Here is a 57,671-nt window from a genome sequence, read left to right on the forward strand (position 1 = left end):
TTGAATCTCAAGGAGTTTTCCGTTTCGACTGCGCCGGAAGTGGGGCGAATTATAGGCCGATGGAATTCTGAGTCAAGTGCTATGTTTGCTTTATTCACAAGAAGTTCAAAAACTAATCCGCACCTTGATGCGCACTATATTGCACAACCTTGATTACTTGAGCATCATGCCTTTCATCACCAGACTGTCTATCACTCTTAGGCCACCCTTAAATGACCAAGCAGCCTCAAAGCCTTGCATCAGTTCTTTTCCCCGTTGGCTTACTTCTGATAGCCATGGCGTCTATTCAATCAGGCGCCTCACTCGCCAAGAGCATGTTTCCGATCGTGGGCGCACAGGGTACAACGACCCTGCGTCTAATCTTTGCCAGTTTTATCATGCTGCTCATTTTGCGCCCATGGAGGGCCAAACTCACAGCCAAGTCCTTAAAGACTGTGATTGTTTATGGGATAGCGTTAGGCGGAATGAATTTCCTCTTCTATATGTCACTGCGAACGGTTCCTCTCGGTATTGCAGTGGCACTCGAGTTCACAGGCCCCTTGGCCGTCGCCATTTACGCGTCCCGCAGGGCGATCGACTTCGTCTGGATTGGACTTGCTATCACAGGCCTTCTACTGCTGATTCCTGTTGGCGAAAGCACTCACAGCATTGACTTGATTGGCGCCGGTTATGCCTTAGGTGCTGGCGTTTGCTGGGCACTGTACATCTTGTTCGGTCAAAAAGCGGGAGCGGACAACGGCGTGCAGACTGCCGCACTCGGCGTGATGATTGCAGCGCTTTTCATTGCTCCGATTGGAATCGTCCATGCAGGAGCAACTTTACTGACTCCAAGCCTGATCCCTATCGCTATCGGCGTGGCAATCCTGTCGACCGCATTACCCTATACCCTGGAAATGGTGGCACTTACCCGCATGCCTACCCGTACGTTCGGCACACTGATGAGCATCGAACCCGCTTTTGGCGCGCTGTCAGGCCTGCTTTTTCTCAACGAAATACTGTCTTTCGCCCAATGGATGGCCATTCTGTGCATCATCATGGCCTCAGTCGGTGCAACGTTAACCATGCGCGGCCACACAAAACCTGTGACCAAAGCCGAATGACAATCTAATCACTACAACCGCTGGTAATTGACCTTCATTTAAGCGATGTTTGATCACCGTGAGAGTCAATTGGGGCGGTTCTGGACAGGGAGATCTATAAATAGCCACGGCAAAGGCAGTTCGGCACCCACATCCGCAACCCGACGCTAACGCTTAAGGACAGGAATGAAACGCTTTTTGATAGGTTTGGCAGCATTGGCAATAGCAGGCTGTGCAGCAACCTCAGAAACCACTGTAAAACATGGCAAGCGAGGCATGCATATCAACTGCTCAGGTTTGTCGTCTTCATGGGACAAATGCTATGCCGAAGCAGCACGCTCCTGTGGCGAAAAAGGTTTCCGTACCATCGCAAAGTCAGGCGATTCTGCCGAAGAGCCCGGTGATTACCCCTTCGGCTTGAATCCAGCGGGCTACACCAGCCGCAGCTTGATCATCATCTGTAAATAAAACAGCCAGGCAATTCAGCCACGCAACTTTTTGATCGTTTGCGTGGCCACTCTCGTTATAAAACCGGTTTGGCCACAGCCTCAGTGCGCGCGTTCAGCCATTTCAGAGCATCGCCTGCAAGCAACGGCGACAAGCGCTCACGCACCTCTGCGTGATAAGCATTGAGCCAATTCAACTCCTCGCACGTCAACAAATCAGCGTGAAGGCAACGCGTGTCAATCGGGCACATCGTGAGCGTTTCAAACCTCAAGAAGGTACCAAACTCAGATACTCCCGCCTCCCTGTTCAAGACCAGGTTTTCAATCCGCACGCCCCAGCGGCCCGGCCTGTAAGTACCCGGCTCGATGGATGTAATCATGCCCGGCAGCATGGCGGTATGTGGAGCAGCAGCTGCCTGATAGGCGATCACTTGCGGGCCTTCATGTACATTCAGAAAGTAACCAACCCCATGCCCAGTTCCGTGTCCGTAGTCGACGCCGTCCGCCCAAATGGGTGCGCGCGCGATCGAATCCAGTAAAGGCGACAAAATACCTTTCGGAAAATGGGCCCTGGACAATGCGATCACGCCTTTAAGCACACGGGTACAGTCATGTTTTTGCTCATCACTGACATGGCCCACCGGAACCATCCGCGTGATATCGGTTGTGCCGCCTGAATACTGCCCTCCAGAATCAATCAGCAGCAGCCCGTCTCCCTCGATCACAGCATGTTCCTGCTGGGTCGCGTGATAGTGAGGCATTGCACCGTTTGCGTTAAAAGCTGCAATGGTATTGAAGCTCAACGAAACAAATCCCGGACGCCGAGCCCGCGCCGCCGTCAGTCGCTCATCAATGGTCAACTCGGTAATACGCTCGCGACCCCAAGCCGACTCCAGCCACGCAAAGAATTCGCACAGCGCTGCACCATCCTGCTCCATTGCCTGGCGGATATGCACTGCATCATCAGGACTCTTTTGGGCTTTAGCCAGCGTGGTCGGGTTTATCCCCTCAACCAGCGTAACGCCCTTGTGCACATTGGCAATCAACCCGCATGTGACCCGCGCGGGATCGAGCAATAACCGCGTTGACTCAGGCAATGCAGCCAACGCCGCTGCAATGTCTCTATAGTCACGTAGCGTCACGCCTTCACGCTGCAACGTACTCCGGAGTTCTGGACTCACCTTGTTCAGATCAACAAACAGGGAGGCTTGTCTTTGCTCAATCAATGCGAACGACAGGAAGACCGGATTAAAGGAAACGTCCGACCCTCGAAGGTTAAAAAGCCAGGCGATATCGTCGAGGGTCGCAATAAAGTGCGCATCGGCATGACGCTGTTGCAGCGTTTCACGCAATTGAGCCAGCTTTTGTACCCGACCTACGCTCGCCCAAGGTGCAACATGTTCATACAACGGCTGAACAGGCAGTGAGGGACGATCCTCCCAAGCCAGATTTAACAGATCGATATCGGTACGCAAGTTCGCACCGCGCTCTTTCAGCCTGTTCTCCAGCGTGCGTGAAGGGGCCAAGGCAAGCACTGAGCCATCGACCGAGACGGTTTCCCCCTTGGGGGTTTGCTCGGCAAGCCACTCAAGCGGCCCCGGTTGACCGGGCATCAATTTAACCAACTCGATACCGCTGCCTGCGAGCTCTTTGGTTGCTTGCTCCCAATAGCGGCTATCGGCCCACAAACCTGCAAATGTCGGCGTCACGATCAATGTGCCGACTGACCCCTGAAAACCCGACAACCACTGCCGCCCTTGCCAATACGCAGGCAAGTACTCCGATAGATGAGGATCGGCGGAAGGCACCAGCAACGCGTGGACTCCATGCTCGCTCATGACTGACCGGACCCGTGCCAGACGCTGCACAACCGATCCCTGATTCAACAACTGAGTACTCATCCTCTCTCCTGCAGGTCAATGGTCATTGTTATGAAGCCCCGATCATGTATCAGCCACTAAGGTTGAGCAACTGCCCAAAACGGGGCGGCGACCTGAGTCGCAGCGTGGATAGCCCTGGCCAGAGCATCGACATCTTCATCTGACGTAAAGCGTCCGAAACTCAAGCGAATGGTGCGCGCGGCCTCATTGGCATCTAATCCCAAAGCGAGCAGTACATGGGACGGCGCATGACTGGCTGAATTGCACGCCGAGGTTGACGAATACGCCACGGCAGCCCCCAGCACAGTACTGTCAAAATTGCCTTCAACAAATGTGAGGCTCAGGGTGTGAGCAATACGATGAGTCTGACAACCGTTACACCTCAACCCTGCAATACCGGCCAATTGACTCAGTAAACGCTCGCGCAGCCGAGCGATATGAGCCAGCTCTTCACTGAACTGCTGGTCTGCCAGCGCAAACGCTTTCCCCATCCCGGCAATCTGATGAGTGGCCAACGTGCCTGAGCGCAGGCCAAATTCATGACCACCACCATGCATCTGCGCCTGTAGCCGGTCCTGCGCCCCGGGACCAACATACAAAGCGCCAATCCCTTTTGGCCCGTAAATCTTGTGCCCTGAAAAGGACATCAAATCCACTGGCCAGCGGCTGAGGTCAATCGCTAGCTTTCCTGCACCTTGTGCAGCATCCACATGAAACAGAGCCCCATGCTCCCGAACCTGTTGCCCGATGGACTGAATATCATTGACTGTTCCCAGCTCGTTGTTCACCAGCATCAAGGAAACCAGCAGGGTATCTTCGCGCAACGCATCCCGGACCTGCTGGGCACTGATCAGCCCGTTAGAGTCAGGCTTCAGCCAGGTCACATCAAAACCTGACTGCTGCAAAAACAACGCTGTGTCCAATACTGCCTTGTGCTCGATTTGACTGGTAATTATGTGCCCACGCGTCAAGCCACTGCCCAATACCGCACCTTTGAGTGCCAAGTTGTTGGACTCTGTAGCCCCGGATGTCCAGACAATCTGTGATGCCTTGGCCCTGACCAGCCGGGCGACGTGTTCCCGCGCCTGCTCAACCACAGCTCGCGCCTGGCGGCCATATACATGGGAACCTGAAGCTGGATTCCCGAAGTTGCCATCAAAACCGAGGCATTCAACCATTACCTGAATGACCCGAGGATCGGCGGGCGTAGTCGCTGCGTAATCGAAATAAAGAGGTCGCTTATCCATTGTGAACATCCACTGATCGAGTTCCGGCATCAGGCATTGCTTGATAACAGAGGCTGAAGGCAAACAGGTTTGAGGGCCTTTACAAGTACCCGATCGAAGCCTGCGAAAAAAGAGACGCGTATTAGAAAAATCGTAGGAGGTTTCCCAAATTCAAATTTTGCACGGCAATGACCTTTATAAAGCGCCAGAACCCGCATCTTGCGCAAGTCTTATATGCAATAAGGATATATAAATATGGAATTAGGTTAGTTTACGGAATATGTAAAGCCTCTTATAAAGCTGTTTCCGGCTTACCTTTTGTGGGCAAAGCCCCCGATAGAAGGCGTTGTCGATGCAGCTTTTAACATTACCTCCCACACCCTCTCTGGCCACCTCAATCCGGGCCACTGCGCAGGTGTTCGAAGATCCGTCCTCAAAAGCCTTGCTGGTCCATTTGCAACATATTGCCCCAAGCGATGCCAGTGTTCTGATCATGGGTGAAACCGGTACAGGCAAAGAGCTTGTTGCACGGCACATACATCAACTCAGCACGCGCCACCAGCAACCGTTTATAGCGGTGAACTGCGGTGCATTTTCAGAATCCCTGGTTGAGGCCGAGTTATTTGGTCATGAAAAGGGAGCCTTCACAGGCGCTCTCAGTGCAAAGGCCGGCTGGTTTGAGGAAGCCAATGGCGGAACTCTATTTCTGGACGAAATTGGCGATTTGCCTCTGCCCATACAGGTGAAGTTACTGCGGGTACTGCAAGAACAAGAAGTGGTGCGCCTCGGCTCACGTAAGAGCACGCCCATCAACGTGCGCGTGCTCGCAGCCACCAACGTCAACCTGGAACACGCCATTGAAGCCGGGCATTTTCGCGAAGACCTCTACTACCGCTTAAACGTCATCAGCCTCTGCCTGCGCCCCTTACGTGAGCGACCGGGCGACATCTTGCCGCTGGCACGCCACTTTCTGCACACGTATCGCCAACGCTTGGCCCACGGTCCGACCTCCCTAAGCGCGTGCGCAGAAAGCGCACTGACTGACCACCCATGGCCAGGCAATATCCGCGAATTGGAAAACGTTATGCATCACAGTCTGCTATTAAGCCGCCAGGCCACCATGACAGCGGACGACCTGCGCATGCCGCAACCACGCAGCAAGCGAAGATCACCCGCCCCCGCCGCCCCGCCTGATTCTGCCAAAGAGTTGTTGCAACGGGCCTTGCGCAAGTTGTTTGAAGAGCATAACGAAGCGCTGCACGAAACCGTCGAAGACGCCCTGCTACGCGCAGCCTATGACTTCTGCCATCACAATCAGGTGCACACGGCAAAACTGCTGGGGCTCAGCCGCAATGTCACCCGTACCCGCTTGATCAAGCTTGGAGCATTGACCGTCAACACCCGTCGCCTTGAAACCGCGAGCACGTTTTAAGTCATCAGCAGCCGCAATGGGCAGCGGCTTCAAAAGATGTCAGGTCGTGCCGTCCAGCAAGCACCGTTCAGCTTGCGGCTTACGCAGCCAAGGTTTTACGCGCAGACCCAATACTGGATTCCCTCCTGAACATGCAGAAACCCGACGAGGATCAGGCACACGGTCAATGCCTTAAACGCCACGGTTATTGAATGCCTGTTGCCTGAGCAGCACATAGCAAATCGTCGACATGCCTGTCGCCGCCCTGTCGGGTTATGGGTAAGATGTTGGCCTTCCCGCGCAACTGCGCTGTACGTCCCGCCGAATTAAGTCGATACCATGCCTTTTGAACTCAGCGTAGATTTGACCACCCTCGCCATTCTGGCAGCCGTGGCCTTTGTGGCCGGTTTCATCGATGCCATCGCCGGCGGTGGCGGCCTGCTCACCACGCCTGCATTGCTCACCGCAGGGTTGCCGCCGCATTTGGTCCTGGGCACCAATAAGCTCAGTTCGACCTTTGGTGCCGCCACGGCCAGTTTCACTTTTTACCGGCGCAAACTGTTTCACCCACGCGAGTGGAAACTGGCGATTTTCGGCACATTGGTCGGCGCACTGATCGGCGCCATCGTCGCCCATTACATGCCTGCCGAGTGGCTCAACAAAATGCTGCCAGTGATTGTCTTCGCTTGCGGCCTATACCTGCTGTTCGGCGGCACGCCCAAAACACCGATCGACAACGATGCACCAATCAAAAAGAAGTGGCAGTTGCCTCAGGGTTTCAGCCTAGGATTCTACGACGGTGTTGCGGGGCCCGGCACAGGGGCGTTCTGGACCGTCAGCAGCATGCTGCTTTATCCGATTGATCTTGTGAAAGCCAGCGGGGTAGCCCGCAGCATGAATTTCGTCAGCAATATTGCAGCCCTGTCGGTGTTTATCTTTTCAGGGCACGTGGACTGGATTATCGGCCTTAGCATGGGCCTTGCAGTGATGGTTGGCGCCTTCTTTGGCGCCCGCAGCGCGATCAGCGGCGGGGCCAAGTTCATTCGTCCGGTATTCATCACCGTGGTACTGGGGCTGACTGTACGTCTAGCCTGGCAGCACTGGTTCGGCCAAGCCTGAACGGCGCGCCACATACAGGTCGATGAGGTAGCGCGCGATTGAGCGCGAGGCCGGCAACGGCGGCAGTTGATGCACGTTGAACCACTGCGCATCTTCTATCTCATCGGCCTGCGGGACGATCTCTCCGCCTGCATACTCCGCGTGAAAACCCAGCATCATGGAGTGCGGGAACGGCCAACACTGGCTGCCCACATACTGGATGTTTTTGACCTCAAGTTGCACTTCTTCACGCACCTCGCGAATCAGGCACTCCTCCGCCGACTCCCCCGGCTCGGCAAACCCCGCCAAGGTGCTGTAGACACCGGGGACAAAGCGCGGTGAGCGTGCCAACAACACCTCATCACCCCGTGTAATCAGCACGATCATGCTCGGCGAAATGCGGGGATAACTGCGCAACTCACAGGGTGCGCAGTACATCGCGCGCTCCCCGGGCACTTGAGTCGTCGCCCGGCCGCAGCTCCCGCAGAACCGATGCTCGCGAGCCCACGTAGCAATCTGGGCCGCATAGCCCAATACCTTATAAAGCGTGTGATCGCCTTCCAGCATAAAGGCGCGCAACCCTTGCCAGCGACAGCCCTCCACCTCCACCGCACGTTCCAGCTCCAACACATACACCGGCTCGCCATCCAGATGACCGATCCCGTGTTCGGCCATCACCGGCAGCGGTTGTGAGCCAAGCCACTCACGCGAAAACAGCGGTCCATTATCGTTAACCAGAAAGCCTTCCGGGCTGCGCGCCACGGCAAGGCCGCCCGGAAGGTTGCTGTCCAGTACTGCAGTGGTCCAACGCGGTGTCATACAAGGTCCTTGTCAGGGTTAAACGCTGACGCCGCGCAGGCGTCAGTCGAGGAATTGCGGCGCTTTCTTGGACATGTGCGCCGTCATGGCTACCCGCAAATCAGTGGATTGGAGCATGGCTGCGTTCCAGGTGGCGACGTATTCCAACCCGTCGTCCACCCGATGGTCACGCATGTAACCAATCATTTGCTTGGTCCCTCCGATCGCAATAGGCGACTTGCCAGCAATCTCACGCGCGATGCCCATCACCCCGGCAAGCAGCGCCTCGTGGTCGGGGTAAACACGATTAACAAGTCCGATGGCACGTGCTTCTTCGGCACTTACCATACGCCCGGTGTAGGCCATTTCGCGGAGCATGCCATCGCCGATGATGCGCGGCAAACGCTGGAGAGTACCCACGTCGGCGGCCATCCCCATGTCGATTTCCTTGATCGAAAACTGCGCGTCTTCGGCGGCATAGCGCATGTCGCACGCGGCAATCAGATCAATTGCACCGCCCAGGCAGTAACCTTGAACCGCCGCCAGTACAGGCTTGCGACAACGATCCACGGCATTGAAGGAGTCTTGCATCTGCAAAATTTTGCGACGCAGCAGACGCGCATTGCGCCCGACGTCCTTGCCCATTTCGTTGGCAACCGAAGCCAGCAACATGAGATCGATACCCGCCGAGAAATGCTTGCCGGCACCACTGATGACCACAGCCCGAATAGCATCGGTTTCGTCGATCCAGCGGAAAATGTCGATGATTTCGGTCCAGAACGCGGCATTCATCGCGTTGACCTTGTCCGGTCGATTGATCCGCACGTGAGCGATATTACCGTCTAACTCAACCTCAAACGCCTGGTACTTGGACATCACTTGAATCCTTTGTTAAGTGCCGTTGCCGGACAATAAGCCAAGGACTATAACAAGCCACAAACCTCGCTAGCAGGCCGCGATCCTGCCAAACGCCGGACAAAATGACATGCTCCACGTTACGTGTGTTGAAGAATGAACCGCTCTAGCGCCTGAGCCACACCGTCTTGCACGTTGGTGCCTGTGACGTGGTCGGCCTGCAGCCGGATGGATTCATCCGCTTGCCCCATGGCAATGGAAAGCCCGGCCCTTTCAAACATAGCGGGGTCATTGCCCCCGTCACCGATAGCCATGGTCCGCGACAACGGCACATTCAGCCGCTGCGCCAGTGCTTTCAGCGCTTCGCCCTTGTTCGCCTTGAGCGCAGTGATATCGAGATAGAACGCCTGAGAACGGCTGGCCAACGCCTTGCCTGTCAACTCGCGCTGCAGGCGATGCTCAAGATCAATCAGCAGTTGTACGTTGTGACTGGCAGCCACGATTTTGTCGACGCGGTGCACATGAGGTTCGAAGCTGTCGACCCACACATGCCCATAGCCGAGCGCGCTCTTCTCGTGCGCCACCATCGGCCCGTTTGGGTCGCGCAAATACCATTCATCATCGGCGAACACCCAAAGATCAACCGGGTGCGCTGCCAAAACCTTCAAACTATGGCGCACTGCTTCCACTGGTAAGTGGTGAGATTCCAGGTAGCGTCCATTAGCATCCACCAACACCGCGCCATTGAAAGCAGCCGTGGGCAATTTAATATCGAGTTGTGCGATCTGGTCGAGCATCGCACGAGGCGGGCGTCCCGAGGCCAGCGTGAAATACACCCCGGTTTTCTGCAACTGCCTGACCGCCTTGACGGTTGCCTCGCTGAGGGTATGGTCCGGGCGCAGCAACGTACCGTCCATGTCACACAGCACCAATTCAATTGAATCGTGTTTCACGTCACTCATCCTATGTTCAGCCACACCCGGCCATCACGGGCCAGCAGGTCTTTAGCTGCTTCAGGGCCATCTTCGCCAGCCCTGTAGGATTGGACTTCAGTGTGCTCACGCCAGGCGTCCAGAAAAGGCTGCACGCCTCGCCAGCCGTTTTCGATATTGTCAGCACGCTGGAACAGCGTCTGATCGCCTGTCAGACAGTCGTAAATCAACGTTTCGTAACCCGAGGAAGGCTGGATCTTGAAGAAATCCTTGTAGGCAAATCCCAACTCGATCTTGGCCATTTTCAGGCCCGGCCCCGGCCGCTTGGCCTGCAAGTCAAACCACATGCCTTCATTGGGCTGGATCTGAATCCGCAAATAGTTGGGCTGCATGCGCTCAACCTCAGTGTCACGGAACTGCGCATAGGGCGCAGGTTTGAAGCAGATGGCAATTTCCGTGTCCCGGGCACTCATCCGCTTGCCGGTACGCAGATAAAACGGCACGCCCACCCAGCGCCAGTTATCGATCATCACTTTGAGGGCGACGTAAGTTTCCGTCGTGCTGTCGGGCGCTACATTGTTTTCTTCGCGGTAACCCGGCACCGGCTTACCACCCGACTCACCTTGGGTGTACTGCCCGCGAACCGAGTTTTTGCGCGCGTCCTCAATTGACCACGGACGAATCGCACCGATCACCTTGGCTTTTTCGCCCCGCACCGCATCTGCGCCGAACGCCGCGGGTGGCTCCATGGCCACCATGGCTAATAGCTGAAACAGGTGATTGGGCAACATGTCGCGCAACGCACCCGTGTGTTCGTAAAAACTGCCACGTGTCTCGACCCCCACGGTTTCGGCCGCGGTAATCTGCACATGGTCAATGTAATGATTGTTCCAAAAGGCTTCGAACAGCCCATTGGAGAAACGGCTGACCAAAATATTCTGGACAGTCTCTTTGCCCAGGTAGTGGTCAATCCGGTAGATCTGCTTCTCGCTCATCACCTGTAGCAGGCAAGCGTTCAACGCCTGAGCTGTTTCCAGATCCGAGCCAAAGGGTTTTTCAATCACGACCCGGCGAAATGCATCCGGGGCTTCCTTGAGTAACCCGCTGGCCCCCAGACGCTGCGCCACTTCGCTGAAGAAGCGCGGCGCAGTGGCCAGGTAAAACACCGCATTGCCCGTGCCGCTTGAAGCAATCTTCTGCTGCAGCGCTGCGTAAGTGCTGTCGTCGAGAAAATCGCCTTGCACGTAGCTGATGTTTTTTGCCAGCGAGGCCCATAACTCGGCATTCAAACCTTGGCCATCAGGATGATCGACTTTGCTGGAGGCTTCAGTACGGATGAAATCCTCCAGTTTTTTGGCAAAGCCTTGATCACTGATCGCATTGTGGTCTACGCCCACAATGCGCAGGCCATCGTCCAGCAAACCGTCACGACTCAAGTTGTACAGCGCAGGCATCAGCAAGCGCTTGACCAAGTCACCGTGCGCACCAAACAGAAACAGCGTGGTGGGCGGTGCTGGCTTGGCGTCGGGTTGGCTGGACAGGTCGGTCATTTTTTAGGGGTCTCCACATGGCCACCGAAACCAAAGCGCATAGCCGACAACATCTTGTCGCCGTACAGGCTTTGTTGACGGGAACTGTAACGGGCAAACAAAGCGCTCGACAGCACAGGAACCGGCGTCGATTGCTCCATGGCCGCTTCAATGGTCCAGCGACCTTCACCACTGTCAGCCACGGCGCCCGAGAAACCGTCCAGCGGCGCGTCGGTTGCCAGCGCATCGGCTGTCAGGTCCAGCAACCAGGACGACACCACGCTGCCACGGCGCCAGACTTCAGCGATATCAGCCAGATTCAGGTCAAAGCGCTGATCTTCCGGCAAGTTTTCGGAAGCCTTCATTTTCATCACATTGAAGCCTTCGGCATAAGCCTGCATCAGGCCATACTCGATACCGTTGTGGACCATTTTCACGAAGTGCCCCGAACCGGCAGGGCCCGCATGGATGTAGCCACGTTCGGCACGGTCATCGTCAGAGACACGGTCCTTGGTCCGCGGGATATCCCCCATGCCCGGCGCCAACGTAGCGAACAGCGGGTCGAGGTGCTTAACCACCTCAGTGTCACCGCCGATCATCATGCAGTAACCGCGCTCCAGGCCCCATACACCGCCGGATGTGCCGACATCCACGTAACGGATGCCTTTGGCGGCCAGCGATGCGGCACGGCGGATGTCGTCTTTATAGAACGTGTTGCCACCGTCGATGATGATGTCATCGGCGTCAAGCAGTTGGCTCAGGGTCTCGATGGTGTCTTCGGTGGGTGCACCGGAGGGCAGCATCACCCACACTGCACGTGGCTTGGACAGGCCGTCGACCAGCGCCTGCAGGTCGGCAACACCGGTTGCACCGTCCTTTTCCAGCGCGCTGACGAAATCGGTATTGCGGTCAAAAACCACGGTGGTATGCCCATTGAGCATCAGACGCCGTGCGATATTACCGCCCATACGGCCCAATCCAATAATTCCCAACTGCATGTACTGATGCTCCAAACACAAAATAAAAAAGGGTTACAACACTCTAGTGCAGCGATGCTTAAAGTGCCTCGCTGAGGATTAGTCCTAGCGCATGGCGCATAGTTTCGCACATGAGAGGTAACAGATTCCCTATTCAATACGTTCTGGCGACGGACGAAGGCACGCTGACAACAAAAAATATAAAAGTTCACTTCGCCAACAAAAGAAATCACAATTCACCCCGGCAGTGACCCACGACCCGCAGCGGGCCGTTCGGGTACGCGATCGAAGATGTCAAAAACGAGGTGAACCATGACCACAGTACTGTCCGCACGACCCGCGCAAACCCTCTATGTCACGATCCGTCGTGATGAGTTGCGTCAGCTCAAGGACGAACACGCACAGCTACTGCAACAGGTCGAGCAGTTACGCCAGCAACTGGCCCTCGGGCAATCGTCACTGTCCCTTGCGCACAAGACCGCGCATCTGAACTGATACCTGCCTGCCAGGGCGAGTGAATACTCGCCCTTTTCGCGACAAAGTTTTCACATCCCCTTGTTGATACTTGCCCCCTTGAATGCTGCTCAACTTTTGATGCAGCGCTGACGCGTTGGCCGCGCCTTGCTGTGCCAACCATCCAAGTGGTTATCAGCTGGAGCGCTGTATGGGGATGTTCAAACGCGGCACCACCTCGGTTAAAAGTTTCGACTGGGCAGGCCTGGGTTGGCTGTTTCTGTTCTTCTGGTACTTTTCCGGAATCACTCAACTGCTGATCCAGCTGACAGGCACCTCAGGGTTTTCGGGGTTCCGTCAGGCATTCGTCATGAGTGCAATCTGGCTGGCTCCGATGCTGCTCTTCCCTGCCCGCACCCGCTTGCTCGCCGCGATTATTGGGGTTGTGTTGTGGGCTTGTTCGTTAGCCAGTCTCGGCTATTTCTTCATCTATCAGCAGGAATTTTCCCAAAGCGTCATCTTCATCATGTTCGAATCGAACATCTCTGAAGCAGGCGAATACCTGACCCAATACTTTGCCTGGTGGATGCTGCTGGCTTTTGTGGCGCATACCGCTGTGGCCATCTTCCTGTGGACGCGTTTACGTCCGGTGTACCTGCCCCGCATTCAGGCATGGGCCGCTGCCGTCGGTATTTTGGTCGCCATCGTGGGTCACCCGCTGATCAAGCAAACACTCAAGCACGATACCCTGGCCGCGGCGATGGAAAGCTTTGAAAGTCGCGTTGAACCTGCGGTGCCATGGCAGATGGTCGTGGCGTATCGCCGTTACCTCGAGCAACTGGACAGCATGCAGGGCATGTTGGCCAGCGCCAGCAAAATTCCGCCGCTGACCCACCTCAAAGACAGCGAAGCCGGTAAGCCCGCGACCCTGGTGCTGGTGATTGGCGAGTCCACCAACCGCCAGCGCATGAGCCTGTACGGCTACAACCGCAAAACCACGCCCAATCTTGATGCACTGCGCGATCAGCTGTCGATTTTCGACAATGTCGTGACCCCGCGTCCGTACACCATCGAAGCCCTGCAGCAAGTGCTGACGTTTGCTGACGAAGAAAACCCGGACCTGTACCTGAGCACGCCGTCGCTGGTCAGTGTGATGAAGCAAGCTGGCTACAAAACGTTCTGGGTCACCAATCAGCAGACCATGACCAAACGTAACACCATGCTCACCACATTCTCCGAGCAGGCGGACGAGCAGGTCTACCTCAACAACAACCGCAATCAGAACGCCCGTCAGTACGATGGCGATGTGTTGGAGCCGTTTTCAAAAATCCTTGCCGACAGCGCGCCGCGCAAATTGATCGTGGTTCACTTGCTGGGCACGCACATGAGCTACCAGTACCGTTACCCGCCGACCTTTGACAAGTTCACAGACCGCACGGGCGTGCCTGCGGGCCTGACCGATGACCAGGTGCCGACTTACAACAGTTACGACAATGCGGTGCTGTACAACGACTTCGTAGTGTCGAGCCTGATCAAGGACTTCGCCAAGACCGACCCCAACGGCTTCCTGCTGTACCTGTCCGACCACGGCGAAGACGTGTTCGACTCGGTCGGCCACAGCACGCTTGGGCGTAACGAAGCCAAGCCGACGGCCCCGATGTACACCATTCCCTTCATGGCCTGGGCCAGCCCGAAATGGCGCGAAAACCACCCGTGGAATTTCACCCGTGACCTGAGTCGTCCGTACAGCAGCTCTCAGTTCATTCACACCTGGACCGACCTGGCCGGTCTGTCCGCCGATGAGCTGGACGATAAAAAGAGTCTGGTCAGCGACCAATTCGTCGCGCGCCCGCAACTGATCGGCGACCCGTACTCGCGCCCGCAAAAAGCTTTGATTGACTTCAGCCTCATCAAACCCAAACACCCGGCGCCCGGCGAAATCGCCAAGCAATAACCCGACAGCGAGGCGGCCATGCCGCCTCGCTGACGTTGCGTTCCGCAAAGACATACGTTGAGATAAGAAGCCTTCTCATTTGGACGATTTGCACCCTTATCGCTTTTTCACAGGGCTGCCCCTCAAATGAGCGAAACCCTTCAATCCAAATGTTTGTTCCAGAACAGCATGCGCCCGTAAGCCGGATCCAGTTGGCCGTCGCTAAAGCCAAACTTGCGGTAAGCCCCCTGCGCCACCGGGTTGCCTTCAAGTACCTCCAGGGTGATTTTGCAGCAACCGCGTTCACGGGCGATGGCTTCAACTTTCCCCAGCATTTTCTGGCTCAACCCCAATCCCCGAAAGGTACTAACTACCGACACGTCGTGTACGTTGACCAGCGGTTTGCCCGCAAAAGTTGAAAAGCCTTCAAAACAGTTAATCAGCCCTGCCGCCTGGCCATCCACAAACGCCAGCACGCTGAACGCATGCGGGCGCTTGGCCAGCTCAGCAGGCAATGCTTGCAACACCGCGTCCGATAACGCTTCGCCGCCACCCATTGGATCCTGGGCGTAGTGGTCGAGCACCTCCCTGACGGCCTGCGCATGAACAGGATTCAAATAGTCCGCTTGCACCACTACGATGTCTGACATACCACCGGCTCCTCTATGAGACCGCTTAAGAAGACCGGGACATTAACGCGGCCAGCGTCAGGCCGACAAGCCTCGCGAGGAAGCGGCGCCTTGCACATCAATGGCCTGCATCAGGGCGTTGAGTTGCTCAAGGATGGCGGGCGCACTGTCATACAGCAGCACGTGCTTGAAGTGCACTCACTCTTTACGCGCTTCGGGGCAGTCCAACCCCGCCAGATTCGCCATGCGTTGGCTGATGAGTAACACATCAAACGCATGTTTCTCGGCATCCCTCAGCCCCAGCAGGGCTTCAATGCGGTCCAGTGGCGCAATGCGGTAATAGCCCAATCCGTTAAGCGCCCTCTCTATCTTCAGAGCCTCTGTTCGCTCTGTATCGGCGATCAAGATTCGTAATGATTTAGTTGGCATTTCAGTTGAACCATCAGCAAGTGTGTCGTTGGAATGTTCTACCGGCGCCACACAGCTCTGCGTCACGGCAACAGCAAGATAAGTACAGCCCGCAGCATTTCAAGGGACCGCTTGTCTTTTCAAGCGGGTCATTCCTCTTGCTCCAGATAAGTCGCCAAGACCTCATCAAGCCTTTCCATGCTGTCATGCAGAGCGTCTACATACTCGGTCAGCAAGGGCGCATGACTGGCAGTACACGCCGCTTCAAGGCGCTCACAGCATTCAATGACAACCCGCGCATCAATTAGCCGCGCACCGCCCTTGATCCCATGCGCAAGCGCCATCAACCCTTTGCGATCATCTGCCACAAACAACGCCAGCAGCCGGGCCATGTCCTGATGATTACTCCCGACCAGCGCCTCCAGCATTTTTTGCACGTGTAATCGATTGCCCTGAGTTGTTTCGAGCAGGTACCTCAGGTCTATTTCAGACTGAGCGGCGAGTGGATCGGCCTCTTTACTCATCGCGCGCGAGGCCAGACAGTCGCTTAAATCTTTGAGGCTGATGGGTTTGAACAAACAGTTATCCATCCCGACTTCCAGACAACGCCCCACCTCTTCGGGCTGGGCATTGGCCGTGAACCCCAGGATCAAGCAAGGGTTGATCCCCAATAGCCGTTCTTGATCGCGTATGGCACGCGTCAGCTCATAACCGTCCATAACTGGCATGTTGCAGTCAGTGATGACCACGTCAAACGACCCCGCACGCCACGTTTCAAACCCCTGCGCACCATTTTCTGCATCGATCACTTGATGGCCCAGATAGCGCATCTGTTGAGCCAGCAACATGCGGTTCGCCGGGTAATCGTCCACCACCAGAATGGTTAACGAATGGCGTTGTACCGTTTGCGGTGCGGGTTCAACGCTGGTTGCCATGGGTTCCAGGCGCGGGACCTGCAACTGCACTTCAACTTGGGTCCCCATGCCCACTGCACTTTGCAAACGCAACGTACCGCCCATCATTTCGCAGAGGGTTCGGCAAATAACCAAGCCCAAGCCTGAACCGCTGCGGGCGGATTGGGTGTTGTTGCTGGCCTGGACAAACGGACTGAACAAACGTGACTGATCGGCTTCAGAGATGCCCATGCCCGTATCGCTGACGCGCACGCATACGCTGAGTTCAGAAGGGTCACTGCCCTGGGTCACGCTCAAGACAAGTCTCACTTCACCGTTATCCGTGAACTTGATGGCATTGCTCAGCAGATTGGAAATAATCTGTTTGAAGCGCAGCGGGTCCATCCACACCTCGGTATCGGGCACCTCGCACACAATTTGACTGACCAGACTCAGGCGCTTTTGACGCGCCAACCCGTCAAACATACGCAACACAGACGCTATCAATGCCTGCACGTCCGCCCGCTCAGGACTCAAAGACAAGTGCCCGGACTCAATGCGCGCGATGTCCAGAATATCCCCAATCAGCGCCAGTAACTCTTGCGCCGAACTGGAAGCCACCTCAATAGCAAAACGGTCCAGCACACCCTGCTCGGCTTTTTTCATGGCCAGTTCGAGCATGCCGATCACGGCATTCATGGGCGTTCGAATCTCATGGCTCATGGTGGCCAAAAACGTGGTTTTCGCGCGATTCGCTTCATCGGCACTTTGTTTGGCGGCTTGCAGTTGCTCCAGCAAGTGCTGTCGTTTAACGACCGCGCGACGCAAATAGGCAATCCAGCACAGCGCCACCGCCAACAAAACAGCCGCAATCGCAAACCCTTGAAGAATCGCAGCACGGTTACGCAACCAATAACTGTCTGTTTCTGGCCCGGTGGTACGCCAGCGCTGCGTCAAGGTGGCCATTTCTTCAGGGCTGATACTCAACAGCGCCTTATCGAGAATGGAGCTCAATTCAGATGAATGGCGCGCCGTGGCGAAACCGATCTGCGCAGGCTGGGTGCCTACCGTACTGGTGATGTGCAATTGTTCGCTGAAATGGCGTGAAATCATGAAACGCGCGCTGATTAACGCATTCACCGCCGCATCGGCCTGACCTTGCGCCACCATGTTCATGGCTTCCCACGCATTTTGCGCCTCGACCACCTGAACCTTGGGGTAGTGATGCAAAACGAAATCGCGCAGTACATTGGCCCGTACCATGGCCACGCGCTGGCCGGCCATCTGGTCAAGCGTCGCCGGGCTGCCCGGCCCCACCCGCGTGACCAGTACAAACGGCGTTGTGAGATAAGGCCGCGTAAAGCGCAGCTGCCCTTCACGGACGGTGCTGGGTGTGAAGGCCCCCATCAGGTCGGCCTCGCCCGTGACCACCTGTTCGATCAATTCTTCAACCGACTTGCCGGTCACCGGTTCGAACACCAGCCCGGTTCGAGTGCTGATATTGCGTAATACATCGGCACTCACACCTTTGAAAGTGCCCTGCTCATCAATAAACGACAACGGCAGGTAGTGGTCGTTAATGGCCACTTTCAGTCGCGGGTGTTCATTCAACCAGCGCTGTTCATTGCTGCTCAGGTTCAATCGCCAATGGCCGCTCACCTGAGGCCCTTCGGAACTCCAGCGGCGCAGGATCGTCATGCGCTCGCTGGGCGGAATGGCGGACAGGGTCGCGTTAACAATGCGCAGCAGCCTGACGTTTTCGCGTTCCAGTGCAAACGAATAAGGCGTCACCTCGAGACGCGAGAAGTCCGCCAGTTGCACATTGTTCAGATAATTTCTGTTGATCAGGTAATTGGCCCCAATGAAATCGCCCAGGTAGACGTCTGCCTGCCCGAAGGCTACCGCGCCGATCGCGGTCAGGGTCGACGGGTACAGTTGCAGCGTGGCCTTGGGGTAGAACGCCTGGACTTTTTGCGGCTGCAAATAATGATCCAGCAGTGCCACCCGCAGTCCCGCCAGATCGGTGGGCAAATGACCTTTGCGCGCAGTTTGCGTCACCAGCGTGGGAGCGTCTTCGGCATACGCCTGGGTCAATTTGAGGGTGGAGTCCTGGGCTTCAAAATCATTGGCACTGCCCAGAAGGTCAACTTCCCCCTGCTTGAGGGCTTGCACAGCCAGCGGTCTCGAGGGATAGCGCTTGACGTCAATAGCAATGTGCAACAACTCCGAGAGCAGCTCAGCGTAGTCAGCCGTAATGCCTTCAAGGTACTGCTCATCTTCGGTGAGCTCGAAAGGGACGTTGTCAGGGGCAGACACCCCCAACTTCAAGACCCCCTTTTGCTGTAACCAGTGCTTATCTGCAGCCTCCAGCACCACGTTGTAGTCTTCAACATTCGAACGCCCCAAAAGCTGCAACGTCTGGACTGAAACCTCTGCATGCGCCTGCGGCCATCCGAACATCAGCAGCAACACGCCCACCCGGGCCTGGAGGATGAACGTGTTCATTCAGATCAGGTTATTACGTTTGGCAAACTCGGCCAGGTACACAACCGACTTCATGTTCAACTTTTCTTTCAGGCGTGACTTATAAGTACTGATGGTTTTACTACTGAGCGTCATGTTATTGGCAATTTCAATGTTGCGCTGGCCTCGCGCAAGCTTGATCAAAATTTCTAACTCGCGGGGGGATAACAGCTGGATCAACTCTTTTTCAGACACGCCGCAGTCGCTGGTGCGCACCGAGCTATCACTCAAATCAGGAAAAAAAGTGTAGCCCCCCAAGACAACCTTCACCGCCTGCAGCACCTCGGACAGCCCCTTGGTTTTGGTGATAAAACCGGTCGCTCCGGCGCTCATGCAACGCTTTGAATAATGCAGCGCGGGCTGGGAAGTCAGTACCAGGATCCGGCTTTGTAGCCCTGAGAGGCGTATGCGTTTGATAACTTCAAGACCATCGAGCCCGGGCAGACTGAGGTCCAGAATGATCAGATCAATAGAATGTTCGCGGGCAAGCTGGACAGCATCAATTCCGCTGTCTGTTTCAGCCACCACGTGGTAGCCATGGTTGCTCAACATTGCGCTGACGGCAGAACGGATCAACGGATGATCGTCAACAATCAAAATTTTAGTCATGCGTACCCCAGCCAGTGGCTTCAATGCCGGTGTACACCGAGCGAAAAATATCGTTTTGAATGGACACGATTCAATATCAACTCAAACAGACAATATTATTGAGACATAAACTGAGTATAGGAAAAATCCTACAAAGCGCTCGTACCCATCTCAACACTTGCTGGCTGCCCGGCTTTAACCTTCATCCAGCCAAGCTGCAAATAATGGCTAATTAAAAGCCTTGGAGAGGAAGGGCATTGGTGACTCTTGTTGTAAGAATTCCCTTAAGAAGTCATTCGTTATCCCGGATTTACTCTGTGGTACTCGGGCTCCAAAAGGCTTGAACCACCAACGTGGAGGTGGAGATGCGTGCGACCAATGCGTCCAGCTCGTCACCGTCCACTGACGTGGCGACCAGTGTGCATTCAATCTCGACATCCTCCTGACCAAACGCGTGTATATCCAGATCCCGCGCCGGGTAATTGCTGCGCTCAAGCTCGGCTTCCAGCAAGGCGAGTACGGCTTTTTGCTGATGACGGCGCGCTATGACATAGACCATGTAAGTGACTTCAGACGAAATAACGTCCAACGGCTGACGGTTAATGTTGTTCACAATCGGACGCAACAAGGTGTTTGCCGCCAACACAAACAACGTGCCCAGAAGGGCCTCGAGAATCAGGTCGGCTCCTGCACAGGCGCCCACGGCGGCAGAAGCCCATAACGTGGCGGCCGTGTTAAGCCCGCGCACATTGCCTTCTTCACGCATGATGACGCCGGCGCCCAAAAAACCGATGCCGGACACCACATACGCCACCACCCGCACGGCGCCTTCGGCACCGCCCAGGCGGTTGGCCATGTCGACAAAAATGGCCGCCCCCACCGCCACCAGCACGTTGGTGCGCAAGCCTGCGGTGCGTTGGCGGTATTGACGCTCGAAACCGATCAATCCGCCCAACACAAACGCTGCGCTAAGGCTGACCAGCGTGTCGACCAGTGAAACCAGGTTGATATTGTTGAGTGCTTGCATAGCTTTCATCCTTGACTCAATCGCTGGATATCATCGCCGCCTTACCAGGCGGCGATGGAAGAACACTGACGTTACTGCCAGCCGAACTTGCGGATGTAAAACCCTTTCACCGCCTGGGTCAGCCCAATGTACGCCAGCAAAATCACAGGCAAGAACACGAAGTACAACGGTGGCAAAGCTTCAAGCTTAAAGTAGCTGGCCAATGGCCCCATTGGCAGGAAAATCCCGATGGCCATGATGACCCCCGTCATCACCAGCAACGGCGTGGCGGCGCGACTTTGCAGGAACGGAATCTTCGGCGTGCGGATCATGTGCACGATCAGGGTTTGAGTCAGCAGGCCAACCACGAACCAGCCCGACTGGAACAGCGTCTGATGCTCGGGGGTATTGGCCTGAAACACGTACCACATCAAGCAAAACGTCAGGATGTCGAAGATCGAGCTGATCGGTCCGAAGAACAGCATGAAACGACCGACATCCGCCGGCTGCCAGCGCTGTGGTTTTTTCAACAGGTCGTCATCGACGTTATCGAACGGGATCGCAATCTGCGACACATCGTAGAGCAGGTTCTGTACCAGCAGGTGCATTGGCAGCATCGGCAGGAACGGGATAAAGGCGCTGGCCACCAATACCGAGAACACGTTGCCGAAGTTCGAGCTGGCGGTCATTTTGATGTACTTGAGCATGTTGGCGAAGGTGCGACGCCCTTCCAGCACGCCCTCCTCCAGCACCATCAGGCTCTTTTCCAGCAGGATGATGTCAGCGGCCTCCTTGGCAATGTCCACGGCACTGTCGACCGAGATCCCGATGTCGGCGGTGCGCAAAGCCGGGGCGTCATTGATCCCGTCGCCCATAAAACCGACCACATGGCCATTGGCTTTGAGCAAGCGCACGATGCGCTCCTTGTGTGTGGGCGTCAGCTTGGCGAACACATTGGTGGTTTCCACTGCAACCGCCAGTTCAGCATCGCTCATGCGCTCAATGTCATTGCCCAGCAACAAGCCCTGCTGGTCCAGCCCCACTTCCCGGCAGATTTTCGCCGTCACCAACTCGTTATCACCGGTCAGCACTTTGACCGCCACGCCGTGCTCAGCCAAGGCTTTAAGCGCAGGCGCCGTGCTCTCCTTGGGCGGATCAAGGAATGCCACGTAGCCAATCAGGGTCAGCTCCTGCTCATCCGCCAGGGTATAAGTGTCGCGCCCCGGCTCCATTGAGCGCGCCGCCACCCCCACCACCCGCAACCCTTCTTCATTGAACGCTGACGTGACGCGGCGAATGCGCGCCAACAGTTCATCCGTCAGAGCTTCTTCCGAGTCGCCATGACGAACCTTCTTGCACACGGACAGGACTTCTTCGACAGCGCCTTTGCAAATCAGCACGTGCGGGCGGTCTTGCTCGGCCACCACCACCGACATGCGACGGCGGGTAAAGTCAAAAGGGATTTCGTCGACCTTGCTGTAGGCCGTGCCTACGTTCAACTCACGGTGCACCTCAACATGCTCCAGCACTGCGACATCCAGCAGGTTTTTCAGGCCGGTCTGGTGATAGCTGTTCAGGTAAGCCATTTCCAGCACGTCGTCGGACTCTTGCCCCCAGATATCCACGTGACGGGCGAGGAAAATTTTGTCCTGGGTCAGGGTCCCGGTTTTATCGGTGCACAACACATCCATTGCACCAAAGTTCTGGATCGCGTCCAGCCGTTTGACGATGACCTTTTTACGCGACAGAAACACCGCGCCCTTGGCCAGCGTCGAGGTAACGATCATGGGCAGCATTTCGGGGGTCAAGCCCACGGCCACCGACAGTGCAAACAGCAGGGCCTCTGGCCAGTCGCCTTTGGTGAAACCGTTGATGAACAGCACCAGCGGCGCCATCACAAACATAAAGCGGATCAGTAACCAGCTGACTTTATTGACACCGGTCTGAAACGACGTCGGGCCACGGTCCGTGGCGCCGACCCGTTGGGCCAATGCACCAAAATAGGTGTTGTTGCCGGTGGTCAGCACCACGGCAGTTGCCGCACCGGACACCACGTTGGTGCCCATGTACACGATGTTTTCCAGTTCCAGCGGGTTGCGGGTGTCACGGTCTGCCTGGTGCGGGAATTTTTCCACAGGCATGGATTCGCCGGTCATGGCGGCCTGGCTGACAAACAGGTCCTTGGCGCTGAGCACGCGGCAATCTGCCGGAATCATGTCCCCGGCCGACAACACGATCAGGTCGCCCGGCACCAGTTGCTTGATCGGCAGCTCGATGCGTTGCGCGCCCTTGATGTGCAACGACGCCCCATAAAACTTGCCAAACACCGGCGCCGCATCGGCACTGAAGTCGCGGCGCATCACTGTGGCGGTGTTACTGACCATGGCCTTGAGCGCATCTGCGGCCTTGTTGGATTTGGCTTCCTGCCAAAAGCGCAACACCGTGGACAACACCACCATCGTGCCAATCACCACAGCGGCCTGGACGTCATCGGTGGCCAACGACACGGCCGCCAGCAGCGTCAGCAACAAGTTGAAGGGGTTTTTATAGCAGTGCCACAGGTGCCCCCAACGGCTCAAGGGCTGTTCGTGCTCTACCTCGTTAAGCCCGTGTTGCTGGCGCAGTGCCTGGGCTTCGACCTCGCTCAGGCCATCGGTGTGAGTACCGAGACTGTCGATCAACTGCGCGCTGTCGCGGTGGGCGGCCGCCACCAGGGTTTGCGCCAGGGTGGGCGGCACTTCGCGGCTGACCGTGGTGTCTGTCACGCTGTCCAGCAATGCCAGGCGGCGAAAGTGCCGTGCAATGTGACGCGTACGCAGAAAACCTGCGAAAAATTCTTTCAGGGTGAGTTTCATCGTGCTACTCCTGCGCCGCCTGCGCTCACCCTGATCGGGGCTTACGCAGGCGGCCTTAATCTCGAACCGTCATTCATGGTGTCAATACTCGTGTGCAGGTCGGATACCTGCGTTTAACGGGGCAATCGCCCCCGGCCCGGCAATGCAGGTCGATGATGGCGACGGCGGATTGGCATAAGGGTGTGGCCCATGGTGAGTCCTCTGACTTACAACGTCAGCGGTGTTCCACGGCAGGTGCAGACGAGCACAGGCGCTACGCCGCAAACGCGGGGCATGGGCCTGCTTCCTGAGGCAACCGGCCTGGCGAAAGGCGTTGGTCACACAGGTTTAAGTGTCGAAGAGAGGGCTTGCCGGATCAGGTCACAGGGGACCGGTTCTAGACGCCATTTCTCGCTGTTCAGCAAGAAACGGCAGGGGAATCTGCGCGTTAACTTGCCGAATGTTTGCCAGTCTTGAAGACCGGCCGACTACTGTCACTCGAACTGGTACCCACTGAGGGACTCCGCTATGGATGAAAACGCCGGCAGCTTACGCCTGACGCTTTAGAGAGTAAACCGCAGGCATACGTCCGTGCGGTAAATCGGAAAACCCTTCAGGAAGGGTTCAGATTCCAGTGAGGGTTCAAGTGCCCCCCTGAACCCTCAACCGCAAAAGCCCCTTCAATGAGTGACACAGCCCGTTTGTTTAAAGGCTATACAGCCGCCAACAGCTGCTCGGCGTTGAGGTGACTTTGGGTATGGCGTTTAACGTGGGCATACAGCGACGCGGCTATTTCCTCGGAACGAATTGCCAGCACCGACAACAAGGTGTCGCTCAATCCATGGCTGGCCTGGCAAAAGCCCTGCATGTAAATCCCGGCTTTGCAGCGCTGGTCGGTGACAATGCGGTAATCGCGGTCCACCTCGAAGTCGCCCAGGTACTCGGCCAGCGGTGCCAACAAATGCCGGTGCAACTGGCGCTCATAGCCTGTGGCCAAAATCACCGCATCGTACTGCTGCGCGCTGAGGTCACCCGTGGCGGTGTTGCGCAGCGCCAGGGTGATGCCCTGCGCATCTGCAACGGCCCCTTCAATACTGGTCAGGCTACGAAACGCATGGCGGGCAATACCCGACACTTTTTGACGGTAGAAAATCCCGTAAATACGCTCGATCAGGTCAATGTCGACCACCGAATAGTTGGTGCTCTGGTACTCGGTAATCAGGCGCTCACGTTCGGTGGTGTTCTGTTGATACACCAGGTCGGTAAACGCCGGAGAAAACACTTCGTTGACGAACGGGCTGTCATCGGCCGGTTTGAGGGCCGAGCCGCGCAGGATCAAATCCACCTGCGCCGACGGGAAGCAGTCATTCAAATCAATGAATGCTTCAGCGGCACTCTGGCCACCGCCAATGATTGCGATACGCATGGGCTTGCCGCTCACGCAAGGTTGCGCAGCCATGCGCTCCAGGTACTGCGAGTGATGGAAGACGCGGCTGTCACTGTTGAGTGCCTTGAATGCTTCAGGAATACGCGGTGTACCACCGGCACTGACCACCACCGAACGCGTCGTGCGCACGTGCTGCTGGCCTGAAATATCGCGGGAAATCACGCGCAGCGCCTGGACCTGTTGCTGATGCAACACCGGCTCGATGGCCAACACGTCCTCGCCGTAGCGGCTTTGGGCCTCAAAGTGCGACGCCACCCAGCGCAGGTAGTCATTGAACTCCATGCGGCACGGGTAAAAGGTGCCGAGATTGATGAAATCAACCAGACGACCGTGGGCATTGAGGTAATTGACGAACGAATACGGGCTGGTCGGGTTGCGCAATGTGACCAGATCCTTGAGGAAGGAAATTTGCAGCTCACTCTGGGTGACCAGCGTATTGCCATGCCAGCGGTAGTCCGCCTGCTTGTCCAAAAACAGCACATCCAGCGGGCCTTGCACCTGCCCGCGTTCTTCCAGGGCGATGGCCAAGGCCAGATTGGAAGGCCCGAAACCAATGCCGATCAGATCATGAACGACGGCCGAAGCGATTGCCTGTGTCATTTCCAGTGTCCTCTGGATTACCCCTCAACAGGGGGGAGAAAAAGCCCATGACCCGATTGCGCTGTGGCAGCACGGCAGGTCGTCTGTTGAGTAGGAACGAGACTACAGAAATAAAATTTAGGCGTTGTCCCACTGCCGAATCCGAATCCGGCAATGCTTCATGGCGTTGACAATATGCTTTTCGACCACGCTGCGGGAGACACCGAGGCGCTCGGCAATTTCCGGATGTGACAAGCCTTCAAGCTTGCGCAGCAAGAAACTGTCGCGGCATACCGCAGGCAATTCACTCAGCGCACGCTGCACCATTTCCAGACGCTGGCCCTGCGCCAGGGTGGCGTGAGGGGATGGGCTGTAAAAGCGCTCGTCGGTGTCCAGCGCCTCAAGTGGCTCGATCTGGCGCAAGGAGTTGCGTCGATGCCCGTCGATCACCAGGTTGAGGGCCGTGCGGTACAAAAAGGCCCGCGGCTGCTCAATCGGCTCATCGCTGGAACGCTCCAGAACGCGTACATAGGCGTCATGCACCACATCTTCGGCGGCCTGCGCATTGCCCAGTCTGGCACTCAAAAAGCTGACCAGCTCGCGGTAGTAGTTTTCCAACGTAACTCCTGACCGCAACCGGTGCGGCAACTTTCCATGAGCGCTGAAACAAGGCCGAATCAGATGGCGGCATGATGATGGCACTTAAGGGGACGTAATTTATAGTAATTCTCATATAGATTTAAAGTCCGGCTGTTGAGACGAACAGGAAATATTCAGAAATAACCTGTTCTGCCCCGCCTTAAATTCGTTGTTCAGCTCTACGTCTACTCAACAGCTCCCCGTAACTGTCAGCTCGTGACAGCGTTAGCTGTAGGGCATTTCGGCTCGACGACCTGACGACGGGCCAAATCCCATTGGCCGGAACCCTGCATGAAACGCCCCCGACAGACCCGCCACGCTGTACTGATCGCATTTTCTTCACTGCTGGTCGGTGCCTTTGTTGCCTGGCCCTTTCTGACACCCGGCCGCGAAGCGTATGACACGGTGACGGTGACGCGCGGCAACATTGAAAACAGCGTCACGGCACTTGGCACGCTGCAACCACGTCAGTACGTGGATGTCGGCGCTCAGGCGTCCGGGCAAATCCGCAAGATCCACGTCGAGGTCGGCGCCGAGGTCACGCAAGGTCAGCCGCTGGTGGAGATTGATCCGTCGACACAAACCGCAAAGCTCGACGCCAGCCGCTTCGCCATTGAAAACCTCAAGGCTCAACTGCACGAGCAGCGCGCCCTGCATGATCTGGCGCGGCAGAAATTCCAGCGCCAGCAGCGCCTCGCCCAAGGCGGCGCCACGCGCGAAGAAGACATACAAAGTGCCCAGGCAGAGGTGCGCACTACTCAGGCGCGCATCGACATGTTCCAGGCGCAGATCCGTCAGGCCCAGGCCAGCTTGCGCAGTGACGAAGCCGAATTGGGCTATACGCGCATCTTTGCGCCCATGTCCGGCACTGTCGTGGCCATCGACGCCCGCGAAGGACAAACCCTCAATGCCCAGCAGCAAACGCCGCTGATCCTGCGGATCGCCAACTTGTCGCCCATGACGGTCTGGGCCGAAGTCTCGGAAGCCGACATCGGCCACATCAAACCGGGTATGCAGGCCTATTTCACAACATTGAGCGGCGGCAACCGGCGCTGGACCAGCACTGTGCGGCAAATCCTGCCCGTGCCGCCCAAGCCCTTGAACGAGGCCAGCCAGGGCGGCGGCAGCCCTGCCAGTTCAGGCAAAAGCGGCAGTGCAAGGGTGGTGCTGTACACCGTGCTGCTCGATGTCGACAACACCGATCAAGCGCTGATGCCCGAAATGACGACCCAAGTGTTCTTTGTCGCCGATCAGGCCCGAGATGTCCTGCTGGCGCCCATCGTGGCCCTGCAAGGCAGCAACGACGGCGATCGCCAGACAGCCCAGGTGGTGGCCAAAAACGGTGACATCGAAGCCCGCCAGATCCGCACCGGTATCAGCGACCGCTTGCGCGTACAGATCCTTGAAGGGCTCAACGAGGGCGACCACCTGCTGATCGGCCCCACCCCCGGCGACGGAGGTTAAATGACCACGCCCCTGATTGAACTGCATGCCATCCGCAAGGTGTACGGCGGCGTCGACACCCCGCAGGTGCAGGTGCTCAAAGGCATCAGCCTGTCGATCCATGCCGGCGAATTCGTGGCCATTGTCGGTGCCTCGGGTTCCGGCAAGTCGACGTTGATGAACATCCTCGGTTGCCTCGACCGCCCGACCTCCGGGCGCTACCTGTTTGCGGGCCAAGACGTGGCCAGCCTGGACAGCGACGAACTGGCCTGGCTGCGCCGTGAAGCGTTCGGCTTTGTGTTTCAGGGCTATCACCTGATTCCCTCTGCCTCGGCCCAGGAAAACGTCGAAATGCCCGCCATTTATGCCGGCATACCTGCCGCCGAACGCCATGCCCGCGCGGCTGCCCTGCTGTCGCGCCTGGGCCTGGCCGAGCGCACCGGCAACCGGCCGCACCAACTGTCCGGCGGCCAGCAACAACGGGTTTCCATCGCCCGCGCCTTGATGAATGGCGGGCACATTATCCTGGCTGACGAACCCACCGGCGCACTCGACAGCCACAGTGGCGCCGACGTCATGACGCTGCTCGACGAACTGGCCAGTCAGGGCCATGTGGTGATCCTGATTACCCACGACCGGGAAGTCGCGGCACGGGCCAAACGCATCATCGAAGTGCGCGATGGCGAGGTGATCAGCGACAGCGCCCACGGTGCACAACCGTTCACGGACAACCCCAACACCCTGCAGGCCATCGACCTGCGCCAGCGCCTCAATCAAGGCAGCGAAGCCCGTGGCGCCTGGAAAGGCGAGCTGCTGGATGCCGTCCACGCGGCCTGGCGGGTGATGTGGATTAATCGCTTTCGCACCGCCCTGACCTTGCTCGGTATCGTCATTGGCGTGGCGTCGGTGGTGGTGATGCTGGCCGTGGGTGAAGGCAGCAAGCGTCACGTCATGGCCGAAATGGGCGCGTTTGGCTCCAACATCATCTACCTGAGCGGCATGTCGCCGCGCCCACGGGCGCCGCTGGGGATTGTCACGCTCAATGACGTGGCCGCGCTGTCTACGCTGCCGCACGTGAAGATGATCATGCCGATCAACGGCGCCGAGATCGGTGTGCGCTATGGCAATGTCGATCACACGATGTACACGGGGGGCAACGGCATTGACTTCCCGGCCATTTTCAATTGGCCGGTGGTGCAAGGCAGTTTTTTCACCCAGGCCGACGAGGATGCCGCGGCCGCCGTGGCCGTGATCGGCAAGAAAGTGCGGGAAAAGGTACTCAAGGACGTGCCCGACCCGATCGGGCGCTACATCCTGCTGGAGAACGTACCGTTTCGCGTGGTGGGGATTCTGGCCGAAAAAGGCGCCAGCTCCGGGGATTCTGACAGTGACTCGCGCATCGTGGTGCCCTACTCCGCGGCCAGTGTGCGCCTGTTTGGCACCCACAACCCTGAGTACGTGGTGATCGCCGCGGCCGACGCGAGCAAGGTCAATCAGACCGAAAAAGCCATTGAGCAATTGATGCTCAAGTTGCACGGCGGCAATCGTGATTTCGAAATCACCAACAACGCGGCAATGATTCAGGCCGAAGCCAAAACCCGCAACACCCTGTCGTTGATGCTCGGCTCGATTGCTGCGATCTCGCTGCTGGTGGGCGGCATCGGGGTGATGAACATCATGCTGATGACGGTGCGTGAACGCACCCGTGAAATCGGCATTCGCATGGCCACCGGGGCGCGCCAACGCGACATCCTGCGCCAATTCCTCACCGAAGCCCTGATGCTCTCGGTGGTGGGCGGTGCGACCGGGGTCGGCCTGGCATTTATCGTCGGCGCCGTGTTGTCTCTGTGCGATGTCGCAGTCGCGTTCTCGTGGGTTGCCGTCCTCGGCGCCTTTGGCTGCGCACTGGTAACTGGCGTCATTTTCGGCTTTATGCCGGCCCGCAAAGCTGCCCGGCTCGACCCGGTCACGGCCCTGACCAGTGAATAAACAATTGATGAAGCCGTCCTTGAGTGTGTTGTCCGTGTGCCTGTTACTGGGCGCCTGCAGCCAGAATCCTGCAGGCGACGATAAGGCCGTGGTGCCACCGGCGACGTGGCAATCCGCAGCTGTCCGCGCCTCTCTAACCGTCAGCCAACAGTGGTGGCAACAGTTTGGCAGCCCCGAATTGAATCGCTTGATTACCCGGGCCCAAGCGGACAGCTACGACCTCGCGGCCGCCGTCGCCCGCGTGCAGCAAGCCCACGCCAGCGCCGTGATTGCCGGTGCGCCGCTGCTGCCGGAGGTCAAATTCAGCGGCAGCGGCAACCGGGAGAAACTCCTGCGCGGCAAAGGCTACAGCCAGCTGGATGCCACCGATGACAATAAAGCCGTGGACTACTTTGATGCCAACCTGACCGCCAGCTATGAAGTGGATTTCTGGGGGGGCAAAGCCGCTGCCCGGGACAGTGCCGTACAGGCGCTTCGGGCCACCGAGTTCGATCGTGCAACCGTGGAACTGACGCTGCTCAGCAGCGTCGCCAATGGTTATGTGCAGACCCTGGCCCTGGAGGAACAACTGCGTATCGCCCGCCTCAGCCTCGCTAACGCTCAACGGGTGCTCAAGGTGGTGCAAACGCGCCATGACGCAGGCTCGGCCACGGGGCTGGAACTCGCCCAGCAAAAGAGCCTGGTGGCCAGCCAACAACGGCAGGTGCCGCGTGTGCAACAACAAGCCCAAGAAGCACGCATTACCTTGGCGGTGTTGCTGGGCAAACCCGTGCAACAACTGCACCTGGGGGAGACGTCTTTCGCCCGCCTGCACTGGCCAACCCTCGGCAGCGGCGTGCCCAGCGACTTACTCAGCCGACGCCCGGACATAGCCAGCGCCGAAGCCAAACTGGCGGCGGCACACGCCGACATCACGGTCGCGCGTGCTGCCATGCTGCCCAGCCTGACCTTGAGCGCCAGCCTGGGCTCGGGCGCCGACCGCTTGAGTGACGTGCTGCGCAGCCCGTTTTATAACCTTGCGGCAGGGCTGGCCGCGCCGATCTTCAACAACGGCCGCCTGAGCGCCGAACGTGACAAAGCCAGCGCCCGCCAGCAGGAACTGCTCTACACCTACCGCGCCAGCATCATCAGCGGGTTTGCCGATGTCGAAAAAGCCCTGAACAACGCTATCGGGCTGGACCGCCAACGCCAGTGGCAAGACGAAGAACTCAAGCAGGCGCAACAGGCGTTCGACATAGCCCAACACCGCTATGAAGCCGGGGCGGAAGTGTTGCTCACGGTGCTGGAAACCCAGCGCACGCTGTACCAGGCGCAAGACCTGCACGTGCAACTGCGCAGGGCGCGCTTGCAAGCCAGCATTGCCTTATACAAAGCACTCGGCGGGGGCTGGCACGCCAAGTAAGTTGTGCCGGCATTCACTTTTTTCTGAACGCTTAACTATGTATCCCCAAGGCGGGTTCATTGCGCCTTATTGTTTCGACACCCAGCGATGTGCGCGGTGTTGAAACACCTCAATCATGACGTTGCACGGCGACCCATGATCCCGCTGACATTTATCCCCCACGCGCAGCGCACATACATTTCGTACAGCACCCAGTTAAATACTCAGCACATTGCGCGCACGAGGCATGACCATGAACGCCACCCCTGATAAAAACGTTGACTTAACTACCCTGCCAAACACGCTCGCTTGCCAGCATGGGAATTACTTATCCCGATTGAAGGAAGCGGTATTAACAGTGGTGTTTCAGCCGTTGAATTCAAAGGCAAACTCTATGCGTTCTATCTCAAATCAAACCCCGGGCAACCGACGACAATCGGTTATGCCACCTTGTCCAAAAACATTAAAAACAGACTCTTTGTAGAAAGCCTTGATGAACTCACTGCCAAGGACGTGGCTCACTTCAGACCCGCCGTTACGGTTTACGACGATCATTTATTTTGCTTTTTTACAGCCACCGACCAAACCCTGCGCTATCACGTATTTACGGGAACCGACTGGTCCGCTGTGGATACCGTGCCCCATACGTTAACTGCCGACGCACCCTCTGTCGCCACGCACGGCAACCGCTTGTATTTGGTGCTGCGCGGAACCGTGGGGAATGTGTTCTATCACAACGTGTTCGAAAACTTCAGTTGGGGCACGAACATCCCCAGCTATCACATCCTTTTCAACGACAGCCCGTCACTGTGCATGTATGAGGAAAAACCCCACGTGGCAATCAATGGCCTGGATGGACAACTGCATGTATTTGTATTCACCGACAATCAATGGCGACCTGCTTTAAGGCTTTCTCAACGCAACCTATACGGCGCGCCCGCACTGCATGCGTGGGCAAAATTCATCGTTACTGCCACGCGCAGTAGCGTCACCCACCGTTTTTTAACCGAACTTATCCACCCTCCCGCAGCTAGGCCGCAGCTGTACAAAACAGCTGGCCCTTACGTGTCGCCTCCGTGCCTGACGACCTACGACCATGATTTATATTTACTTGGACAACGGCCGTGCAATGACTTGGGTATTTCGCGGTTTAACCCTGATTAAAATCCCGGAGTGAACCGTCATTCCCGCCCCCTCTTCACGCGAACGGAAACTAACCGTTGCCGCCCCCCAACTTGCAGCCAAGCCAAAAAGACACCCCATGAATCATTTATCCAATAACAATTCAGATGCGCCAATACACAATTCGGGTTGCCTAACCTGGGAATTGATCATGCCCATTGAAGGCACGGGTATTTCCAGCGGTGTGTCGGCCGTCGAGTTCAAAGGTAAGTTGTATGCGTTCTATACCCGCCATAAAACCCCTGACGCCGTGACGCTGGGTTATGTTGTGCTGAACAAAAACGCGGACAACGACTTAAGACTGGAAAGTATCAATGAGCTACCGGCCCCGCAAGTTGCGCATTTTCGACCGGCCGTGACGGTGTACGCGCAACACCTGTATTGTTTTTATACCGCGACCGATCAAACCATACGCTTGCTTAACTATTCAGGCGCTGAGTGGTCATCGACTGAGTCAGTGCCCAACGTATTAACGTCTGATGCGCCTTCTGTCGCAAGTAATGGCGCTAGTTTGTACCTCGCCTTGCGCGGCACACGGCAACACGCGTTTTACCACAAGGTTCTGGATCACACCGGCTGGCAACCGCATGTACTTGATCCTGATATAGACACCGCAGAAAGTCCTTCACTGTGCATTTACGAGAACGTGCCTTATGTGGGAATAAGAACCCCGGCCGAGCAACAACTTATATGCCGTTTATCCAGCTACTGGCACCCCATACACCTCTCCAAACAGCGCGGCACCTATGGCGCTCCGGCACTTGCTGCACACGATAACTGCTTTTTTTCCGCGGCTCGCTTGCGCGACAGCAACCAGTACACCATTGACAGGTTTCAACCCAAGCAGGGGATGGAGCACGTAGACAAAACTGCAGGCGCTTACTTGTCACCACCCTGCCTCACACAGTACTCGGGCGATCTTTATTTGATCAGTCAGCGGCCTTGCAATGATCTCGCCATTTTAAAATTCAACCCCGACTGATACCTGATGTACCCCTCATGCCGATTGGCTGCGAGGGGCTTATATCGCCAGGTGCCGGGCATACCAGGGACGACGTGGAACCTTGCGCTGCAACGTGTCCAGCACCTGTTCATCAGCGAAAGTAATACGTAACGCCAGCTTCATGGTCTCAGGGTCCATTTCCACCGTTTTGCCCTCTGCCAGCCCCGGCGTGGTGCTGCAACCATGGGTGATGGGCCCCAGCCAGGGATCGCCCACTTCCACCCAGCGGCCCGGCGCAAACCACGGCACACCGCTGACGTCCACGCAGGTCACTTCGCCCGGGTGAAAACGCTGGTGGGCGCGGTACCAGTCTTCAAGGCGGTCATCGATCCAGCCGTGAAAGCACCAGAACACCGGATTGACGTGGGAGGAAAACGGATCACCCAAAAAGTCATTCTCGGGGGCGTACCAACGCGCGGAAAAATCGGCCGGATCACGAGCATAGGGCACAGGCGCCCCATTGGACGGGTCGCGCGGCACAGAAGCCCAGCGCATGTGCAGCCAGTCGTGCAGCCCCAGCTCAACCTCCGAACCGAACTGGCCGAGGGTCAATCTCGACAGGTAACGCGGATCGCGATACCGCGACTCCCACACCTCAAAATTACTGTGGAAGGTCTCAGGCTGTTTGATGTCGCTCAACCATTGGGTATACAGCGCGTCGCCCTCCGCCAGCCAGGTCGGTGGCAAGGCGCTGCCGTCGTGGTTGTCAAAGTAACGCGCAAACCCCGCGCGGTCGCGTTCCAGCTCCGGCTGGGGCAACGGGAGCGCGGACCACGAGGGCAAATGCTGCATCGAGCGCGCCGTGCGCAACATGTGTCGGTGCATGAAAAAGAAATCCACCCCCGAGCCATTGCGGTCCTTGCGTGGCCCCCGGGCGTCGCGCTCCTTGTTGCGCTGACCGGGCTGCCAGCCGATGCCGCGCAGGGCATTGCGCTTGGTCTCGGACAGGTCGTGCCAGGTGTCGCGTGAGGCATGCCAAAGCTGGTGAAAAAGCCGATGCTGCGGCGACACCAGCCATGCCAGCAGGGTCGGGTTCAGGCCGATACGCGCGCGGGCTTCAGGAAAGGTGCACTTGAGCGCGACAAAGTGGTTGTCCTGCTCGGGCAATGCCAGCGGGCGATCCAGACGCTGCACCCGGCCACTCAAAGTGCCACTGCCCGCATTGCCATACAGGCCCCACACTTCATCAAGGCTGAAACTCAATTCGTAATCGGGTAGCCCATGAGCAGCATCACTGCGGGTCAGGCGCCAGTGCATGCGCCGGGCTTGCGGCTCAACCAGATCGCCCAGGATGCGATAGCGCGGGGTCTGCTCGCTGTGCAACACCTGAGCCGTGTCCAGAAAACCCCGGACCCCTCGCCCCCGCGGCGCAATGTCCAGCCACACTTCGAGGTCGCCGGACGGCAAACCGTGCAGCCCGGCATCCTGGCCGCTGAACCGGATCGTCCATAGACCGCGCAACTGATCGGCCAGTTGCTGCCCGGCCGTGTCTGCTAGATCGACCGTTGCCTCGCCAGGGGTGATCGGTTCGTCCACCCGTGTCAACGCGCGATGTCCATAGAACGCTGCAGGCGCGGCAGCCCCGGTGATCGCTAAACCTGCGATGAACCCTCGTCGAGAAATCGTCATTGCCCTACCTGTCCCAGCCTGAATGCAGGCGTTATCCAAGCTAGAACGTGTGCGCATCGACGAAATTTAGGCCTCGGGCCCGGGTCACCCAGCAGGAACTCCCACGCCTGAACGAACTCAGTGATTCATGACCTGTGCTCAAGAGAGCTTTGCCTCAGGACGGGTGTTTCACCCCCACAAGGGCAGCGATACTCACCCTCATTCTTACGACCTCCAAGGAGTTATCCATGACAGTTCCAGCCTTCGGCCTCGGCACTTTTCGACTTAAAGGCCAAGTGGTGATCGACTCGGTTAAAAATGCCCTTGAGCTGGGTCACCGCGCTGTGGACACCGCGCAGATTTACGAGAATGAAGCCGATGTCGGCCAAGCCATTGCCGAGAGTGGCGTGGCACGGGATCAGCTGTACATCACCAGCAAGATTTGGGTCGATCATTTCAGCCGCGAAACATTGGTTCCGAGCCTGAAAGAAAGCCTGAAGAAACTGCGCACCGACCACCTCGACCTGACCCTGATCCACTGGCCTTCGCCGGCTAACGAAGTGCCTGTCAGCGAATTCATGGCCGCGCTGCTGGACGCCAAGCAACAGGGGCTGACCAAAGAAATCGGTGTGTCCAACTTCACCGTCGCGCTGATGAAAGAAGCGATTGACGTAGTCGGCGCCGAGCACATTGCGACCAACCAGGTCGAACTGCACCCGTACTTGCAAAACCGTAAGGTGGCTGAATTCGCCAAGAGCCAAGGTATTCACATAACGTCCTACATGACGCTGGCCTATGGCGACGTGTTGAAAGACCCGGTCATTCAACACATTGCAGAGCGGCACAACGCCACCCCGGCGCAAGTCACGCTGGCGTGGGCCATGCAACTGGGTTATTCGGTGATTCCGTCGTCTACCAAGCGCGCCAACCTTGAGAGCAACCTCAAGGCGTGCGAGCTGACACTGACCGAAGCCGACATGCAGCACATTGCAGCGCTGGACCGTGGCCATCGTCTGACCAGCCCAGAACGCCTGGCGCCTGAATGGGACTGAACCGAAGGGCAGCAGCCTCGTGCTGGCCAGCGCTGTCAGTGAACGCCGAACCGCTGCAACTGCATCTCCCGCAACCGGCTCAAGGTGCGGCGAAACGCAAATGACAGATAGCCCTGTGTGTACAGCTGCTCCATAGGTACGTGCGCCTCGATGCACACGGGCACTTTGCGGTCGTAACACTCATCGACCAGCGCAATAAAACGCCGCACGCTGTCGTCATACTTCGACAGCTGCGGCAGCTCCCGATCCCCCGCCTCGACTTTTACCGCGCCATCCTCAGTACCGCGTGCAATCTTGCCTTCGCGTTGTTCGGCACTCAGGCAGGGGACTGCGCTGAGTACAATGACCTTGAAACGGTCACACAACACCATGAATTCGGTGGCCGCCAACGGCTGTTCGCAGAGCGCATGAAAGCTGCACCACAGCACGCTGTCACTGGCGCCCAGAACATCAAGCGAGCGATGCCCGAGCACAATCGGTTGATGGGTGCAAGCCCGCCCTTGCGTCAAGTGCTCGAACAAAGGCCCCATGACGCTGGGGTGCCCCACAGGCGTTACCCAATAACGCTGTTCGGCGATGCCCGGGTGCAGGCGATGATCCTGGGCTCCGTCCACCGAAACCACATCCATGTGCTTGAGAATCGCGGTAATCGCCGGCGTAAAGCGCTCACGGTTGAAGCCGTGGCCGTACAACTGCTCGGGCGGCTGGTTGGAAGTGCACACCAACACCACGCCTTCATCGAACATCACCTGAAACAGACGGCCGAGAATGATCGCGTCACCGATGTCATTGACGAACAGTTCGTCAAAACACAGCACCCGCACCTCTTGAGCCAGGCCTTTCGCCAATGCAGTGAGCGGGTCTGCCGTCCCGATCAACTGAAACAAACGCTGGTGCACCCACTGCATGAAGTGATGAAAATGCTGGCGTCGAGCTGGTACGCGCAGGCTCTGGAAAAACTGATCCATCAACCACGTTTTGCCACGCCCGACCGGGCCCCACAAATACACCCCTTTGACGGGGTTCACGTCCCGATTCAGTTGCTCATGGCAGCGCTGCAAGGCCTGCACCGCGCGCCACTGCGCGGGGTCGTGAACAAAACCGTGTTGTGCAACGGCCTGCTCCCAGGCGCTGAGGGGGGAATCCACGTGCATGCGATGGCTGGCTCCAGAATCTGACGGGCCAGTATGCCAGCAAGGCCTCGACGACGCGCCCTTGAAAATGGGCTCGACGTCACCACATTGTTACCCATGCGGTAACACAGCCTTTTGCCATCAGGGCTTTTTCAGAAGTTTGAACGGCGTAAACTTGGCGACATGTAATACACAACCTATGCACTTTCCAACCGGTACTTCGTACGGGCTTATTGAACAATCAACGGGCGCCGTAACTTCTTCCCGCCCCATGGCAAATGAAGTCAGTCAGTGTTACCCCTTGATTACTTTAGAGGCCACATAAATGAAACAGTTAATTGCTTTACTTATGGCTGGCATGGCGACTGTTGCCATGGCCAGTGAAACAACCCAACCATCGCAACCCGAAGTTGAACATTATTCCTACGGGTCGACATTGGACATTGCCAACGTCATCAGTTTGTCGACTATTCCAAAAGTGTGTGAAGTGGTACCCGCACAGATGACGTACGAAGACCACCAAGGTCAGCGTCACAACGTCGAATACCAAGTGATGGGCGACGGCTGCAGCACCCACTAAACCCGTGCGCTGCCCCCATGGTTGCACGCACGGATGCGACCCCAAGCCCCCTCTTCGGAGGGGGCTTTTTAGTGCGCGTGGGAAAAACCCCCCATTGTTACCAATCCGGAAAAACTGCTTGGCGATCTTTTGACTTTAATCAATACAAGGGGGCGGTATTCTATGTACATCCCTGGACGAAACAGTGAAACAGGGCACGGTACTTCGTGTTACGCCATACCGACTTAATGACGTAACAACTTCTCCCGCCTGCACGGCAATGGAAGTCAGTGATACGTGATTGTTTTAAGGTCTTAAATAAATGAACCGTTTGATCGCACTTGCTTTGATGGGTATTTCGACACTGGCCGCTGCTGAAGATATTCAAGTGGCACAGGCCCAACCGGTGGTTGAACAGTACACCTACGCTACCGATCTGGACGTTGCCAAAGTTATCAGCGTGACGCCCACTGCCGATGTATGCGAAGTGGTTCCGGCGCAAATGACCTACGAAGACCATCAGGGTCAGCGCCACATTCTTGAGTACCGCATCATGGGTAACGGCTGTTCGAACGGCTAAGACCGGCACAACAGGGCAAGTTGCAAACCAAGCCTCCGGTATTCGGGGGCTTTTTAGGGCGCGTCAAGCGCACTGGCTTGGAGCCCGGCCCTGACGTGCAGGACCGGGCTTTAGAGGCAGTTCAGACGCTGAAGAATCAGTCTTTTTTCTCTTTGATGATTGTCCCATTGTGATCAAACGTCGTTTCGACCTCTACTTCGACACCGTCGATCTTCTTCACGCCTTCAGCTTTCCAGATACCCGTCGCCGGGTTTTCCAGTTCGATTTTCTTGATGGTGATGTAGCCATTTTTAGTCTTGAGGACTTCAATGGCTTCTTTGGAGAACGCCCAGTTTGCATCAGGCGCCGCCATCGCAGCGCCAGCGCTCAACAGAACAGCAGCAGTGATTGCAGCAGTAAGGGTTTTTTTCAACATTGTCTTAACTCCATTAATTGATGTTGCGTCTGTTACGTAGCTTGCCGCAGTAAACGTAGCAGAGAAAAAACCAGCCATGAGGGTGAAATGACATGCTTTTGACATGCCTCATGTTCTCGTTCGCTCTGGCACAGGGGTAGAATGCCCAAAACCAGGAAGAGCCAATGAGCGAAACACCCCTCACCGAAGCCCAATACGATGCCATCACCGAGGCCGCTGCCCAGTGGTGCATGCGTTTGCATGAGCCCGATTGCACAGATCAGGAACGTAAAGCTTTCACGGTGTGGCTGAACGCCGACCCCCTGCACGCGTTTGAATACGAAGCGATGCAAGACATCTGGGAGGTCAGCGAACACTTGCCCAAGCCCGAGCCTGTTGGGTCGCAGGTGATTGCCTTGGTGCAACGTCCTCGCCAGCCCGCCTGGCAAAAACTGGCCATCGCAGCGGCTATCACCTTGCTGACCGTTCCGGTCGCGGCTTACAGCGGCTGGGAATTGGGCTGGGTGCCCAACGCCTACGAGCACGTGCAGGCGGATACCACTCTGCGCACGGTGACCCTGCCGGACGGCAGTGAAATTGAGCTCAACCTGGGCACTGAACTGACCTACGCCAACTACAAAGACCAGCGCCGGGTCACGTTGAGCAAAGGTGAAGCTTTTTTTAAGGTCAGTCATGACGCCACGCACCCGTTCGTGGTTCAGGCGGCCGAGGGCCGTGTACGCGTAACGGGCACTCAGTTCAACGTCTGGATGTATGAAGATCAGGTCAAAGTGACGTTGCTGGAAGGCTCGGTGCTGGTCACCAGCAATAAAAAACTCAGTGGCGACGGGCTGCGGCTGGAACCGGGCATGCAAGCCCGCTACAAGGCTGGCGACTATGCCGCACAAATCAGCCAGACCTACGCCAACTCGCCGGATCTGGCATGGCGCAACGGCAAGCTGGTGCTGGACAACCTGACCCTGGCCGATGCCCTGCCCCTGATCAACCGCTACCTGAGTACGCCACTCGTGCTGGCAGACAGGGCCACCGGCGCCCTGCGCGTGGGCGGCGTGTTCAACACGAAAGAAATCAACAGCCTCGTGACCTCCCTGCCGAAGGTGTTACCGGTCTACCTGACCCTGAGTCAGGACGGTAAACCGGTCCTCAACGCCCTGCCCCGCGGTTAACGGCTCTGCCGGATCTGAATCAGTTGGTAGTTCGGATCAGCCTTGATCTGCGCCTCGGTGAAGGGCAAGGTTTGCCAGTGTTTTTTCGAGAACGCTTGCGTCTGATCCGCAGCGTGTGGGGACGTCGGGTCGCTTGACAGCGAGAACGCCAGAAAGCCTTGAGCCTGCGGGCCGTTTTCGTCGAAGGTCACCGTTTGCAAATAGCTGGTGCCGCTGACCACCTCTTGCTTGCCACCCTCCCCCGGCACGCTCTGCATGGCGTTATAAACCCCCAAAGTCGCCGGGCCGCCGTGGATCGGGGTGCGCTGGTCACCCACGCTGACACCTTGAATCTGGCCCCACGTCATGTCCGCACTCAACCCTGCTTCAGCCACCTGCGCGGCCGAGGCCTTGAGCGCTTCGTGTACGGCTTGGCGCACGGCCGGTTGATCGATATTCAGCCCGCGCGGCGTATGCTGCGGATCGTGCGCACTGAAGGGCACCCGCCACACATCCGGCACCTCGAGCAGGCGCGCCATGAGGTGCTCGAAATGCAGCAGGCCGATGCCGCTGTCCAGGTTCGCGTGTTGATCCCATGCCTTGAGGCTCGCACACACTGCAACCTGCGGCGCCTGGTGCTCCGTCTGGCAGACGTGAAGCAGATCAGGCATCACCTGACCGGCCAGGTACACCCGGTTATCCATCACCATCCCTTGCAGATCGGAAACACCCAGCGTTCCGGGCTGACTCAGGCGCTGCAAGGCAAAACGCGCGCGCGGCCCCAAGGGCTGCCCGTCCTGACTGATCAGCGGGGAAAACCCGCTCAAAGGCGCCTGCGGGTTGGCCATCCACGCCGAATCGTTGGAATGCTGCACGTAATCATTGCGCCGCAACTGCGGCAGTTGGCTGGCCGGGTAGATCCCGGCTTGGGCCGCGTCGGGGTCATCGGTCCAGGCGCAGGCACGGCGGCTGCCATCGAGCAGGATCATCTCCAGCCCGACTGAAGGGTCACTGCATGCCGCCAATTTGGCCTGATCGACATACGGCACCACCGACAGGTTCATGTACAGCGCCTGCCCCTTGTCATCCACGGCAAGGGTGTTAACCCACGGGATTCCTTGAAGGGTATTTACCGAGGCTTGCAGGGCATCGAGGCTGTTCGCCTGATTGATCGCATACCACTGCTGCAACACACGATCGTTGTCGAGGTTGGCGTCGCGCAAGCTAAACGCCACGTGATCGTCCCAGTCCAGCTTGCCCGGCCATTGCACGACCGGCCCGAATACCGAGCTGTACATCACCTGTGAGTGCGGCTTGAGAGTGCCATCAGCCTGCTTGACCTCAACGCTGACGGTTTGCTCGTGCAACGGCAGAGACTTACCGTCCAGCAGGTAGCGCTTGGGGTCCTGCGGGTCGAGGGTCAGCCGGTACAGCGTGAAGTGTTTCGAGGTGTCGACGGTATGGGTCCAGGCCATGTGCTGGTTGAAACCAATATTGATCAACGGCAGGCCGGGCAAGGCGGCCCCCATCACATCGAGCTTGCCGGGGATGGTCAGCTGCATCTCATAAAAACGCATGCCGCCCACCCACGGAAAATGCGGGTTGGCCAGCAACAGAGCACGTCCGGTTTGTGAGCGCTCACTGCCGATGGCAACTGCGTTGCTGCCCCGTTCCAGGGCGAAACGCTGCATGCGCCGGTAGGCCTCGTTGAAGCCCTGCGTGTTGTCCACCAGTCGGGCGCTGGCCTGAGGTGGCGTCGCCCCCACCAATGCGTCGGCAAACTGACCCGCCCCGCCCTCGACCAGCAAACGACGGGTCATCTTGACCAAATCCTGTGCCGTGAGCGGACGCACCGAAGGGTTGTCACACAGCGCCGGCAATGCGTGGCGTTCGCTGAGCTGGCGGTTGTAACCGGCCACATAGCCCTCAATCAGCTCACGTACCTCTGGGGTTTGTGCCTGCCAGAACGCGTCTACGGCCTGCGGCGTATTCAGCCATTTGAAAAAAACGTCGCTGGACAGGTTGTCACGCTGCTCCGGGGTCAGCGCATCCGGACCAAAATATTTCGAGCGTTCACCGTTTACCGTGGTCACTTCATTGGCCAGCAAGCACAGGTTGTCGTGCGCGTAGGCGTACCCGATGCCGTAACCCAGACCGCGCTCGTCGTCGGCCTTGATATGTGGCACGCCGAACGTGGTGCGGCGAATGTCAGCACTCACGTCCCGGGCGGGCGGCTGAGCCAGGGCTGAAACACTCAGCCCCAGACACAGCCCTGCAAGGCATGTTTTGCTCAATGGCCTGGAAATAATCACGCGCACTCCTGCTCTGTCGTAAGAAAGGCCCCGCAGCGCTGACATTCACGCGCAGTGACCCGGCCTGTGCCTGCACTAAAGACGAAGCCGGTGAAAAAAAATTAATCAACCCGCGCAACCTTGTGGGGACGGGGGGGGCGCGCATAAGGCATCGGTTTGACGACAAATTTTCTACATCCCAATGTTCATGATTTCGGCAGCTCATTCGTCTAGTCACTTAAGAGCATTTTTTTTATTTTCCGGATCAGGCTCTGAAAAAGGAGTTTTTTGCATGCACGACTCGCACATACCAGCGGACGGTCATCCACAACGCCAATCTGCTTTTCAGCCCGACAACGGGTTGCCGGAGGCACAGGTGCAACTGCACGGCAATGAACGTATTCGTCACTTACTGAAATTTTTCGGCCTGCGCACCAGCCTGGTGCGGCTCAAGGTGATCGACGCGCTGTTGACGGCCGCCGGCAATGACCGCCGACTGGGGGTGCGCGGCATGCACAGCCATTTGCAAGCGCTGGACATTCCGCTGTCGTTTCTGAGTGTGCGCGAGGTGCTCAAGCGCTTGTGCAGCGAGGGGGTGGTGGTGCTTAACAGTGACAAGAGCTACAGCCTGCATCCACAGGCTGAAGCGGTGCTGACGGGCAAAATCGAGGCTTAAAGCTTGGTCTTGCGGCGCATGACGCCATTGATGACCACGACCACCACGGCCACACCGATGGCAATGTACTGGAACATCTTCTCGGTGATCATGCCGGCGTTTTGCATGTACGAAAGACCAAACATGATCCCCAGCACGACCAGAGAGATCAGAATCGAGTATTTCAAGCGCTGCGAAGGAGTCATTACCTGTTCCTGAATGTAAGGCGGAAAACAAAGGCCGGAATTTAACAAATATGTGCGGCTCATGGAGATGAATTGAAACAATCCTGGTCTCATCTTACAGCCGGAGAAGCGTTTTCGCTTGAGCCGACGTTCACCATGAGGATTGATCCATGTTCCGTCGTACTGCCCGCCCGCTTGCACTCTTGCTCATACTGACCCTGAGCGGGTGCGTCTTCCATCCAGATCATGGAAGGCACCATGATCATCGGCATGACCAACGCTACGATCAGCGTTATGACCAACGATATGACCAGCGCTACGATCATCGCTATAACGAGGGTCGAGCGGATTATTACCGCCGCTGAGTCGTTTGCGGGTTAACGCCTGAAACCACTGGTGGGCCTGACGCACAGGTCCACCAGCCAGTCGACAAACACCCGCACCCGCCGTGACAGTTGCCGGTGCGGCGGGTATAGCGCCGTCAGCGCCATTCTCGGCGGCGGGCAATCCGGTAACACTTCCTGCAGGCGCCCTTCGCGCACCAGGTGCGCCACGTGGTAGTGCGGCGCACCAGCCCATAGCCCGCCACACAGGCCGCCAAATACCCTTCGGCGCTGTTGACCGCCACCTGTTTGGGCAAATTGATCAACTGCACCTCCCCGCCTTGCTGAAATTCCAGCCCGTAGCGCTTGCCTGACACCCCGCTGAAGTACTCCACCATCTGATGGCGACTCAAGTGCGCAAGGGTGCGCGGCACGCCATGGGCGTGTAAATAGTCAGGGCTGGCGCAGGTCACCTGGTCCATCTGCACCAGCGGCCTGGCCACCAGCGAATCGTCCAGCGTGAGGCCTCCGCGAATCACACAGTCCACCCCTTCGCGAATCAAATCCACCGGGCGGTCATTCAGGCCGATTTCCAGTTCGATCTGCGGGTAGCTCCCCGTGAACTCCGGCAACGCCGGAAATACCACCAACCGCCCGACCGCCGCGGGCATCTCGACCCGCAGTGTGCCTTTGGGCTGGCTGGTGCTGAACAGCCCTTCCGCCTCGTCAAGGTCAGCCAGCAGGCTGACGCAACGCTGATAGTAGGCCGCGCCATCCAGTGTCGGGCTGACCTGACGCGTGGTGCGGTGTAACAATTGCACGCCCAGGTGCGCTTCGAGTTGTTTGATCAGCACGGTCACTGAAGCGCGGGGCATTTGCAGGCTGTCAGCCGCCTTGGCAAAACCGCCCAGCTCGACGATGCGGGTAAACACCCGCATCGCATTGAATCGGTCCATATCCGCTCCCGTCGTGGCATGGATTATTCGGATTATCCGAATAGTGATAGCGTTTTTACCCGGTTTATCTTGCAGGTGTCGAGGTCAAGAATAGGCCACCCACTCAGGAGTACTTAACATGCACACCCGCTCACTCGGAAAGAATGGCCCCCAGATCAGCGCCATTGGCCTTGGCTGCATGGGCATGACTGACTTCTACACCACCGGCAGCGATACCCGGGAAGCCGTGGCCACCTTGCATCGTGCGCTGGAGTTGAGGGTCAATTTTCTGGACACCGCCGACATGTATGGCCCGCACACCAACGAAGCCCTGATCGGCCAAGCCATTCGTGGCAAACGTGACCAGGTGTTCCTGGCCAGTAAATTCGGCATCGTGCGCGACCCGGCCAACCCCAAGGGTCGGGCATTGTGCGGTCGCCCTGAGTACGTTCGGCAATCTATCGATGGCAGCCTGCAACGGTTAGGCGTCGACACCCTCGATCTGTATTACCAACACCGCATGGACCCCGAAGTGCCGATTGAAGAAACCGTCGGCGCCATGGCCGAGTTGGTCAAGGCCGGCAAGGTCCGTTATTTGGGCCTCAGTGAGGCCTCAGCGGCCACACTGGAACGCGCGCATAAGGTGCATCCCATCAGCGCCCTGCAAAGTGAATACTCACTGTGGAGCCGCGATCAGGAAGACAACGGCTGCCTTGCGGCTTGCCAGCGCCTGGGGATTACCTTTGTGCCCTACAGCCCCTTGGGACGCGGTTTTTTGACCGGCGCCCTGAAAAGCCCTGAAGACTTCGCCGCCGATGACTACCGACGCGCCAACCCGCGATTTCAGGCAGATAACTTTGCGAAAAACCTGCGACTGGTTGAACAGGTAACACAACTCGCCGCCGACAAAGGCGTCACCGCCGGGCAATTGGCGCTGGCCTGGGTCTTGGCGCAAGGCGATCACCTGATCCCGATTCCGGGCACCAAGCAACGTAAATACCTGGAAGAAAACATCGCAGCGCTTGAAATCACATTGAGCACTGACGAGCTGGACGCCCTGCAAACCATCTTCCCGCCAGAGGCCGTGGCCGGTTTGCGCTATGCCGAAGAAAACATGAAGCAGCTTAATCGTTGATTGCTGTTCACAGCTTCACGCTGGCGGGTAGCGTGAGGCTGTGACAGGTCACACGCGGGCGCTAAAAATCACGCTTGTAGAAGATGTCCAGCGAACTGGCAAAGCCGCTGGCAACTTCGACATACACCCGTTTGCTTAACTTGTAACGCAAGGCAATGGTGCTCGCCGGTTCAAACACCCCGACGCCATAACGCACACTCAAACGCTCATTGATCTTGCCACTGGCAACCACTGACGTGCTGTCGCCGCTGCCTTCGGTATCGAGTTCAAAGTCTTTGATGCCCAGATGATTGGCCAGGCCCGAAGTAATCCCCGAACTGCCCATCAAGCCCAAGCCCAGTGCGGCCTCCGCCAGCATGTTGTTGTCTTCGCCAGTGCCCGACAGCGGACGCCCCAGAATCAGGTAGGAAAGCGCCTGTTCCTGGCTCATGGCCGGTTCGGAGAAGATCTGCGTGGTTGGTTGTTCCGCGCTGCCCGTCAGGCGAATACCCGCAATCACGTCATCCGTCTGGCGAATCGCCTCGATGTCGAGATACGGCTGCGCAATTGGCCCGGCAAACAGCAAGCGCGCGCGGCGTATGGTCAGGCGCTGGCCGTAGGCTCGGTAGCGGCCGTTGTTCAGGCGCAATTCGCCGCGGGTGTCCAGGTTGTTGCCGATGTGCACCTGCCCCACCAGATCGGCGTTCAGACCGAAGCCCGAAAACGTCAACAGTTCTTGCCCGACGATGACGTCAATGTCCATGTCGACCACCATCGGTGCATCGGCCTCCGACGTTTGCTGGCCAACGATAACGGTGTCGTCAGATACCTTGACCGTTGACGGTGGCAGTTCGCGCACGGTGATTTCGCCCTTGGGCACGTTCACTTTGCCGGCGATCAGCAAGGTATTGTCGGGGTTGAGCGAAATTCTCAGGTCCGGCGCCACGTCCAGTTTGGCATAGGGTTCCACGGTCACCGGCAGGTGGCTGCCCTTGACCAGCACGTTGACGGCCATGGTTTTGCCCCACGCCACATTCCCGCTGATGCTGCCCTGTCCCAATTGGCCGCTGGTCCAGCCGCCGTTGAGCTGAGCCGTTTCGCCAACAATGTTGGCGGTCAGTTGCAGGTTCTCGACGTTGGTCGGCAGTTGCGGTCCAGAAATCTGCCCGCCACTCAGTGCTACCGTGCCGTTGATGTGCGGCGCCAGCAACCCGCCCGCGATCGTGCCCGTGCCGTTCAATTGGCCAGCGAGTGTTTCAACCATCGGTACAAACGGACGAAGCACCGACACATCCAGCCCGCTCAAGCGGAAATCGCCGGTGACCGGCTTGCTTTTGGGCAAGGGGTTGATGCGCGCATTGAGCATCAGTTGCCCGAGTTTGCCGCCGTTGAAATCAAAGCGGGTTTCAACCCGGCTCGGCGTCAGGTTGCTGGTCAAACGCAAGGCTTGGTACGGGAAGTCCAGCCACTGGCCTTTGTCCTTGATGCGCAACGTGCCACCACTGGCGTCTACCACCACTTGCCCCTTAGGCCCGCTGGCTGGCAGGTCGAGGGATACATCTGCAGTGAGCTGGCCTTGCCACTGGAAGTCGTTGGGAAACCACTTGGCCAGGCTGTCGAGCGGGAACTGCTTGAGGTGCAAACGCAGTTTTGGGTCCGGCATCAAGCGCTGCTCTTCACTGCACAGGCTGGCAGGCCCTGATATCCAGCACTGGGCGCCCATGTTGATACGACCATCGGCCAGGCGCTCCAGACGCGCCGGGTTTTGCAATGCCCAGTCCTGGCCGCCTGCCTTGACGTCCCCGCTGAGCAAACGTCCACGCCAATTGTCCTTGTCCAGGCCGCCATCCAGGGCCAAGGCGAGTTGCAGCATCGGCCCTTGCAGGGCGAGTTTCAGTTGCTGGCGTTTCAGGTCCCCGCTGCTGTTGGCGGTCAGCACACCCAGTTGGGTATCGCCGCTCTTAATCCCGCTGCCTTTGAGGTCAATCCGCCCGCGCTGATTGCGATCCAGTGCGGCATCCAGGGTCAGGTTTTGCAGGTGGTTGTCTGCGAACGCCAGTTGCTGGCCATTGAGTACCAGCTTGCCCTGTGGGGCCTTGAGGGTGCCGTCCACATCGACCCGGCCCTTGAGCTGACCGCGCAGGTCTGGCCACAGCTGCCCAAGACGCGGGAGGTTCAGGTCCAGTTGCGCCTTGAGTTGTTGCTGCAAACGGGCGGTGGCCTGGATGCGATTGTCCCCCAGGCGAATGTCCAGCGCACTGAGGTTCCAGTCCTCGCCCGCCCCCTGAGCCTTGGCCTGCAACACAGCCGGCAGGCCGCGCAGACGGCCCTTGAGGTCGAGGTTGGCATTCAGTTCCAGACGCTCATGCTTGAATGAACCCGTGCTGCGCAGTGGCCCCCCGAGATTGCCCGGCAGCTCGGCCACCCAATACGCAGGGTCGAGTGCGCTCAGATCAAGCGCGGTATCCCATGCCACGCCATCGGCAAACTGCACATTAACGTGGCCTTGGGCCTTGCCCTGACCGGCCACCAGTTCCAGTTGTGGCAGGTAGATTTTGCTTAGGTCACCGCTGAATGGGCTGGCCAGGCTGAACGCCCCGGCCGGGCCATCCAGGTTGGCCTTGAAATGACCCAGATAGTTGCCATCGGTGTAAGACACCTCGCCCTTAAAAGTGCGCAGGTCCACATCCGGCTTGTCGATGACGGGGTACAGGTTGTGCCAAGGAAATGCCAGCCAGTCGATCTTGGCGTCGGCCTTCACCCCTTCCTGCCAGTCGACTTGCCCCGACACTTTCACGCGCTGCTCGGGGTTCACCGTCAGGTCCAGGGCCGACACGTGGGCACCGTTCGCGTCTACACGGCCTTTGAGCAACACGCTGACCGGCGCCTTTTCGGCAGGCAGGGTGGCGCTCCCGTCCACTGCATAACCGGCCTTGAGGTCGCCGTTGACGGTCAGCACAAGCTGGTTGACTTGCAACGTGTCCGGCAGCGCGGGGCTGGCCTTGAACGCGTCAGAAGTAATACTGACCTGCGCAGGCAAGTTCTCAGCGAGCGGTTGTAACTGACCCTTTAGCTGTGCGTTGAGATACCCACTACTGTCGACGGTCAGGTTGAGGGAGGAGCGCAAATTGCCGTCTACCTTGAGCGCCAGCGCCCAGGGCGCTTGATCAGGCGCTGGCAGGTTGATGTTGCCTTGCAGGGTCAACGGCCAGTCGCCGTTGGGCTGCAACAGCCCTGACAACTCGACGTTCACGTCCTCACGGTCCACGTGCACCGAGTCGATCTGCAACCCGCTGGAAGTCCACCGGGCCGCCATCTGCAGGCCCTTGAGCTGCTCGATACCGTTGAACAGCACATTGCCGACTTTGATAACGCCCACTTCAATGGCCACCGGCAGCTTCAACTCAGGCAGGCTGATCGGGCCGCTGTTGCTGTCTTCACTGGGGGGAAACTGCAGGCTGACACGGTCGGCCTGCAACTGATCGATGCACAAGATCATGCGTGTCAGGCAGGACGGCGACCAGGCAAAGATTGGCCGGTCTACTTCAACCCGACTCGTGCCCTGCTCCCAGAGCACATGATCGGCGCTCCACTGCCCTCCCAATCGCCCGGCAAAGTTGTCGACTTGCAAACCTGGCACCATGCCCAACACCCAGCGACTGCCCGCTTGAGTCCCGAGCACCAGCCCCAGCGCCAACACCATCATCAACACAAGGCCAAGCAACACCAGACCCGCTATTTTCACACCACGAATCACAGTTCTGGCCCCATGGAAAAGTGCAAACGAACGCCGCCGTCATCCTCCAGCGCGTGGGCCAGGTCGAGGCGGATCGGACCGACCGGCGAGACCCAGCGGATCCCCACCCCGACCCCAGTTTTCAGGCTGGGAAAATCAAGATTGTTGAACGCGTTACCTTTGTCGACAAAGGTTGCCCAGCGCCACTTATCTGCGAACTGATATTGGTATTCGACGCTGCCGGCAACCATATAGCGACCACCGATTCGGTCACCTTCTGAGTTTTTCGGTGACAGGCTCTGGTAGTCATACCCGCGCACGCTCTGGTCACCACCGGCGAAGAAACGCAGCGATGGCGGCACTGATTTGTAGCCGTTGGTGGCGCTGCCGCCGAACTGAACCCGGCCGAGGAAACGGTGTTTTTCCCACAGGGTTGTCAGGGCCTTGAATTGCGCGTTGCCGTGCAACAAGTTGGTGTCCGACATCAGCCCTTCCTTCGCCACCTGCGCATCCAGCGACACCCTGTATCCGTGGGTCGGGTCGATGCGGTTGTCGCTGCGCAACACGGCATAGCTGACGCCCGGCATCAACAGGGTGCTGAGCCCCGAGTCATCGCCCAACCGGTACTCTTCGTGCTGCCAGCGCAACGACACAATGCGTGTCCAACCGTTGTCCAGCTTGCTGTGCCACTCCGGGCCTACAGTCAGCAATTTACTTAACGTGTCGGTGTTAGCGATTTCTTCGTACTGATACCCGGCCGCAAAACGCAATTTGTCTGTCAGCGGTGGGTCGAGCGGAATGTCATACCAGGCGCCAACGTTTTGCTTGGGTTGTGAAATTTCGGACTCAAAACCGTAACTGTCCCCACGGGCATTGTCCCAATGACGCGTCCAGCTGGCCTTACCTCGCGGTCCGGTGTCGGTCGAGTAGCCCAGGCCCAAGGTCATGGTGCGTGGTTTACGGGTATGCAGGTCAACGTCAACCGGGATGACCTGCCCCACCGCCGTACTGGGTGCGGCATCTACCCGCACCACTTCAAAATAGCCGCTCGATTGCAGGTTCTGGTTGAGTTGGTTGACCAGTTCTGAATCGTAGGGCGTGTCCGGCGTGAAAGGCACCATGCGCTGCAACAGCACTTCATCAAACGGGGTATCACCGGCAAAACTGACGCGGCCGAGCCGATAACGCGGCCCACTTTCGTAAACAAGGTTGATGTCCGCGTAGCCGCCCTTGGGGTCGACCAGCACCTCGTGGCGGGTAAATTTGCCGTCGAAAAAACCGTAGCGCAGCGCCCGGTTCTGAATCATTTGCTTGGCGCTTTCATAATTGCCCTGGTTAAGCACGGCCCCGGGTTTGAGGTCGTCGCTGGCAGGAATCTGAAAGGCCTTGAGCGAAGCGGCCGGGCCTTCGACGCGCACATTGACGTTGCGCAGATGCACCGGCTCGCCAGGATCAATGCTCAACACCAGACGCGGCGGATTGCCGGATTGGACTTCACTTTCAATGGTGGGGTTGTAGTACCCCAAGGCTTGCGATGCTTTAAGGGCCTGCTCTTGCGCGCCGCGCTTGAAGCGCAGCAAAGCCGCCTCGTCGCGATCGCCGAGGCTGCCTATGTAGCCTTCCACATTGGCCTTGAGGGCGTTATTGGCGGGCTTGACCCTGACCACCAGCTCGCTCTGCGCAAAGGCTGCAAAGCTGCTGAGCAGCAGGACCACACCGCTGGTAAATCTTCCTGGAAACGTCATAGGCGCGGATGCTAACACGGGCAAGGAGCGTCATAGAGCACACCTGAGGACTGAAGTTCGCCCTTAAGACGTTGCCGTATGTAACACCTGCGGATTGGCGTGAAAAAAAACGTGCTCGCGCACGGGCCCGATCGCAACTTCTCCAATTTCCACGTAACCCTGCTTTTTATAAAACGCCAGGTAACGCGGATTGCCCGTATCCAGCACCACCCCTTCGGAATGTTCGTCTTCAGCGCACCAGTTGTGCACCGCTTCGAGCAACTGTTCACCATAATGCTGGCCCTGAAATTCAGGGTGAATACCCAGCAGCGGCAACATGTGCACGGCATCGCCCGGTACACAGGCCAGCACGGCCTGATGGTATTCCAAGTAACGCCGGGTACAACGCAAGCCGGTACTGAGCACCATGCGCAACTGCCATGCCCAGCTTTCAGTGATGTCCAGACGCCGCATCGGCGGCGCGATCAGGGCCACCCCAACCAGCCGATCATTGACCAGCAGGCCCAGCCCGGGGCGGTCTTGCAAAAAATGCTGTTTGACCAATTCACGCACCGTCGCCCTGACCCGCTGTTCGTAACCCGGACGGTCTGCATCGAACAAAAAGCGGAAAGTCGGTTCATGCCGATAAGCCTGATACAGCAACGACCGCGCCTCGCGCGAGTAACCGCCATCGAGCAGCTGGATCTGGCCTGTAGCAATCGACGTTTGCGTCATGACGTTTTATCTCCCTGGCGGCGCTTGGATGGCGGCGCTTCTAGTGAGTACGAGCCCCCGACCGCCACAACAGTTCCATCGTGGCGCATGCGAACTACGTTAGCAGTGCATTTGCCCTGCTGCACGCTGGCCGCTGAGGCGTCAGTCCGCTAGCATCGCGGTTTTTGCTCAGGACTGCCCGCCCATGAAAATTGTGTCATTCAACATCAACGGCCTGCGCGCTCGGCCTCATCAGCTGGCAGCGCTGATCGAAAAGCATCAGCCGGACGTCATCGGCCTCCAAGAAACCAAAGTCAGCGACGAGCAATTCCCGTTTGCCGACATCGAGGCACTGGGCTATCACGTGCATTTTCATGGTCAAAAAGGCCATTACGGCGTCGCCCTGCTGTCGCGTCAGGCGCCGTTGAGCATTCACAAAGGCTTTGCCTCGGATGAAGAAGATGCCCAGCGACGGTTCATCTGGGGCGAATTCGCCGATGAACATGGCCAGCCAGTCACCATCATGAATGGCTATTTCCCACAAGGTGAAAGCCGCGATCACCCGACCAAGTTCCCTGCAAAACAACGCTTTTACAGCGATTTGCAGCAGTTGCTAGAAAGCCGGTTCAGCAACGAGCAACCGCTGGTGGTGATGGGCGACATCAACATCTCACCGCAGGATTGCGACATCGGTATCGGCGAGGTCAACGCCAAGCGCTGGCTGAAAACTGGCAAGTGCAGTTTCCTGCCGGAAGAGCGCGAGTGGATGGAACGCCTCAAGGGCTGGGGCCTGGTGGACAGCTTCCGTTACCTGCACCCGGACGTTACCGACCGCTTCAGCTGGTTCGACTACCGCAGCCGTGGCTTCGAAGACGAGCCCAAACGCGGCCTGCGCATCGATGTGATTCTGGCCTCCCAAGGGCTGGTGCCGCGCATCAAGGATGCGGGCGTCGACTACGACCTGCGCGCCATGGAAAAACCGTCTGACCACGCGCCGATCTGGCTGGAACTGAGCTGAACCCTCCCACCCGCTGCGCAGTCGGGTGTCATCGCGCTGCAACGTAGTTGTCTTAAATTACCGGCACTTTCATGGCCCCAGGAAGGTGCCGGAACATGCTGCGTTTCACGTCATTAATCATGCTCTGGGGGGTGACCGCCCTGGCCTGCGCCGCGCCTGATGCCGACCTGCGGATTCAAGGTTCCAACACCATTGGCGCCAACCTCGGCCCGGCGCTGGTCGCCGCCATGCTGGCCGAACACGGTTTACGCGATATTCATCGCGTGGCGGCGGCGCCCCCCAACGAACACACAATCATTGGCACTGACGCCCAAGGCCGTGAGGTGCGTGTGGACGTGGCGGCCCATGGCTCCGGGACCGGATTCGCCGCACTCAAGGCCGGTCAAGCCGATGTTGTGGCGTCCTCACGCCCGATCAAAGATCGCGAGCTGGTGGAACTGGAACGCCTGGGTGACCTGAAAAGCCAGGCGGCCGAACACGTGATTGCGATTGATGGCCTGGCAATCATCCTCCACCCGCACAATCCCCTCACTGCCTTGAGCACCGAACAACTGGCGCAGGTGTTCAGCGGCCAGATCAAAACGTGGGAAGCGTTAGGCGGCAGCGGTGGGGGTATTCATCTGTATGCGCGTGACGATCAGTCCGGCACATGGGAAACCTTCAAGGAGTTGGTGCTCACTCGCGGCGCTCACGTGTTAAGCCCGACCGCCCAGCGTTTCGAGTCCAGCGAACAATTGTCCGATGCCGTCAGCCAGGACCCGCAAGCCATCGGGTTTATCGGTTTACCCTACGTGCGCGCGGCCAAAGCAGTGGCCATCGTGGACGGCGAATCACAACCGATGTTGCCGCTGGACAGCCTGATCGCGAGCGAGGATTACCCGTTGTCACGTCGCTTGTTCTTTTACCTGCCGCCCGGCGCGAGCAATCCCTGGGCCAAAGCTCTGATTGCTTTCACCCAGAGTGCAAAAGGCCAGGCCGTGGTCGCGCATAACGGTTTTGTAGCTCAAAGCGTCGTGGCAGGCCACGTGGCTGCGGGACCGCACATGCCGGCCGATTACCGGAAACTGACGCAACAGGCTCAGCGGTTGTCCGTGAATTTTCGATTTGAAGAAGGCAGCGCCTCACTGGACAACAAGGCACGTCAGGATATGTTGCGTGTAGTGGACTATTTGCGTGCCCACGCCAAGCTCGACAAACAGGTGACGCTGGTGGGCTTTGGCGACGTGAAAGACGACCCCGAGCGTGCGCAGTTGCTGTCAAAGTTGCGGGCAATGGCCGTGCGCCGCGAGTTGCTGAAGAGCGGGGTCATCCTGCGCGAAATACGCGGTTACGGCGCGCAAATGCCGGTGGCAGCCAACACAGAAGATGAAGGCCGCCTGAAAAATCGCCGGGTGGAGGTGTGGGTGTACTGAATGTACGCCCCACCGCAGACGCGCAACGCCACTTCCCACATAACAGGTAAAGAATCTGACTCAACCTGATAGCTTGGCGTACTTGTCCAACTCAAACTTGCCCACAGCGGCGCGGTGCACTTCATCGGGTCCATCGGCCAGGCGCAGGGTGCGCTGCATCGCATACATGTAGGCCAGCGGAAAATCCCCTGAGACCCCGGCACCGCCATGCATCTGAATTGCCCGATCAATGACCCGCAGCGCCACATTCGGTGCGATCACTTTGATCTGCGCGATCTCGCTTTTCGCCACCTTGTTGCCCACGGTGTCCATCATGTACGCCGCTTTGAGGGTCAACAGGCGTGCCATGTCGATCTCCATCCGTGACTCGGCGATTTTGTCGATGTTGCCGCCCAAGCGTGCCAGCGGCTTGCCAAAAGCGGTGCGTTTCAGCGAGCGTTTGCACATCAATTCCAGTGCCCGCTCGGCCATGCCGATCGAGCGCATGCAGTGGTGAATCCGCCCCGGCCCCAGTCGGCCCTGGGCAATTTCAAAGCCCCGGCCTTCACCCAGCAATACGTTGTCATAAGGCACGCGCACGTTGTCGAACTGCACTTCAGCGTGCCCGTGGGGCGCATCGTCGTAACCGAAAACAGGCAACGGGCGCACAATCTGTACACCGGGCGTGTCGACGGGTACGAGAATCATCGAATGCTGCTGATGGCGCGGGTTCTGCGGGTTGCTCAGGCCCATGAAAATCATGATTTTGCAGCGCGGGTCACAGGCACCGGACGTCCACCATTTGCGGCCGTTGATGACCCATTCATCGCCATCACGTTCGGCGCGAGCCTGCATATTGGTCGCGTCCGACGACGCCACGTCCGGCTCGGTCATGGCAAACGCCGAACGGATTTCCCCGCGTAGTAACGGCTCGAGCCATTGTGCTTTCTGCGCCTCAGTGGCGTAACGCACCAACACTTCCATGTTGCCGGTGTCCGGCGCGGAGCAGTTGAACGGCTCAGGCCCGAGCATCGAGCGCCCCATGATTTCAGCCAGCGGTGCGTACTCAAGGTTGGTCAGCCCTGCGCCGCGTTCTGACTGGGGCAGAAACAAATTCCATAACCCTTCGGCTTTGGCCTTGAGCTTGAGGGTTTCCATGATGGCTGTTGGCTGCCAGCGATCACCTTGCGCCACCTGTTGATCAAAGATCGCTTCCGCCGGGTACACATGAGCGTCCATAAAGGCCGTGACCCGCTCACGCAGCGCCTGAACGTTGGGGGAATAAGCGAAATCCATGGGTGGCTACCTTCTACCGGGAATGTGGGAACGTGTTACCCGATGCTAGTCCAGCCGCCTATTATTTACCCTGTCTATTTGCAGCGTGTATTACCATTCATAAGCAATATATGATTCGCCGCCAACCTCCCTTCGATAACACGAGTTGCGTGCCATGAACCTGAACAAGGTCGACCTCAATCTGTTTGTCGTGTTCGATGCCATCTATACCGAAGCCAACCTGACACGCGCCGGGCAGATCATCGGCATCACTCAGCCAGCAGTGTCCAATGCGCTGGCCCGCCTGCGCGAAAGCTTCAACGACCCGCTGTTTGTACGTACCGCCCAAGGCATGGTGCCGACCCCGATGGCGCAAAACATCATCAGCCCGGTGCGCAGTGCACTGGCCTTGCTGCGCGTATCGGTACAAGAGAGCCGCACCTTCAACCCATTGCAGGCCAACAAAACCTTTCGCATCAGCATGACCGACCTGACAGAAGCCGTGGTCTTGCCGCCGTTGTTTCAGCGTTTGCGCAAGCAGGCTCCATCGGTGGTGGTTGAAAGTTTTTTGTCCCATCGTCGTGAGACCACCAGCGATCTTGCGGCAGGACGCCTGGATTTCGCCATTGATGCGCCGCTTAACACCGACCCGCAAGTGCGCCACGTCAAGCTGATGGAAGACCGCTACGTGTGCGCAATGCGCCCTGCCCATCCGTTGGCAGGCCAGCCGTCTGTTTCACTCGATGAGTATTTGGGGCTGACGCACATTCACATATCGACGCGCCGTAACGGCCTTGGCCAGGTTGACCTGGCACTGGGCAAAATGGGCCTGCAACGCAAGATCACCCTGCGCTCGCAGCATTACCTGATGGCCTCCAACGTGTTGCAACACACCGACATGGTGATGACTGTGCCCGAACGCTTTGCACGCCGTCATGCGCTGCATTTTGTAGCGCTGCCGCTCAACGAACTGCCAAGCGTGGAAACCCATTTGTATTGGCACGAAAGTACCGAGCAAGACCCGGCCAACCGCTGGATGCGTGAACTGTTGATCGAGCTGTGCGAACAACAAGTGGCGCAAGAAACTAAAAACCGGGCTCAGCCCCTGCTTGACGTAAACGTCAACCTGCCAGTAGCTTAATCCCACCCACCTTTCAGAGCCCACCCATGAGCAGCCCGACGTACAGTATTTCCGACCTTGCCCGCGAGCTGGACATCACTACCCGTGCGATCCGCTTTTATGAGGAGCAAGGGTTGCTTGCTCCTGAACGCCGAGGTCAGGAGCGGGTGTACTCCGCCCGCGACAAGGTCAGTCTGAAGCTGATTCTGCGCGGCAAGCGCATCGGCTTTTCATTGGCCGAGTGCCGCGAGTTGATTGAGCTGTATGACCCCAGCAGCGGCAATCAGAAACAACTGACCAGCATGCTGGCCAAAATCACAGAACGCCGCCAGCAATTGGAGCAACAACTGCTGGACATTCAGCAGATGCAACTGGAGCTGGACACCGCTGAAGAGCGCTGCACGCACGCACTGGAACAAACCATAAAAAGCCAGACAGCCTGACCCCTGCCGTCGCGGCAGGTACGCGACAGCAGCCACTTCCACTCACACCCGGTGACCCCATGACATTACCCGCCCATGTGCGCCTGATTGAAGTCGGCCCCCGCGACGGCCTGCAAAACGAAGCCCGCCCTATCAGCGTGGCCGACAAGGTGCAGTTGGTTGACGCCCTGACCGATGCCGGCCTCGGTTACATCGAAGTGGGCAGTTTCGTTTCGCCCAAATGGGTGCCGCAAATGGCCGGCTCGGCCGAGGTCTTCGCCCACATCCAGCGCAAACCGGGCGTGGTGTACGGCGCGCTGACGCCCAATATGCGCGGCTTTGAAGACGCAGTGGCGGCCGGGGTCAAAGAAGTCGCGGTATTTGCCGCCGCGTCTGAAGCCTTCTCGCAACGCAACATCAACTGCTCGATCAGTGAAAGCCTGGCGCGTTTCGTGCCGCTGATCGACGCCGCACACCGTCACGGCATCACGGTGCGCGGCTATGTGTCCTGTGTGCTCGGTTGTCCCTACGAAGGGGACGTTGCGCCGCAACAGGTGGCGGCCGTGGCCAAGGAGCTCTATGCCATGGGCTGTTACGAGGTATCGCTTGGCGACACCATCGGCACCGGCACCCCCACCGCAACCCGCACGTTGATTGAAGCCGTGAGTGCCTCTGTGCCCCGCGAAAAACTGGCCGGCCATTTCCATGACACTTACGGCCAGGCGCTGGTCAATATTTACGCCAGCCTGCAGGAAGGCATTGCCGTGTTCGACAGCTCCATTGCGGGGCTGGGTGGCTGTCCTTACGCCAAGGGCGCCAGCGGCAATGTGGCCACCGAGGACGTGCTGTACATGCTCAACGGCATGGGCATCGAAACCGGTATCGACATGGACAAACTGTTGCTCGCCGGTGAACACATCAGCCGGGTTGTGGGCCGGGTAACCGGTTCACGCGTTGCCCGCGCCCGACAGGGCTAAAAAGTGTGCCACAGTGTTACCGGGCGGTAACCCACACGAGTAACAAGGAAACAAACCGACCCCACGCAAGGTCGGTTTTTTTATGCATTAAAAACCAAGTCATTGATTTATATGGATTTTTAAAAGTTGGCACGGCTT

Annotated in this window: 47 protein-coding genes and 1 pseudogene; 23 read left to right on the top strand and 25 right to left on the bottom strand. The window is 57.9% G+C overall.

What is annotated here, in order from left to right:
- Window positions 1–212 precede the first annotated feature (212 nt).
- Entirely contained in the window at window positions 213–1,100 is an 888-nt protein-coding gene (gene rhtA, locus CJF39_RS10760) for a threonine/homoserine exporter RhtA (RefSeq protein ID WP_094993409.1), read from the top strand.
- Between the two features lie 165 nt (window positions 1,101–1,265).
- On the top strand, window positions 1,266–1,547 hold the full coding sequence (locus CJF39_RS10765) for a hypothetical protein (protein WP_094993410.1): 282 nt from the start codon (window positions 1,266–1,268) through the stop codon (window positions 1,545–1,547).
- 55 nt (window positions 1,548–1,602) lie between these two features.
- On the opposite strand, the gene CJF39_RS10770 is transcribed toward CJF39_RS10765, so the two are convergent.
- Window positions 1,603–3,426 carry an aminopeptidase P family protein gene (locus CJF39_RS10770; RefSeq protein WP_094993411.1) on the bottom strand — a complete coding sequence of 608 codons (1,824 nt, stop codon included), beginning with the start codon at window positions 3,424–3,426 and terminating at the stop codon, window positions 1,603–1,605.
- 56 nt (window positions 3,427–3,482) lie between these two features.
- Complete coding sequence (locus tag CJF39_RS10775) at window positions 3,483–4,652, bottom strand: cysteine desulfurase family protein (RefSeq protein WP_094993500.1); 1,170 nt, start codon at window positions 4,650–4,652, stop codon at window positions 3,483–3,485.
- 331 nt (window positions 4,653–4,983) lie between these two features.
- On the opposite strand from CJF39_RS10775, the gene CJF39_RS10780 reads away from it, so the two are divergent.
- Both CJF39_RS10780 and CJF39_RS10785 read left to right on the top strand, forming a co-directional pair.
- Window positions 4,984–6,063: a sigma-54 interaction domain-containing protein gene (locus CJF39_RS10780; RefSeq protein WP_094993412.1), complete on the top strand. Its 1,080-nt coding sequence runs from the start codon at window positions 4,984–4,986 to the stop codon at window positions 6,061–6,063.
- A 318-nt stretch (window positions 6,064–6,381) separates the two neighbouring features.
- Window positions 6,382–7,161: a TSUP family transporter gene (locus tag CJF39_RS10785; protein WP_094993413.1), complete on the top strand. Its 780-nt coding sequence runs from the start codon at window positions 6,382–6,384 to the stop codon at window positions 7,159–7,161.
- Here the strand turns inward: CJF39_RS10785 and nudC are convergent.
- The 5 genes from nudC to gnd all read right to left on the bottom strand — a co-directional run bounded on the left by nudC (window position 7,129) and on the right by gnd (window position 12,252).
- Entirely contained in the window at window positions 7,129–7,959 is an 831-nt protein-coding gene (gene nudC, locus CJF39_RS10790; protein WP_094993414.1) for an NAD(+) diphosphatase, read from the bottom strand. The two genes, CJF39_RS10785 and nudC, sit on opposite strands and share 33 nt — an antisense overlap.
- Before the next feature lie 42 nt (window positions 7,960–8,001).
- Window positions 8,002–8,814, bottom strand: coding sequence for a crotonase/enoyl-CoA hydratase family protein (locus CJF39_RS10795; protein WP_094993415.1), 813 nt, complete (start codon window positions 8,812–8,814; stop codon window positions 8,002–8,004).
- Window positions 8,815–8,933: 119 nt separating this feature from the next.
- A complete protein-coding gene (locus CJF39_RS10800; protein ID WP_170942671.1) occupies window positions 8,934–9,755 on the bottom strand; it encodes an HAD family hydrolase in 822 nt (273 codons plus the stop codon).
- Window positions 9,752–11,275 (bottom strand): glucose-6-phosphate dehydrogenase, encoded by a 1,524-nt coding sequence (gene zwf / locus CJF39_RS10805; protein ID WP_094993416.1) that lies wholly within the window; start codon window positions 11,273–11,275, stop codon window positions 9,752–9,754. Before zwf ends, CJF39_RS10800 begins: the two co-directional genes overlap by 4 nt.
- Window positions 11,272–12,252, bottom strand: coding sequence for a phosphogluconate dehydrogenase (NAD(+)-dependent, decarboxylating) (gene gnd / locus CJF39_RS10810; protein ID WP_094993417.1), 981 nt, complete (start codon window positions 12,250–12,252; stop codon window positions 11,272–11,274). Before gnd ends, zwf begins: the two co-directional genes overlap by 4 nt.
- 291 nt (window positions 12,253–12,543) lie before the next feature.
- Between gnd and CJF39_RS10815 the strand changes: the two genes are divergently transcribed.
- Together CJF39_RS10815 and CJF39_RS10820 are read left to right on the top strand one after the other, a co-directional pair.
- The gene (locus CJF39_RS10815) at window positions 12,544–12,726 is read left to right on the top strand and encodes a DUF6026 family protein (protein WP_094993418.1); all 183 of its coding nucleotides are present in this window, start codon (window positions 12,544–12,546) and stop codon (window positions 12,724–12,726) included.
- Between the two features lie 169 nt (window positions 12,727–12,895).
- Complete coding sequence (locus CJF39_RS10820; RefSeq protein WP_094993419.1) at window positions 12,896–14,638, top strand: phosphoethanolamine transferase CptA; 1,743 nt, start codon at window positions 12,896–12,898, stop codon at window positions 14,636–14,638.
- 140 nt (window positions 14,639–14,778) lie between these two features.
- Here CJF39_RS10820 and CJF39_RS10825 read toward each other — a convergent pair whose 3' ends face one another.
- From CJF39_RS10825 to CJF39_RS10860, 8 genes are all read right to left on the bottom strand, one after another.
- Window positions 14,779–15,267 carry a GNAT family N-acetyltransferase gene (locus CJF39_RS10825; RefSeq protein WP_094993420.1) on the bottom strand — a complete coding sequence of 163 codons (489 nt, stop codon included), beginning with the start codon at window positions 15,265–15,267 and terminating at the stop codon, window positions 14,779–14,781.
- A 177-nt stretch (window positions 15,268–15,444) separates the two neighbouring features.
- Window positions 15,445–15,675, bottom strand: coding sequence for a hypothetical protein (locus CJF39_RS10830; protein ID WP_249275348.1), 231 nt, complete (start codon window positions 15,673–15,675; stop codon window positions 15,445–15,447).
- A 128-nt stretch (window positions 15,676–15,803) separates the two neighbouring features.
- Window positions 15,804–19,052: a transporter substrate-binding domain-containing protein gene (locus CJF39_RS10835; protein ID WP_094993421.1), complete on the bottom strand. Its 3,249-nt coding sequence runs from the start codon at window positions 19,050–19,052 to the stop codon at window positions 15,804–15,806.
- On the bottom strand, window positions 19,053–19,679 hold the full coding sequence (locus CJF39_RS10840; RefSeq protein ID WP_094993422.1) for a response regulator transcription factor: 627 nt from the start codon (window positions 19,677–19,679) through the stop codon (window positions 19,053–19,055). It lies immediately after the preceding gene.
- Window positions 19,680–19,968: 289 nt separating this feature from the next.
- Window positions 19,969–20,685, bottom strand: coding sequence for an MgtC/SapB family protein (locus tag CJF39_RS10845; protein WP_094993423.1), 717 nt, complete (start codon window positions 20,683–20,685; stop codon window positions 19,969–19,971).
- Between the two features lie 71 nt (window positions 20,686–20,756).
- Complete coding sequence (mgtA, locus tag CJF39_RS10850; protein WP_094993424.1) at window positions 20,757–23,519, bottom strand: magnesium-translocating P-type ATPase; 2,763 nt, start codon at window positions 23,517–23,519, stop codon at window positions 20,757–20,759.
- Between the two features lie 691 nt (window positions 23,520–24,210).
- The gene (locus tag CJF39_RS10855; protein WP_094993425.1) at window positions 24,211–25,545 is read right to left on the bottom strand and encodes a lysine N(6)-hydroxylase/L-ornithine N(5)-oxygenase family protein; all 1,335 of its coding nucleotides are present in this window, start codon (window positions 25,543–25,545) and stop codon (window positions 24,211–24,213) included.
- Between the two features lie 117 nt (window positions 25,546–25,662).
- Complete coding sequence (locus tag CJF39_RS10860; protein WP_094993426.1) at window positions 25,663–26,142, bottom strand: sigma-70 family RNA polymerase sigma factor; 480 nt, start codon at window positions 26,140–26,142, stop codon at window positions 25,663–25,665.
- 312 nt (window positions 26,143–26,454) lie between these two features.
- On the opposite strand from CJF39_RS10860, the gene CJF39_RS10865 reads away from it, so the two are divergent.
- From CJF39_RS10865 to CJF39_RS10885, 5 genes are all read left to right on the top strand, one after another.
- Window positions 26,455–27,627, top strand: coding sequence for an efflux RND transporter periplasmic adaptor subunit (locus tag CJF39_RS10865; RefSeq protein WP_094993427.1), 1,173 nt, complete (start codon window positions 26,455–26,457; stop codon window positions 27,625–27,627).
- A complete protein-coding gene (locus CJF39_RS10870) occupies window positions 27,628–29,595 on the top strand; it encodes a MacB family efflux pump subunit (protein ID WP_094993428.1) in 1,968 nt (655 codons plus the stop codon).
- A gap of 7 nt (window positions 29,596–29,602) precedes the next feature.
- Window positions 29,603–30,997 (top strand): efflux transporter outer membrane subunit, encoded by a 1,395-nt coding sequence (locus CJF39_RS10875; RefSeq protein ID WP_094993429.1) that lies wholly within the window; start codon window positions 29,603–29,605, stop codon window positions 30,995–30,997.
- Between the two features lie 288 nt (window positions 30,998–31,285).
- Window positions 31,286–32,140 (top strand): hypothetical protein, encoded by an 855-nt coding sequence (locus tag CJF39_RS10880; protein WP_094993430.1) that lies wholly within the window; start codon window positions 31,286–31,288, stop codon window positions 32,138–32,140.
- 169 nt (window positions 32,141–32,309) lie between these two features.
- On the top strand, window positions 32,310–33,140 hold the full coding sequence (locus CJF39_RS10885) for a hypothetical protein (RefSeq protein WP_094993431.1): 831 nt from the start codon (window positions 32,310–32,312) through the stop codon (window positions 33,138–33,140).
- Window positions 33,141–33,179: 39 nt separating this feature from the next.
- Here the strand turns inward: CJF39_RS10885 and CJF39_RS10890 are convergent, their stop codons facing one another.
- Window positions 33,180–34,790: a PvdJ/PvdD/PvdP-like protein gene (locus CJF39_RS10890; RefSeq protein WP_094993432.1), complete on the bottom strand. Its 1,611-nt coding sequence runs from the start codon at window positions 34,788–34,790 to the stop codon at window positions 33,180–33,182.
- 227 nt (window positions 34,791–35,017) lie between these two features.
- Between CJF39_RS10890 and dkgB the strand changes: the two genes are divergently transcribed.
- Window positions 35,018–35,821 carry a 2,5-didehydrogluconate reductase DkgB gene (dkgB, locus tag CJF39_RS10895; protein ID WP_094993433.1) on the top strand — a complete coding sequence of 268 codons (804 nt, stop codon included), beginning with the start codon at window positions 35,018–35,020 and terminating at the stop codon, window positions 35,819–35,821.
- A gap of 35 nt (window positions 35,822–35,856) precedes the next feature.
- Here the strand turns inward: dkgB and zapE are convergent, their stop codons facing one another.
- Window positions 35,857–36,975: a cell division protein ZapE gene (gene zapE / locus CJF39_RS10900; protein ID WP_094993434.1), complete on the bottom strand. Its 1,119-nt coding sequence runs from the start codon at window positions 36,973–36,975 to the stop codon at window positions 35,857–35,859.
- A gap of 304 nt (window positions 36,976–37,279) precedes the next feature.
- On the opposite strand from zapE, the gene CJF39_RS10905 reads away from it, so the two are divergent.
- The gene (locus CJF39_RS10905; protein ID WP_094993435.1) at window positions 37,280–37,534 is read left to right on the top strand and encodes a DUF2790 domain-containing protein; all 255 of its coding nucleotides are present in this window, start codon (window positions 37,280–37,282) and stop codon (window positions 37,532–37,534) included.
- A gap of 301 nt (window positions 37,535–37,835) precedes the next feature.
- Complete coding sequence (locus CJF39_RS10910; protein ID WP_094993436.1) at window positions 37,836–38,093, top strand: DUF2790 domain-containing protein; 258 nt, start codon at window positions 37,836–37,838, stop codon at window positions 38,091–38,093.
- 136 nt (window positions 38,094–38,229) lie between these two features.
- Here CJF39_RS10910 and CJF39_RS10915 read toward each other — a convergent pair whose 3' ends face one another.
- Window positions 38,230–38,508, bottom strand: coding sequence for a PepSY domain-containing protein (locus CJF39_RS10915; RefSeq protein WP_094993437.1), 279 nt, complete (start codon window positions 38,506–38,508; stop codon window positions 38,230–38,232).
- Between the two features lie 164 nt (window positions 38,509–38,672).
- Between CJF39_RS10915 and CJF39_RS10920 the strand changes: the two genes are divergently transcribed.
- Entirely contained in the window at window positions 38,673–39,674 is a 1,002-nt protein-coding gene (locus CJF39_RS10920; protein WP_094993438.1) for a FecR family protein, read from the top strand.
- Here the strand turns inward: CJF39_RS10920 and CJF39_RS10925 are convergent.
- Entirely contained in the window at window positions 39,671–41,965 is a 2,295-nt protein-coding gene (locus CJF39_RS10925) for an acylase (RefSeq protein ID WP_094993439.1), read from the bottom strand. The two genes, CJF39_RS10920 and CJF39_RS10925, sit on opposite strands and share 4 nt — an antisense overlap.
- A 271-nt stretch (window positions 41,966–42,236) precedes the next feature.
- On the opposite strand from CJF39_RS10925, the gene CJF39_RS10930 reads away from it, so the two are divergent.
- Window positions 42,237–42,620, top strand: a complete 384-nt coding sequence (locus tag CJF39_RS10930; protein WP_094993440.1) for a fe2+ zn2+ uptake regulation protein — start codon at window positions 42,237–42,239, stop codon at window positions 42,618–42,620.
- On the opposite strand, the gene CJF39_RS10935 is transcribed toward CJF39_RS10930, so the two are convergent.
- Window positions 42,617–42,805, bottom strand: a complete 189-nt coding sequence (locus CJF39_RS10935; protein WP_047276524.1) for a hypothetical protein — start codon at window positions 42,803–42,805, stop codon at window positions 42,617–42,619. The two genes, CJF39_RS10930 and CJF39_RS10935, sit on opposite strands and share 4 nt — an antisense overlap.
- Before the next feature lie 237 nt (window positions 42,806–43,042).
- On the opposite strand from CJF39_RS10935, the gene CJF39_RS23485 reads away from it, so the two are divergent.
- Window positions 43,043–43,165: a hypothetical protein gene (locus tag CJF39_RS23485; RefSeq protein WP_262373556.1), complete on the top strand. Its 123-nt coding sequence runs from the start codon at window positions 43,043–43,045 to the stop codon at window positions 43,163–43,165.
- On the opposite strand, the pseudogene CJF39_RS10945 reads toward CJF39_RS23485, so the two are convergent.
- Window positions 43,162–44,063: pseudogene (locus tag CJF39_RS10945) on the bottom strand (LysR family transcriptional regulator). The gene CJF39_RS23485 and the pseudogene CJF39_RS10945 sit on opposite strands and share 4 nt — an antisense overlap.
- A 118-nt stretch (window positions 44,064–44,181) precedes the next feature.
- On the opposite strand from CJF39_RS10945, the gene CJF39_RS10950 reads away from it, so the two are divergent.
- Window positions 44,182–45,177 (top strand): aldo/keto reductase, encoded by a 996-nt coding sequence (locus tag CJF39_RS10950; protein ID WP_094993442.1) that lies wholly within the window; start codon window positions 44,182–44,184, stop codon window positions 45,175–45,177.
- Between the two features lie 61 nt (window positions 45,178–45,238).
- On the opposite strand, the gene CJF39_RS10955 is transcribed toward CJF39_RS10950, so the two are convergent.
- From CJF39_RS10955 to CJF39_RS10965, 3 genes are all read right to left on the bottom strand, one after another.
- Window positions 45,239–48,913 carry a translocation/assembly module TamB domain-containing protein gene (locus CJF39_RS10955; protein ID WP_094993443.1) on the bottom strand — a complete coding sequence of 1,225 codons (3,675 nt, stop codon included), beginning with the start codon at window positions 48,911–48,913 and terminating at the stop codon, window positions 45,239–45,241.
- Window positions 48,910–50,637, bottom strand: a complete 1,728-nt coding sequence (locus tag CJF39_RS10960) for an autotransporter assembly complex protein TamA (protein WP_094993444.1) — start codon at window positions 50,635–50,637, stop codon at window positions 48,910–48,912. The genes CJF39_RS10955 and CJF39_RS10960 overlap by 4 nt, the downstream gene beginning before the upstream one ends.
- 63 nt (window positions 50,638–50,700) lie before the next feature.
- Entirely contained in the window at window positions 50,701–51,351 is a 651-nt protein-coding gene (locus CJF39_RS10965) for a GNAT family N-acetyltransferase (RefSeq protein ID WP_094993445.1), read from the bottom strand.
- 184 nt (window positions 51,352–51,535) lie between these two features.
- On the opposite strand from CJF39_RS10965, the gene xthA reads away from it, so the two are divergent.
- Both xthA and CJF39_RS10975 read left to right on the top strand, forming a co-directional pair.
- Window positions 51,536–52,348: an exodeoxyribonuclease III gene (gene xthA / locus CJF39_RS10970; RefSeq protein WP_094993446.1), complete on the top strand. Its 813-nt coding sequence runs from the start codon at window positions 51,536–51,538 to the stop codon at window positions 52,346–52,348.
- Between the two features lie 95 nt (window positions 52,349–52,443).
- Entirely contained in the window at window positions 52,444–53,760 is a 1,317-nt protein-coding gene (locus tag CJF39_RS10975) for a substrate-binding domain-containing protein (RefSeq protein WP_094993447.1), read from the top strand.
- 60 nt (window positions 53,761–53,820) lie between these two features.
- On the opposite strand, the gene CJF39_RS10980 is transcribed toward CJF39_RS10975, so the two are convergent.
- Window positions 53,821–55,035 carry an acyl-CoA dehydrogenase gene (locus CJF39_RS10980; protein ID WP_094993448.1) on the bottom strand — a complete coding sequence of 405 codons (1,215 nt, stop codon included), beginning with the start codon at window positions 55,033–55,035 and terminating at the stop codon, window positions 53,821–53,823.
- Between the two features lie 154 nt (window positions 55,036–55,189).
- Between CJF39_RS10980 and CJF39_RS10985 the strand changes: the two genes are divergently transcribed.
- From CJF39_RS10985 to CJF39_RS10995, 3 genes are read left to right on the top strand one after another with little or no spacing between them, the layout of a single operon-like run.
- Window positions 55,190–56,155 (top strand): LysR family transcriptional regulator, encoded by a 966-nt coding sequence (locus tag CJF39_RS10985; protein ID WP_094993449.1) that lies wholly within the window; start codon window positions 55,190–55,192, stop codon window positions 56,153–56,155.
- Window positions 56,156–56,181: 26 nt separating this feature from the next.
- The gene (locus CJF39_RS10990) at window positions 56,182–56,577 is read left to right on the top strand and encodes a MerR family transcriptional regulator (protein WP_094993450.1); all 396 of its coding nucleotides are present in this window, start codon (window positions 56,182–56,184) and stop codon (window positions 56,575–56,577) included.
- A 59-nt stretch (window positions 56,578–56,636) separates the two neighbouring features.
- Window positions 56,637–57,533: a hydroxymethylglutaryl-CoA lyase gene (locus tag CJF39_RS10995; protein ID WP_094993451.1), complete on the top strand. Its 897-nt coding sequence runs from the start codon at window positions 56,637–56,639 to the stop codon at window positions 57,531–57,533.
- Window positions 57,534–57,671 lie beyond the last annotated feature (138 nt).

The sequence above is a fragment of the Pseudomonas lundensis genome (assembly GCF_002269125.1).
Taxonomy (GTDB): domain Bacteria; phylum Pseudomonadota; class Gammaproteobacteria; order Pseudomonadales; family Pseudomonadaceae; genus Aquipseudomonas; species Aquipseudomonas lundensis_A.

Coding starts and splice junctions, on each gene's coding strand:
- dkgB (WP_094993433.1), top strand. CDS start 35,018: ATGACAGTTCCAGCCTTCGGCCTCGGCACTTTTCGACTTAAAGGCCAA.
- CJF39_RS10960 (WP_094993444.1), bottom strand. CDS start 50,637: ATGACGTTTCCAGGAAGATTTACCAGCGGTGTGGTCCTGCTGCTCAGC.
- CJF39_RS23485 (WP_262373556.1), top strand. CDS start 43,043: ATGATCATCGGCATGACCAACGCTACGATCAGCGTTATGACCAACGAT.
- CJF39_RS10845 (WP_094993423.1), bottom strand. CDS start 20,685: ATGCAAGCACTCAACAATATCAACCTGGTTTCACTGGTCGACACGCTG.
- CJF39_RS10795 (WP_094993415.1), bottom strand. CDS start 8,814: ATGTCCAAGTACCAGGCGTTTGAGGTTGAGTTAGACGGTAATATCGCT.
- CJF39_RS10830 (WP_249275348.1), bottom strand. CDS start 15,675: ATGCCAACTAAATCATTACGAATCTTGATCGCCGATACAGAGCGAACA.
- CJF39_RS10975 (WP_094993447.1), top strand. CDS start 52,444: ATGCTGCGTTTCACGTCATTAATCATGCTCTGGGGGGTGACCGCCCTG.
- xthA (WP_094993446.1), top strand. CDS start 51,536: ATGAAAATTGTGTCATTCAACATCAACGGCCTGCGCGCTCGGCCTCAT.
- CJF39_RS10965 (WP_094993445.1), bottom strand. CDS start 51,351: ATGACGCAAACGTCGATTGCTACAGGCCAGATCCAGCTGCTCGATGGC.
- CJF39_RS10930 (WP_094993440.1), top strand. CDS start 42,237: ATGCACGACTCGCACATACCAGCGGACGGTCATCCACAACGCCAATCT.
- CJF39_RS10905 (WP_094993435.1), top strand. CDS start 37,280: ATGAAACAGTTAATTGCTTTACTTATGGCTGGCATGGCGACTGTTGCC.
- nudC (WP_094993414.1), bottom strand. CDS start 7,959: ATGACACCGCGTTGGACCACTGCAGTACTGGACAGCAACCTTCCGGGC.
- CJF39_RS10935 (WP_047276524.1), bottom strand. CDS start 42,805: ATGACTCCTTCGCAGCGCTTGAAATACTCGATTCTGATCTCTCTGGTC.
- CJF39_RS10980 (WP_094993448.1), bottom strand. CDS start 55,035: ATGGATTTCGCTTATTCCCCCAACGTTCAGGCGCTGCGTGAGCGGGTC.
- rhtA (WP_094993409.1), top strand. CDS start 213: ATGACCAAGCAGCCTCAAAGCCTTGCATCAGTTCTTTTCCCCGTTGGC.
- zapE (WP_094993434.1), bottom strand. CDS start 36,975: ATGCACGTGGATTCCCCCCTCAGCGCCTGGGAGCAGGCCGTTGCACAA.
- CJF39_RS10775 (WP_094993500.1), bottom strand. CDS start 4,652: ATGGATAAGCGACCTCTTTATTTCGATTACGCAGCGACTACGCCCGCC.
- CJF39_RS10815 (WP_094993418.1), top strand. CDS start 12,544: ATGACCACAGTACTGTCCGCACGACCCGCGCAAACCCTCTATGTCACG.
- CJF39_RS10785 (WP_094993413.1), top strand. CDS start 6,382: ATGCCTTTTGAACTCAGCGTAGATTTGACCACCCTCGCCATTCTGGCA.
- CJF39_RS10865 (WP_094993427.1), top strand. CDS start 26,455: ATGAAACGCCCCCGACAGACCCGCCACGCTGTACTGATCGCATTTTCT.
- CJF39_RS10990 (WP_094993450.1), top strand. CDS start 56,182: ATGAGCAGCCCGACGTACAGTATTTCCGACCTTGCCCGCGAGCTGGAC.
- CJF39_RS10820 (WP_094993419.1), top strand. CDS start 12,896: ATGGGGATGTTCAAACGCGGCACCACCTCGGTTAAAAGTTTCGACTGG.
- mgtA (WP_094993424.1), bottom strand. CDS start 23,519: ATGAAACTCACCCTGAAAGAATTTTTCGCAGGTTTTCTGCGTACGCGT.
- CJF39_RS10835 (WP_094993421.1), bottom strand. CDS start 19,052: ATGAACACGTTCATCCTCCAGGCCCGGGTGGGCGTGTTGCTGCTGATG.
- CJF39_RS10770 (WP_094993411.1), bottom strand. CDS start 3,426: ATGAGTACTCAGTTGTTGAATCAGGGATCGGTTGTGCAGCGTCTGGCA.
- CJF39_RS10950 (WP_094993442.1), top strand. CDS start 44,182: ATGCACACCCGCTCACTCGGAAAGAATGGCCCCCAGATCAGCGCCATT.
- CJF39_RS10885 (WP_094993431.1), top strand. CDS start 32,310: ATGCCCATTGAAGGCACGGGTATTTCCAGCGGTGTGTCGGCCGTCGAG.
- zwf (WP_094993416.1), bottom strand. CDS start 11,275: ATGACCGACCTGTCCAGCCAACCCGACGCCAAGCCAGCACCGCCCACC.
- CJF39_RS10910 (WP_094993436.1), top strand. CDS start 37,836: ATGAACCGTTTGATCGCACTTGCTTTGATGGGTATTTCGACACTGGCC.
- CJF39_RS10915 (WP_094993437.1), bottom strand. CDS start 38,508: ATGTTGAAAAAAACCCTTACTGCTGCAATCACTGCTGCTGTTCTGTTG.
- CJF39_RS10800 (WP_170942671.1), bottom strand. CDS start 9,755: ATGAGTGACGTGAAACACGATTCAATTGAATTGGTGCTGTGTGACATG.
- CJF39_RS10985 (WP_094993449.1), top strand. CDS start 55,190: ATGAACCTGAACAAGGTCGACCTCAATCTGTTTGTCGTGTTCGATGCC.
- CJF39_RS10890 (WP_094993432.1), bottom strand. CDS start 34,790: ATGACGATTTCTCGACGAGGGTTCATCGCAGGTTTAGCGATCACCGGG.
- gnd (WP_094993417.1), bottom strand. CDS start 12,252: ATGCAGTTGGGAATTATTGGATTGGGCCGTATGGGCGGTAATATCGCA.
- CJF39_RS10840 (WP_094993422.1), bottom strand. CDS start 19,679: ATGACTAAAATTTTGATTGTTGACGATCATCCGTTGATCCGTTCTGCC.
- CJF39_RS10855 (WP_094993425.1), bottom strand. CDS start 25,545: ATGACACAGGCAATCGCTTCGGCCGTCGTTCATGATCTGATCGGCATT.
- CJF39_RS10995 (WP_094993451.1), top strand. CDS start 56,637: ATGACATTACCCGCCCATGTGCGCCTGATTGAAGTCGGCCCCCGCGAC.
- CJF39_RS10920 (WP_094993438.1), top strand. CDS start 38,673: ATGAGCGAAACACCCCTCACCGAAGCCCAATACGATGCCATCACCGAG.
- CJF39_RS10825 (WP_094993420.1), bottom strand. CDS start 15,267: ATGTCAGACATCGTAGTGGTGCAAGCGGACTATTTGAATCCTGTTCAT.
- CJF39_RS10870 (WP_094993428.1), top strand. CDS start 27,628: ATGACCACGCCCCTGATTGAACTGCATGCCATCCGCAAGGTGTACGGC.
- CJF39_RS10780 (WP_094993412.1), top strand. CDS start 4,984: ATGCAGCTTTTAACATTACCTCCCACACCCTCTCTGGCCACCTCAATC.
- CJF39_RS10765 (WP_094993410.1), top strand. CDS start 1,266: ATGAAACGCTTTTTGATAGGTTTGGCAGCATTGGCAATAGCAGGCTGT.
- CJF39_RS10875 (WP_094993429.1), top strand. CDS start 29,603: ATGAAGCCGTCCTTGAGTGTGTTGTCCGTGTGCCTGTTACTGGGCGCC.